At 58.4% G+C, this 57,671-nt stretch carries 50 protein-coding genes and 1 tRNA gene (2 of these 51 cut by a window edge); 23 read left to right on the top strand and 28 right to left on the bottom strand.

Annotated features, from left to right (window positions below):
- The 4 genes in view from EJL02_RS06710 to EJL02_RS06695 are tightly spaced (at most 5 nt apart) and all read left to right on the top strand, a layout consistent with a single transcriptional unit that may run on beyond the window.
- Positions 1-175: the final stretch of a ComEC/Rec2 family competence protein gene (locus EJL02_RS06710; protein WP_125115651.1), read on the top strand. It extends 839 nt beyond the left edge of the window; the window shows 175 of its 1,014 coding nt (coding positions 840-1,014); its start codon lies beyond the left edge, outside the window; its stop codon occupies positions 173-175.
- The gene (locus EJL02_RS06705; RefSeq protein ID WP_125115650.1) at positions 162-638 is read left to right on the top strand and encodes a hypothetical protein; all 477 of its coding nucleotides are present in this window, start codon (positions 162-164) and stop codon (positions 636-638) included. Before EJL02_RS06710 ends, EJL02_RS06705 begins: the two co-directional genes overlap by 14 nt.
- Positions 619-1,590, top strand: a complete 972-nt coding sequence (locus tag EJL02_RS06700) for a CehA/McbA family metallohydrolase (protein WP_125115649.1) — start codon at positions 619-621, stop codon at positions 1,588-1,590. Before EJL02_RS06705 ends, EJL02_RS06700 begins: the two co-directional genes overlap by 20 nt.
- A gap of 5 nt (positions 1,591-1,595) precedes the next feature.
- Positions 1,596-2,255 (top strand): MgtC/SapB family protein, encoded by a 660-nt coding sequence (locus EJL02_RS06695; RefSeq protein ID WP_125115648.1) that lies wholly within the window; start codon positions 1,596-1,598, stop codon positions 2,253-2,255.
- Positions 2,256-2,347: 92 nt separating this feature from the next.
- On the opposite strand, the gene EJL02_RS06690 is transcribed toward EJL02_RS06695, so the two are convergent.
- The 7 genes from EJL02_RS06690 to EJL02_RS06660 form a co-directional block, all read right to left on the bottom strand.
- A complete protein-coding gene (locus EJL02_RS06690) occupies positions 2,348-2,914 on the bottom strand; it encodes an ECF transporter S component (protein WP_125115647.1) in 567 nt (188 codons plus the stop codon).
- A 119-nt stretch (positions 2,915-3,033) separates the two neighbouring features.
- Positions 3,034-3,672 (bottom strand): uridine kinase family protein, encoded by a 639-nt coding sequence (locus EJL02_RS06685; protein WP_125115646.1) that lies wholly within the window; start codon positions 3,670-3,672, stop codon positions 3,034-3,036.
- Positions 3,669-4,103 carry a DUF3842 family protein gene (locus EJL02_RS06680; protein WP_125115645.1) on the bottom strand — a complete coding sequence of 145 codons (435 nt, stop codon included), beginning with the start codon at positions 4,101-4,103 and terminating at the stop codon, positions 3,669-3,671. The genes EJL02_RS06685 and EJL02_RS06680 overlap by 4 nt, the downstream gene beginning before the upstream one ends.
- A gap of 173 nt (positions 4,104-4,276) precedes the next feature.
- On the bottom strand, positions 4,277-4,498 hold the full coding sequence (locus EJL02_RS06675; protein ID WP_125115644.1) for a hypothetical protein: 222 nt from the start codon (positions 4,496-4,498) through the stop codon (positions 4,277-4,279).
- A 1-nt stretch (position 4,499) separates the two neighbouring features.
- Entirely contained in the window at positions 4,500-4,736 is a 237-nt protein-coding gene (gene secG / locus EJL02_RS06670) for a preprotein translocase subunit SecG (RefSeq protein WP_125115643.1), read from the bottom strand.
- A gap of 110 nt (positions 4,737-4,846) precedes the next feature.
- Complete coding sequence (locus EJL02_RS06665) at positions 4,847-5,356, bottom strand: hypothetical protein (RefSeq protein ID WP_125115642.1); 510 nt, start codon at positions 5,354-5,356, stop codon at positions 4,847-4,849.
- 14 nt (positions 5,357-5,370) lie between these two features.
- Positions 5,371-6,345: a sugar phosphate nucleotidyltransferase gene (locus EJL02_RS06660; protein ID WP_442858003.1), complete on the bottom strand. Its 975-nt coding sequence runs from the start codon at positions 6,343-6,345 to the stop codon at positions 5,371-5,373.
- 252 nt (positions 6,346-6,597) lie between these two features.
- On the opposite strand from EJL02_RS06660, the gene pyk reads away from it, so the two are divergent.
- The 4 genes from pyk to EJL02_RS06640 all read left to right on the top strand — a co-directional run bounded on the left by pyk (position 6,598) and on the right by EJL02_RS06640 (position 11,387).
- Positions 6,598-8,061, top strand: a complete 1,464-nt coding sequence (pyk, locus tag EJL02_RS06655) for a pyruvate kinase (RefSeq protein ID WP_125115641.1) — start codon at positions 6,598-6,600, stop codon at positions 8,059-8,061.
- Positions 8,062-8,065: 4 nt separating this feature from the next.
- Entirely contained in the window at positions 8,066-9,277 is a 1,212-nt protein-coding gene (locus EJL02_RS06650) for an LCP family protein (RefSeq protein ID WP_125115640.1), read from the top strand.
- An 80-nt stretch (positions 9,278-9,357) separates the two neighbouring features.
- A complete protein-coding gene (locus EJL02_RS06645) occupies positions 9,358-10,605 on the top strand; it encodes a M16 family metallopeptidase (RefSeq protein WP_125115639.1) in 1,248 nt (415 codons plus the stop codon).
- 131 nt (positions 10,606-10,736) lie between these two features.
- The gene (locus EJL02_RS06640) at positions 10,737-11,387 is read left to right on the top strand and encodes a hypothetical protein (RefSeq protein ID WP_125115638.1); all 651 of its coding nucleotides are present in this window, start codon (positions 10,737-10,739) and stop codon (positions 11,385-11,387) included.
- A gap of 53 nt (positions 11,388-11,440) precedes the next feature.
- Here the strand turns inward: EJL02_RS06640 and EJL02_RS06635 are convergent, their stop codons facing one another.
- From EJL02_RS06635 to EJL02_RS06625, 3 genes are all read right to left on the bottom strand, one after another.
- Complete coding sequence (locus EJL02_RS06635; protein ID WP_125115637.1) at positions 11,441-13,438, bottom strand: LTA synthase family protein; 1,998 nt, start codon at positions 13,436-13,438, stop codon at positions 11,441-11,443.
- Between the two features lie 118 nt (positions 13,439-13,556).
- The gene (locus EJL02_RS06630) at positions 13,557-14,942 is read right to left on the bottom strand and encodes an alanine/glycine:cation symporter family protein (RefSeq protein ID WP_125115636.1); all 1,386 of its coding nucleotides are present in this window, start codon (positions 14,940-14,942) and stop codon (positions 13,557-13,559) included.
- 254 nt (positions 14,943-15,196) lie between these two features.
- Positions 15,197-16,573 (bottom strand): undecaprenyl-phosphate glucose phosphotransferase, encoded by a 1,377-nt coding sequence (locus EJL02_RS06625; protein WP_125115635.1) that lies wholly within the window; start codon positions 16,571-16,573, stop codon positions 15,197-15,199.
- A gap of 197 nt (positions 16,574-16,770) precedes the next feature.
- Between EJL02_RS06625 and EJL02_RS06620 the strand changes: the two genes are divergently transcribed.
- The 3 genes from EJL02_RS06620 to EJL02_RS06610 all read left to right on the top strand — a co-directional run bounded on the left by EJL02_RS06620 (position 16,771) and on the right by EJL02_RS06610 (position 21,658).
- Positions 16,771-17,892, top strand: coding sequence for a glycosyltransferase family 4 protein (locus EJL02_RS06620; protein ID WP_125115634.1), 1,122 nt, complete (start codon positions 16,771-16,773; stop codon positions 17,890-17,892).
- Between the two features lie 66 nt (positions 17,893-17,958).
- A complete protein-coding gene (locus tag EJL02_RS06615; protein WP_125115633.1) occupies positions 17,959-20,718 on the top strand; it encodes an O-antigen ligase family protein in 2,760 nt (919 codons plus the stop codon).
- A gap of 199 nt (positions 20,719-20,917) precedes the next feature.
- On the top strand, positions 20,918-21,658 hold the full coding sequence (locus tag EJL02_RS06610) for a hypothetical protein (RefSeq protein ID WP_125115632.1): 741 nt from the start codon (positions 20,918-20,920) through the stop codon (positions 21,656-21,658).
- Positions 21,659-21,752: 94 nt separating this feature from the next.
- On the opposite strand, the gene EJL02_RS06605 is transcribed toward EJL02_RS06610, so the two are convergent.
- A complete protein-coding gene (locus EJL02_RS06605) occupies positions 21,753-24,167 on the bottom strand; it encodes an S-layer homology domain-containing protein (protein ID WP_125115631.1) in 2,415 nt (804 codons plus the stop codon).
- A gap of 348 nt (positions 24,168-24,515) precedes the next feature.
- On the opposite strand from EJL02_RS06605, the gene galE reads away from it, so the two are divergent.
- The 3 genes from galE to EJL02_RS06590 all read left to right on the top strand — a co-directional run bounded on the left by galE (position 24,516) and on the right by EJL02_RS06590 (position 29,186).
- Positions 24,516-25,511: a UDP-glucose 4-epimerase GalE gene (gene galE, locus EJL02_RS06600; RefSeq protein WP_125115630.1), complete on the top strand. Its 996-nt coding sequence runs from the start codon at positions 24,516-24,518 to the stop codon at positions 25,509-25,511.
- Positions 25,512-25,702: 191 nt separating this feature from the next.
- On the top strand, positions 25,703-26,644 hold the full coding sequence (locus EJL02_RS06595; protein WP_164510325.1) for a tyrosine-type recombinase/integrase: 942 nt from the start codon (positions 25,703-25,705) through the stop codon (positions 26,642-26,644).
- A gap of 70 nt (positions 26,645-26,714) precedes the next feature.
- Entirely contained in the window at positions 26,715-29,186 is a 2,472-nt protein-coding gene (locus EJL02_RS06590) for an S-layer homology domain-containing protein (RefSeq protein ID WP_243114421.1), read from the top strand.
- Between the two features lie 57 nt (positions 29,187-29,243).
- On the opposite strand, the gene EJL02_RS06585 is transcribed toward EJL02_RS06590, so the two are convergent.
- A complete protein-coding gene (locus EJL02_RS06585; RefSeq protein ID WP_125115627.1) occupies positions 29,244-29,996 on the bottom strand; it encodes a hypothetical protein in 753 nt (250 codons plus the stop codon).
- Between the two features lie 421 nt (positions 29,997-30,417).
- On the opposite strand from EJL02_RS06585, the gene EJL02_RS06580 reads away from it, so the two are divergent.
- Positions 30,418-31,680 (top strand): HlyC/CorC family transporter, encoded by a 1,263-nt coding sequence (locus EJL02_RS06580; RefSeq protein WP_125115626.1) that lies wholly within the window; start codon positions 30,418-30,420, stop codon positions 31,678-31,680.
- A gap of 79 nt (positions 31,681-31,759) precedes the next feature.
- On the opposite strand, the gene EJL02_RS06575 is transcribed toward EJL02_RS06580, so the two are convergent.
- Entirely contained in the window at positions 31,760-32,626 is an 867-nt protein-coding gene (locus EJL02_RS06575) for a DNA/RNA non-specific endonuclease (protein ID WP_125115625.1), read from the bottom strand.
- Complete coding sequence (locus EJL02_RS06570; RefSeq protein ID WP_125115624.1) at positions 32,611-33,036, bottom strand: ribonuclease Z; 426 nt, start codon at positions 33,034-33,036, stop codon at positions 32,611-32,613. The genes EJL02_RS06575 and EJL02_RS06570 overlap by 16 nt, the downstream gene beginning before the upstream one ends.
- 227 nt (positions 33,037-33,263) lie before the next feature.
- Between EJL02_RS06570 and EJL02_RS06565 the strand changes: the two genes are divergently transcribed.
- Both EJL02_RS06565 and EJL02_RS06560 read left to right on the top strand, forming a co-directional pair.
- Positions 33,264-34,415 (top strand): exonuclease SbcCD subunit D, encoded by a 1,152-nt coding sequence (locus EJL02_RS06565; protein ID WP_125115623.1) that lies wholly within the window; start codon positions 33,264-33,266, stop codon positions 34,413-34,415.
- On the top strand, positions 34,412-37,609 hold the full coding sequence (locus EJL02_RS06560; RefSeq protein ID WP_125115622.1) for an AAA family ATPase: 3,198 nt from the start codon (positions 34,412-34,414) through the stop codon (positions 37,607-37,609). The genes EJL02_RS06565 and EJL02_RS06560 overlap by 4 nt, the downstream gene beginning before the upstream one ends.
- A 62-nt stretch (positions 37,610-37,671) precedes the next feature.
- Here the strand turns inward: EJL02_RS06560 and queC are convergent, their stop codons facing one another.
- From queC to EJL02_RS06530, 6 genes are all read right to left on the bottom strand, one after another.
- A complete protein-coding gene (queC, locus tag EJL02_RS06555) occupies positions 37,672-38,364 on the bottom strand; it encodes a 7-cyano-7-deazaguanine synthase QueC (protein WP_125115621.1) in 693 nt (230 codons plus the stop codon).
- A gap of 15 nt (positions 38,365-38,379) precedes the next feature.
- Positions 38,380-38,877 carry a preQ(1) synthase gene (queF, locus tag EJL02_RS06550; RefSeq protein ID WP_125115620.1) on the bottom strand — a complete coding sequence of 166 codons (498 nt, stop codon included), beginning with the start codon at positions 38,875-38,877 and terminating at the stop codon, positions 38,380-38,382.
- Positions 38,878-38,938: 61 nt separating this feature from the next.
- Complete coding sequence (locus EJL02_RS06545; protein WP_206426954.1) at positions 38,939-39,466, bottom strand: QueT transporter family protein; 528 nt, start codon at positions 39,464-39,466, stop codon at positions 38,939-38,941.
- 315 nt (positions 39,467-39,781) lie between these two features.
- Positions 39,782-39,858 (bottom strand) — tRNA-Arg (locus EJL02_RS06540).
- Between the two features lie 165 nt (positions 39,859-40,023).
- On the bottom strand, positions 40,024-40,353 hold the full coding sequence (locus EJL02_RS06535) for a DUF1622 domain-containing protein (RefSeq protein ID WP_125115781.1): 330 nt from the start codon (positions 40,351-40,353) through the stop codon (positions 40,024-40,026).
- Between the two features lie 36 nt (positions 40,354-40,389).
- Positions 40,390-41,760, bottom strand: a complete 1,371-nt coding sequence (locus EJL02_RS06530; RefSeq protein WP_125115619.1) for a TrpB-like pyridoxal phosphate-dependent enzyme — start codon at positions 41,758-41,760, stop codon at positions 40,390-40,392.
- 525 nt (positions 41,761-42,285) lie between these two features.
- Here EJL02_RS06530 and EJL02_RS06525 point away from each other — a divergent pair.
- Genes EJL02_RS06525 through EJL02_RS06515 form a run of 3 tightly spaced genes read left to right on the top strand, consistent with a single transcriptional unit; the run spans position 42,286 to position 46,058 of the window.
- The gene (locus EJL02_RS06525) at positions 42,286-43,257 is read left to right on the top strand and encodes a leucine-rich repeat protein (protein WP_125115618.1); all 972 of its coding nucleotides are present in this window, start codon (positions 42,286-42,288) and stop codon (positions 43,255-43,257) included.
- A gap of 12 nt (positions 43,258-43,269) precedes the next feature.
- A complete protein-coding gene (locus tag EJL02_RS06520) occupies positions 43,270-44,559 on the top strand; it encodes a vWA domain-containing protein (RefSeq protein ID WP_125115617.1) in 1,290 nt (429 codons plus the stop codon).
- Positions 44,556-46,058, top strand: a complete 1,503-nt coding sequence (locus EJL02_RS06515; RefSeq protein WP_125115616.1) for an AAA family ATPase — start codon at positions 44,556-44,558, stop codon at positions 46,056-46,058. Before EJL02_RS06520 ends, EJL02_RS06515 begins: the two co-directional genes overlap by 4 nt.
- 274 nt (positions 46,059-46,332) lie before the next feature.
- Here the strand turns inward: EJL02_RS06515 and EJL02_RS06510 are convergent, their stop codons facing one another.
- From EJL02_RS06510 to EJL02_RS06485, 6 genes are all read right to left on the bottom strand, one after another.
- Positions 46,333-47,814, bottom strand: a complete 1,482-nt coding sequence (locus EJL02_RS06510; protein ID WP_125115615.1) for a UxaA family hydrolase — start codon at positions 47,812-47,814, stop codon at positions 46,333-46,335.
- A 15-nt stretch (positions 47,815-47,829) separates the two neighbouring features.
- The gene (locus EJL02_RS06505) at positions 47,830-49,320 is read right to left on the bottom strand and encodes a tagaturonate reductase (RefSeq protein ID WP_125115614.1); all 1,491 of its coding nucleotides are present in this window, start codon (positions 49,318-49,320) and stop codon (positions 47,830-47,832) included.
- Between the two features lie 87 nt (positions 49,321-49,407).
- Positions 49,408-50,697: a TRAP transporter large permease gene (locus tag EJL02_RS06500; protein ID WP_125115613.1), complete on the bottom strand. Its 1,290-nt coding sequence runs from the start codon at positions 50,695-50,697 to the stop codon at positions 49,408-49,410.
- Positions 50,694-51,194, bottom strand: a complete 501-nt coding sequence (locus tag EJL02_RS06495; protein WP_125115612.1) for a TRAP transporter small permease — start codon at positions 51,192-51,194, stop codon at positions 50,694-50,696. Before EJL02_RS06495 ends, EJL02_RS06500 begins: the two co-directional genes overlap by 4 nt.
- Positions 51,195-51,308: 114 nt before the next feature.
- Positions 51,309-52,370 (bottom strand): C4-dicarboxylate TRAP transporter substrate-binding protein, encoded by a 1,062-nt coding sequence (locus tag EJL02_RS06490; protein WP_125115611.1) that lies wholly within the window; start codon positions 52,368-52,370, stop codon positions 51,309-51,311.
- 52 nt (positions 52,371-52,422) lie between these two features.
- Entirely contained in the window at positions 52,423-53,448 is a 1,026-nt protein-coding gene (locus EJL02_RS06485) for a zinc-binding alcohol dehydrogenase family protein (RefSeq protein ID WP_125115610.1), read from the bottom strand.
- Positions 53,449-53,745: 297 nt separating this feature from the next.
- Between EJL02_RS06485 and EJL02_RS06480 the strand changes: the two genes are divergently transcribed.
- Entirely contained in the window at positions 53,746-54,414 is a 669-nt protein-coding gene (locus tag EJL02_RS06480) for a GntR family transcriptional regulator (RefSeq protein WP_164510323.1), read from the top strand.
- 58 nt (positions 54,415-54,472) lie between these two features.
- Entirely contained in the window at positions 54,473-54,904 is a 432-nt protein-coding gene (locus EJL02_RS06475; RefSeq protein ID WP_125115608.1) for a hypothetical protein, read from the top strand.
- Positions 54,905-54,967: 63 nt separating this feature from the next.
- On the opposite strand, the gene aguB is transcribed toward EJL02_RS06475, so the two are convergent.
- Both aguB and aguA read right to left on the bottom strand, forming a co-directional pair.
- A complete protein-coding gene (gene aguB, locus EJL02_RS06470; RefSeq protein ID WP_125115607.1) occupies positions 54,968-55,831 on the bottom strand; it encodes an N-carbamoylputrescine amidase in 864 nt (287 codons plus the stop codon).
- 34 nt (positions 55,832-55,865) lie between these two features.
- Positions 55,866-56,960, bottom strand: coding sequence for an agmatine deiminase (gene aguA, locus EJL02_RS06465; protein ID WP_125115606.1), 1,095 nt, complete (start codon positions 56,958-56,960; stop codon positions 55,866-55,868).
- 123 nt (positions 56,961-57,083) lie between these two features.
- Between aguA and EJL02_RS06460 the strand changes: the two genes are divergently transcribed.
- A protein-coding gene (locus EJL02_RS06460) for a DUF4282 domain-containing protein (RefSeq protein WP_125115605.1) crosses the window boundary here: on the top strand, positions 57,084-57,671 show its 5' portion. 36 nt of this gene lie beyond the right edge of the window; the window shows 588 of its 624 coding nt (coding positions 1-588); the start codon lies at positions 57,084-57,086; the stop codon falls past the right edge of the window.

Here is a 57,671-nt window from a genome sequence, read left to right as displayed (position 1 = left end):
GCAATATCTGACCGAGCGCGGCCGACCGGTACAGGTCTACACCACCGGCCTGTTGGCACAGGCGTTCGGCACGCAGGATGGCAAACTGCCCTGCGCGCTGTGCTGCTTTGCCGAAACGCCCGCGCGCTGCACCCCGTATTATGCAAAGGAGGGACCAACCGATGGTACTGTTTGAGCAGGATTACTGCTGGTCGCCGCAGGACGCGCAGCACGATGTGCCGTTTGCCTTCACCTGTCCGGACGGCACAGCGGAAATCCGTCTGTATTTCACCTTTTCCCCCGGCAAGGAAACGGCGGACGAAATCTGCCGTCCGGCGGTTGAAAAAGCGCTTACGCGCTACTATGACTGCTATCCGCGCGAATTGCAGCCCATGCAGGCCGACCGGTTTCTGCCGGTCAAAAACCTGATCACGATCTCGCTGGACAAGGACGGGCAGTATGTCGGAAACGCCCACCGCTGGGACACCGATCAGGAGCACATCCTGACCACCACGTCCGCGTCCCGCGGCTTTACGCCGCCCGACCGGCTGGACGGACCGTGGTCCGGCATGCTGCATTTGCACGAAATTATTTCGCCCGTGTGCCGCGGCACACTGCGCATCGAAGGGAGGCTGCACGATGAAGTGGTATCCGGTTGAACTGCACACCCACACCGAACACAGCGACGGCGATTTCACGGTCTCCGGTCTGGTGCAGGCAGCGCACAACCGCGGGTTTGCCGCCGTGGCGCTGACCGACCACAACACCGCCTCCGGCCTGCGCGAGTTTTATCCCGCGCTCGAGCGTGAGGGGCTTGTCGGCGTGGCCGGCATCGAATGGACGACGTATTTCGGCCATATGCTGGTACTGGGCGAGCAAGGCTACACCGACTGGCGCGGCGTGCGGCCGCCCGAAATTGATGCGGCGATCGCATCCGTTCACAAAAACGGCGGCATCGTCGGCATCGCGCACCCGTTTGCACTGTCCAATCCGGTCAACACCGGCTATCATTGGGAGTTTCAGGTGGCCGACTGGACCGCGGTCGATTACCTCGAAGTCTGGTCGCGCGACGATGCGCCGCGCAAGATCCAAAGTCTGCGCGCCTTCGCGCTGTGGGAGCAGCTGCTCGACCGCGGCTGCCGTCTGACCGCCACCAGCGGCCGCGACTGGCACCGCGAGGACACCTTCGCCTACGCGCACACCTATGTGGGCACGGACGCGCCGCTGTCGCAGCAATCCATCATGGATGCAATCCGCGGCGGCCGGGTCTGCCTTGCGGCCGGCCCGCTGCTGACCATGCGCGGCACGGATGCGGACGGACGCGCATGGGAAATCGGCGACGAAGTGGCATCCGGCGAGCTGGAAATTGAACTGACGGTCGATCCAGACACCCTGCCAAACGACTGGGACCGCAGTCAGGTGCAGATGCAGGAACTCCGTCTGGTGCAAAACGGCCGCGTGCTCGCGGTCTGCCCCGTGCAGCCGCACCAGCGCCTGCACCTGTCCGCCGCGCCGGGCTGGCTGCGTGCCGATCTGATCGGCACCTATTACGGCCGCACCGGCCAACATATCGCGTTTACCAATCCGCTTTTTATCCACAAAAGGGGGTAAACGGCATGGATCATCTTATCCTGCTGGGCAATACCGCGCTTCGACTGTTGCTTGCGCTGTGCATTGGCGGAGGCATCGGCTGGGAGCGCGCCCGCGCACACCATCCCGCCGGCGTGCGCACCCATATGCTGGTCACCATCGGCGCCGCCGTGGTCATGCTGCTGGGCGGACAGACGGTGGGCGAGTTTGTCGGCACAGCAAACTCCGATCCCGCCCGCCTGGGTGCGCAAGTCATTTCCGGCATCGGTTTTCTCGGCGCCGGCACCATTATGAAGGAAGGCCGCTCGGTACGCGGCCTGACCACCGCCGCCACCCTTTGGGTGTCGGCCTGTCTGGGCCTTGCCGTCGGTGCAGGACAATATATCGTATCCCTCAGCGGCTTTGCCGTGGCGATGATCGCACTGCGCATGTTCAAATTCCCGCGCTTTGAGATTTCGTTCCTATACGGCCGCCAAGACGACTGCCTGCAAACCATTTGTCAGGCGCTCGAACTGCAGCAGGCCAACATCAGCAACTTTTCCAGCCGCGCCGTTGACGAAGAACATATCCGCGTGCGCTTCGAGCTGTACCTCGGCGTGCAGCAGCGCAGCATCTCCACTTCAGACATGCTGTTCCGGCTGTCCCAGATTCCCCACGTTTCCTGCATCAACATCGACGCGCTGTGAAACATCTCACATTCCAATAACGACACGATCCCCGTCGAACCGGCGGCACAACCTGCCGGTTCGACGGGGATCGTTTGCTCCTATGCAGTTTTTCAAGCGGATTTTGTGAGATCCGCCGCATCCTTGCGCGAAAAGCGCACCAGTCCGGTGCGGTCCAGCGCGACCATCAGCGCCGGGATGAAAATCAGCTGCAGCACGATACCCGGAATCGCGGTCAGCAGCGCGCCGCTCAGGAACAGCTGCCAGGTGAACGCCTGTCCGGACAGGCCCAGCAAGACGACCTCGGCCACGCCCCAGACGATGCGGCCGAGCACCATCGCCGCGAGCAGCGAACGATACAGCGCGATGATGCACTTCCAGGGCGAGCGCGCATACAGAAAGCCGACGACCAAGCCATAGGTTGCCAGTTCAAATGCCATGGCAACGCCGGTCGGGAAGATCGGCGGCATGCCGAACAGCACATAGCGCAAAAGCGGCAGGACAAAGCCGATGGCCGCACCATACTGCCAGCCGCAGATCAAACCGCAGAGCAGCACCGGAATGTGCATCGGCAGCAGCATGTTGCCGATCTGCGGAATCTGTCCGGTAAAAAACGGGAGAATCAGTCCCAGCGCCAGAAACAGCGCCGCCAGGACCAGTTGATGGATGGATTTTCGCATGATGTAACGCTCCTTACAAAAGTCTTTGCGCGCCGGTTTCTTCTGAAACGGCATAGCCTTCCTGGCTTTTTTCGGAGGTGCCAAGGGAAAAAGCTGTCTTCCTGACAGCAATATCGCATTTATTTGGAAAGCGAATCCGTCGATTCGCAGAAAAAGCAAGTGGTGTCCACAAGGATCGGATGCGTATCCAGCAGACGGCACCGCGCATAATACAGCTCCTCCATCGGGATCCAAACCTGCCGGAACATGTCGTAATGCTCGCCCTCGCGCGCTTGCAGCCGCGCTTGCTGCACCGTGTCCGAGCAGGTCAGAAAAATCCGCATGTCGTATGCGCCGTTCAGAGCAGGGTGCAGCGAATAACTGCCTTCTACGACAGTGAGCGGCGCCGGCGGCACGGTCTGCGGCTCGCCGAGGCGCTGCGCGGCACAGTCAAAGATACGCTGGCGCACGGTCTCGCCCCGCTGCGCAGGCAGCAAAACTTCGGTCCGCAGCCGTTCCAGATCCATATTGCCGGCCGGACGCTGCCGCCAGTCCGCCGGACGCTGCGCGACCGGCAGGTAATAGTGATCGGTATGAAACACACGGCATGGGAACTGTGTTTGCAGCAACGCCGAAAGCTGGGTCTTTCCACTGCCGCAGCGACCGTCGATCGCGATCAGCAGCGGCTGTTTTTGCCGCATTTGCGCTTCGATTTGCAGCAAAAGCGGGCCATATCCGGCAACCTCGCGCCGCCGCAGCGCCTGATCCGCTCCGCTCATTCCGCCACGACCCGCAGCAGCATCTGCACCGCGCGGCGCAGGTATTCCTCCAGCCGGCAATCCTCCGTGCCCGCCACCAGAATGCCGCAGGCCGAGGACGGGATCAGAATTTTTTGCGCCTCCGCGCCCGAAATGGCTTGCGCCATTTTGGGAGACACCTCCCCCAATATCCCGTTGGCCGCGACGATCCCGATCGGCCCGAGAATGACGTCCGCGCGCGCGGCGTTGAACAAAACCGCGTTCTCCCCTGTTGCCCCGCGGCTTGCCCCCGCCTTGAGCATCGCGCTCGTCGCCAGTGAATTGGTGCCGACGCAGATCAGTTCACAATACGCCGGCAGGACCGGCCGCAGCAGTTTGACCAGCTGGCCGCCGATGCCGCCGCCCTGTCCGTCCACCACCAGCACGCGGCAGACATTCGCCTGTTTTTTCATCTTCAAAACCCCTTATGCGCTGTAAAACAGCGAAACCACTTGTCGTCCTGTATGCAGTATACCATATTCCGGCATCAAACCAAAGCGGTATGCCGCCGGGCACCCGCACCGCCTCAAGCAGAAAAAAACGGTGCAATCCCACGATTGCACCGTTTTCACTTGTCGCAGTCCGCTCACCGGCTGAGCATGCCGAGCACGATATTGACGCCCAGACATACCGCCGCCGCGATCGCGCAAATCATCGCGCTTCGCTGACATGCCTTCGCTTTGGGATCGTCTTGTTTGTCCTCTCCCTCCGCGCGGCCGCAAATCATGCCGTACCGCACCTGCTGCAAAATCGTCAGTGCCGCGAGAACCGCAAACACCAGCAGCAGCGCGCGCTGTACCGTTGCCATCTCAGTGAACCAGATTGAGTACGAGCGCAGCGATTACGAACACTACGCCGACAACCGAAGTCAGGCGGGCAAACACCTTATCAGCTGCGGTCGCCTTGCCTGCGCCGAAAAAGGTTTCCGCGCCGCCGGAGATCGCGCCCAGACCCTGCTGTGCACCGCTCTGCAGCAGTACCACAACGATCAGGAACAGGCTGGCAACGATCATGATGATCGAAAGTGCAATTTGTGCGGTAGTCATGATATCGATTCCTCCACTGTTTTTTCATTTCATTATCGTGCCGGTCACGGCACGCTATATTTGCGTACACGATACTATATCACAAAAACGCCGCAATTTCAAGTATTTTTTCACACAATCGGCTGCAAAATATTCTTCAGCGGACCTCCCATGCGATTGGTATACACCTTGTGTGCCCCAAGATCCACCACCGCAATATGTACCGACGACCAGCCGTGCTTGCCGCCTTCAAACTGGCGCTCCGCGCTCAGCCGGCGCAGTTTTTTCTGCACATCCCGCCCGGCTTGCTGCGTGACCAGAATCAGCGACAGGATGGAAAAATCGTGTGCCGTATCCGGCTGCACCAGTTCCTGCTCCGCCCGCTTGGCGTATTCCCACCAGTCCTCCAGCGCCGCTTCGTCCAGTTCCGGCGCGGCAAACAGCAACCGGTATTCATGCGCATGGCTGGAAGCGTTCAGCGACACCAGACCCAGCAGCTTTTTATGGCTGATCGCATCGAACTGGCTGAACGACGCCGCGACCCGCCCGGCCACTTCGGTATTCTGCGTGGTGACAAATGCCTTGTCCAGCGCCTGCACCATGCGGTCGCGCAGCGCAACAAATTCTGCCGAAAAATCCATGGTCTTCCTCCCGCTTACAGGTCTTCCGGATATTCGCCCTGCCGGGTCATCTCCGCGATGGCGGCGCACACGGTCGGCTTATCCTCCCGGTAGGTGACGCCGAACCAGCGCGCGGTCGTCGTCAGCACCTGCGCGGTCGCGCGTCCGGCCTGGATCAGCTCATCGACCGCAAACGGCAGATAATACTCGCCCTTCATCGGGTTCTGAGGCAGTTTTTCCGCGAAAAAGCGGCGCAGGCCGTCCTCCAGCGTGGGCAGGAAGGACGGGGTAAAGCCCCACAGGTTGAGCGACACCGGCGTGCCCGCCGGGATCTCGCCCGCCGGCTCGTCGCCGTCCGCCGCGTACACGATGCGGCCGTCCGCCGCGCGCGAAATCGCGGTGCGCTCGATGATGCCGGTCAGCAGGCCGTTTTCATCCGCAGTGCACACGCCGCGCGACACCGTACCGTTTTCGGTCAGCGTATTTTCCACACGGTAACCGACCATGCAGTAGCGGAACTTTTCGTCGTCCTGTGCGTTTATTAAATAGTCATACATTTTCCGGAACGCATCCGCGCCGTAAAAATCATCCGCATTGATCACGGCGATCGGAGCACCCGCGGTCGCTTCGCTCGCGCACCAGACCGCATGCGCCGTGCCCAGCGGCTTTTCGCGGCCTTCCGGCGCGTGCAGACCCTCGGGCAGGTTGTCCGTCGTCTGGTAAGCATAATCCACCTGCATAAAGCGGCGCGCCTTGCGGCCGATGGCCTGCTCAAACGCCTCGTGCAGTTCGGGCCGGATGATGAAAACCACCCGCTCAAATCCCGCGCGATGCGCGTCATAAATCGAATAGTCCAGAATGATCTGCCCGTTCGGGCCGACCGGGTCAATCTGCTTGAGTCCGCCGTAACGCGAGCCCATACCCGCGGCCATAATCACCAAAAACGGCTTTGCCATTGTGCACTTCTCCTTCTCTGCGGCGGCAGCGCCGCCGAATACATTATTATCCAATCTTTTCTCCATCAAAACAGGCGTTTTTCCATGTTTAATCTGTTCCCCTGTCTGGAATACTTCATTATTATACAAGACCATATCATAAAACACAAGATGTTTGCATCAGGCGCTGTCTTTTTTGTCGAAAAGCATGAAAATATCACCACAACGTGCCCAGCGATTGCAAACAGAACAGAAAACTGCTAAAATAGTGCTGTTAAAAAAATATCAGAGTACAAAACGCGATAATACCAGAGAGGATATGTTTCGATGCGTAAAACGAAAATTATTTGTACGCTCGGCCCTGCGACCGACGCGGTTCTTCCTGAAATGATCAAGGCTGGCATGAATGTCGCCCGTATGAACTTCAGCCACGGCTCGCACGAGGAGCACAAGGCCCGTATGGACGCTGTCAAGGCAGCGCGCAAGGAGCTCGGCCTGCCGGTCGGCATCATGCTCGACACCAAGGGTCCGGAGATCCGCACCAAGACCTATAAGGAAGGCAAGATCGAAATCGTCGAGGGCCAGGAATTCACCCTGACCACCCGCGATGTCGAAGGCGACAACACCATCGTTTCCATCACCTACGAAGGCCTGCCGGCAGACGTACAGCCCGGCACCCGCATCCTGATCGACGACGGTCTGGTTGCGTTCGAAGTCATTGAGATCAAGGACGGCACGGATATCGTCTGCCGCGCCCTCAACGGCGGCCCGCTCTCCAACCGCAAGTCCATCAACGTGCCCGGCATCAAGCTGAACATGCAGTTTGTCTCCGACAAGGACCGCGAGGACATTGAGTTCGGCCTCGAACAGGGTATCGACTTCATCGCCGCTTCCTTCACCCGCTCGGCACAGGACGTGCGCGACATCAAGGCGATCCTCAAGGCGCACGGCAAAGAAGACGTGGAGATCATCTGCAAGATCGAAAATATGGAAGGCGTCAACAACATTCAGGAAATCCTCGACGAGGCCAACGGCGTCATGGTTGCCCGCGGCGACCTCGGCGTAGAGGTTCCGTTCGAAGTACTGCCGGAAATCCAGAAGAACATCATCAAGACCTGCATCTCCCGCGGCAAGCGCGTTGTAACCGCGACCCAGATGCTTGAGTCGATGGCCAAGAACCCGCGCCCGACCCGTGCGGAGGTTTCCGACGTTGCCAACGCGGTTTACGACGGCACCAGCGCCATCATGCTGTCCGGCGAGACCTCGGTCGGCAAGTATCCGGTGGAGACCGTCAAGACCATGAGCATGATCGCGGAGAACGCGGAAAAGACCATCCATTATGACCGCCGCCGCGCGACCCGTCTGGAGTTCCAGAACATGAACGTATCCGGCGACCTCAAGACGCTGGCCATCTCCCACGCGACCTGCTCGACCACCGCAGACCTCGGCGCCAAGTGCATCGTTGCATTCACCGAGTCCGGCTCGACCGCGCGTGCGGTATCGACCTACCGTCCGGGCGCACCGATCATCGCGGCGACCCCGAACGAAAAGACCTTCCACCGTCTGAGCATGTCCTGGGGCGTCAAGCCTGTGATGGTTCCCGACCACCCGACTTCGGGCACCCAGCTGTATGACCTGTCCGAGCAGGCTGCCATCAGCGCTGTCGATCTGCGCGTCGGCGATATCATCACCATCACCGCCGGCATGCCGGTTGGCCACGTCAACTACACCAACACGCTGCGCGTGCATCAGCTGACCGAGCGGTCGTTCGCGCAGTTCGTACAGGATTGATTTTATGTCTTTCAAACGCTTCCAGCGCAGGCTCGTCCGCGTGCTGACCGTTCTGGTCATCTTGTCCATCATCTTCTGTCTGGGCCTGTATGCCTATCGTTCGTTCTTCGGCTACACCTATGACTCTTCGCTGCACGGCAAAGATCTGGCGGCCGGCGTCAAGGCGGACGAAAACATCACCAATATTGCGCTGTTTGGTCTGGATACGCGCGAAGGCGATACCCAGAGCCATTCCGACTGCATGATGATCGTGACCATCGACAACACCCGAGGCAAGATCAAACTGATTAGTCTGATGCGCGACTCGCTCGTCAACATTGACGATCATGGCGAGGACAAGCTCAACGCCGCGTATTTTCTCGGCGGGCCGAGTCTTGCCATCCGCACGATCAACGAGAACTTCGGCACGGATATCACCGAGTATATCGCAGTCAATTTCGAGCAGCTGGTCGAGATCATCGACGCGCTGGACGGCGTGGAGATCGACGTACAATCCAACGAAGTAGACGAGCTCAACCGTGTCATCCGGGACTACGGCATTGAGCAAGGCAAGGAATTTCAGGGCGTGGACGGCGCCGGGCTGCAAACGCTCGACGGCGTACAGGCGCTGTGCTACGGCCGCATCCGCAAGGGCGGCACGGGCGACGACTGGGCGCGCGTGGAGCGGCAGAGCATCGTGCTGGAGGCCATGTTCACCAAGGTGCAGGAAATGAGCGCCAGCGAACTGATCGGACTGATGCAGAAACTGGTTCCCTATGTGACGACTTCGCTTTCGCCCACCGAGATCGCCCCGCTGATTGTCGGCGCGGTCAAGGACGGTGTGCCGACGCTCGAGCACACCCGCGTCCCGCTGGACGGCGAATGGAATTACTACGGTTCTTCCAGCGAGTATATTCTGTATGATCTGGACGTTGCCGCCGACCATATCCATGAATACATCTATAACGACGTGTTCCCGGGAGACACCTCTTCCGCACATGCCACAACCGGCTCGAGTGATACGAATACGTCTTCCGGCCCGCTGGACGGCACGGATTACGACACGCCGCCCACCTCGCCGGCCACCACGAGCGATTCCTCCTCTTCCGACAGCAGCGTCGATCCCGCTTCCCTTGCGGAAGAGGGCGGCTGGTACGATGCGGAAACGGGAGATTATTATGATTCCGACGGAGACCGTTATCATCTGGACGAATCCGGCAATCGGGTGTATTATTAAAACAATATGATCCGTACAGGGGGTATGATACCGCGATCATACCCCCTTCTTTATGCTAACAGAAAGAGGAAAACAGCACTATGTATGTCAAACGTGTTCTTCCCAACGGGGTATGCCTGATCTCGGAAAAACTGGACACCGTGCGGACGGCTTCCGTCGGCATCTGGGTGGGCAACGGCAGCCGGTATGAACCGGCCGCACTGAACGGTATTTCACATTTTATCGAGCACATGATCTTCAAAGGCACGGAAAAGCGTTCCGCGCAGCATATCGCCATCGCAATCGACGCGCTGGGTGGACAGGCCAACGCCTTTACCGACAAGGAATGCACCTGCTATTATATGAAGGTGCTGGACAAGCGCCTCAAAACCGGCATCTCCATTCTGGCGGATATGTTCATGCACTCGCGCTTTGCGCAGGAGGACATCGACCTCGAGCGCGGCGTGGTGATGGAAGAGATCGACATGTACGAGGATTCGCCCGAGGACGTTGCGATCGACAAGCTGTTTGAAAAATGCTATGAGGGCTCCGCGCTCGGCCGTCCGATCCTTGGCACCGCCGAAACCCTGCAAACCATCAATTCAGAAGCGATGCACGACTATATGCATCGCTATTACCGCCCTGCGGACACCGTGGTCGCGGTCTCCGGCCACTTCACCGAGGACGACCTTGACTATATCGCCGATCTGTTCTCCCACATGGAGGGCGAAGGCCGCAACGAGGTTACGCCCGCCGTCTACCAGCCCAGCCTGATGCTGCGCGAAAAGGACATCGAGCAGAATCACCTCTGTCTGTCCTTCCCGGGCGTATCCCTGCTGAGCGAGGACCGCTTTGCCATGAACCTGCTCAGCTCGATTCTCGGCGGCGGCATGTCCTCCCGCCTGTTCCAGGGCGTGCGCGAGCAGAACGGTCTGTGTTACTCGATCTACACCTTCACCACGCCGCATCTGGACACCGGCCTGTTCTCGATCTACACCGGTCTGGGCGCGGAAACCGAGCAGAAGGCGCTCGAGCTGATCGTGCGCGAGCTGCATGAGTTCTGCGAAAACGGTCCGGCAGCCGACGAGCTTTCCCGCTGCCGCGAACAGGTCAAGACCACGCTGCTGATGGGTCTGGAAAGCACGGGCACACGCATGATGACCATCGGCCGCAGCGAACTGCTGCGCGGACAGGTGGCCGCGGTCGAACAGGTGCTCGCCGCGTACGATCGGGTCACCGCAGAGGATATCCTCCAGCTGGCACGCCGCATTTTCGATTTCGAGCAGGTCTCGCTCGCGGTGGTCGGCCAGCCTGACCGCGCGGAAACCTATCGCGCGCTGCTGCAATAATACAGATGATTAAAAAACGCCGAATGTTTTCGGCGTTTTTTGCTGCTCCAAATTGACAACCCCTTGTGTTCTGCTATACTGAGGGTAGGATAGCAAAGCCATCTGACCTGATGCACAAGGGAGGGATCACCATGAAAAAACGGATCATTCTACCGCTTGCGTGCCTATTGCTGTGCGGCATCTTTGCCGGCTGTCAACCGACGGCAGACAGCGGCGCAGTACCGGCTGCGGACATGCAACTTGCGCCGATGCAGTGCAGCGACGAGCAATACCGTGTGCTCTCACTCGCGAATATTAACCCGCAGGAGTTCATTGCCTATGAATATCAGGCCGACGAAAATCTGCGCTGTATCACCACCACCCGTTATATTCTGAACGACGCGCTCGAATGGGAGCCTGCCGACAGCGGCTCAGGACGAATTTACAACGATACGCCGATCTCCCCCACCGGCGCCTTCGCGCTGACCGACAAGGGGGACGGACAGGGATTCACGCATGTACTGCGCGAGAGCGGCGAAAGCAGCTCGGGTTACACTTCCAGCGCCCCCGGCCTACCGGAAGAGATCGCAGCAGGAGGACTTGCAGTCGGCATCGGCACACAGTCCGAGGCCGTGTCCATCGTGTACGGCGAGGAAATCCCGATTTTGGTGCGCACCTTCCGCGACAAAAGCGAGCTGTATGTATATGACGCGGCAAAGGATTTTGCCGATCCATCCCGCTTTAAGGGCGATCTGTTCACCGAAGCGTTTACCGTGACGTTTTCCGACACCATTCCGGAATAACGCAGAACATAGAAAAAGGCTTGTTGTCAGAAAATGCTGACAACAAGCCTTTTTTACGGTTGGGATTCTGCCGCTTCCGATTGCGATGCGGTATCCTCCACCGTCTCGTATTTCATCCGATAGTAAATGCGGTCCTGATACTCTTGGATTGCCCGCGCGGCGTCGCCATCCGGTTCGGACAAATAGCCGTCCTGCGCGTCCACCGCCGTGCCGCGCTGCACGACCGGCAGATCGCGCCGCAATTCGTTGACAAAGGCGAAAAACGCATCGCTCTGTCCGCAGCCCACGGCGTCCAGCACCGCCGCGCCGAGAAAGCTTGCGCTCAGCTTGCCGTCCTCCGGCAAGCCCAGCCGCTCGGCCAGCGTATCGAAATCCAGCATCTCCGCGGCCGCGTCATTTGCCCAGAGCAAAAACGGCGGCGCATAGGCATCCAGCCACGCTTCGCTGCTGCGGTCAGCGGTCATGTCCTTACCAAGCGCTTGGTAGCACAGATAATCCTGCCCCAGACTGGGCATATGATCGCCAAACCAAACGAGCAGCACCGGCTCCTTGCGGCGCTCAAAATAGTACACCAGCCGTCCCAGCATGGTATCCGCATCCCGCACGCCATAGCTGTACACTTGCAGCATGGACGCGGCGTCCTCCGGCAGCTCCTCCGCCAGTTCCAGCGCGGGCAGCGCGCCCTCCTGCTCATATTTCTGCGGGGTGTACGCCATATGGTTCTGGATGGTGGTCACATAAGTAAACTGCGGCACACCCTGCTCCAGCCGCTGCTCAAAATCCGAGATCACATAGTTGGTCAGCGACGCATCCGACACATAACCGCCCTTATACGTCGCCTGCGTGAACGCATCCTCAAAAATGATCTCCTGCGCGCCCAACCACCGATAGGTGTTCTGCCGATTGTAAAACCATGCCTTGCCGGGATGGATGAACGCGGTCTGCCAGCCGTTTTCCTCGGCCACGCGAAAGACCGAGCCGGTCGCCTTATGCATCACGCGGAACGCCGAAACGCTCGCGTCCGACAGCATCGCGGTCTGCATGCCGGTGAGCACGTCAAACTCAGTGTTTGCCGTGCCGCCGCCGTAGTTCGGCACGACCAGATGCCCCGTGATCGCGTTTTCCGACTGCGCCAGCGCATGGAAATGCAGCAGCGGGTCGTTATTGCCCGTCCACGCAAACGCGTCGTCATCCGTGACGTCGCTGAACGCTTCGCTCATCACAAAAATCACGTTGACCGGCTTTGCCTGCGCCGGTTCGGTATCGGTCGCCGCAATGGCGTCCTCGGTTGCGGATTTGGAAAAGCCGTCCGGCTTTTGCAGATGGTTTTGCGTCACCAGATGCAAAAACGTATAGTGAAAGCCGGTTTCCTGACACAGCGTTGTCATATGGAAGCGGTTGCTGCATGGCAGGGCCGACAACACATCGGAAGAGGCATAGACCGTCACGGTCAGGCCGGCCAGCGCCGCCAGACTGCCCACAAACGACGCCGCGCGCCGCACCGCCTCCTTGCGGACGGCCTCCGCGCCCTGCGCCCTGCGCGGACGCAGCAACGCCGCGCCCACGAGCAGCAGCAAAAACGCGATGGCAAACGATGCCACCACGCCTTTGTCCACATGCAGATCATAACTGCCCGCGGCCGTCAGCGCTTCGCGCGCCATGGTCAGGTCCTGCGGCGACACCGGATCGTCCCGCGCCTCAATTTTCAGTTCGTTGGCAAAGTTGAGCACGCCGCATACCGCCAGCGTGATGACCGCCGCGCCGAACACATTGCGCACCGCACCGGCAACCGCAACCAGTACCAGCAGCACGGGCAGCCAATTGAGCAGCAGCAACAGCGGAGACCGGCACAGATACGGCAGCGACTCCGGCAGGATGAGCGCACACATCCAGCAGATAAAAACCGAAAGCACGCCTGTCAAAATCCAGTGGCAGCGCTCGTCATAGTGATACGGCAGGCCCTGCGCCCGCAGCCATACCGTCCATCGTGTTCCAAGGCGACTGTCCTTCGCCCCCTGCGCCGTCAGGCGCGTCTTTTCCCAATACAACATATATTATTTATACAACAATTTTACGCGGATTTTCAATAGTCTTGTCGAAAAAAGTGCCTTTTTGCCATCTTATGGCAGAAAAAAGCCGCTCTGCAAACCGAGCGGCTTTCTTCTCGTTTTATTTGTCCACGACCGGAATTTCCGTTTCGTCCTTTTCGTCCAGATGGTTGAGATAATGCTTGGTCTCGGATGCAATCACACCGCTCAGCAGCAGCACCGCCACGAGGTTCGGGATCGCCATGAGCGCGTTGAGCGTGTTTGCGATCGTCCACGCCAGATCGAGCGAAATGACCGGACCGATCACAATCACCGCGATGAACAGCAGCTTGTACGGCAGCATACCCTTGCGGCCGAACAGGTATTCGCAGCAGCGCTCGCCGTAATACGACCAGCCGAGGATCGTGGAATACGCGAACGTGATGATGCCGACCACCAGAATCAGCGGGCCGACCACCGGGATCTGCGAAAACGCCGCCGTGGTCATCTGGCCGCCGTTTTCGATCATGTCCATATTGATGTTGGGATTTTTCATGATGGTCGTCACCAGCACCAGGCCGGTCATCAGGCACACCACAACCGTATCCCAGAACGTGCCGGTCGAAGAAACCAGCGCCTGACGCACAGGATTGCGCGTCTGCGCCGCGCTTGCGACCAGCGGCGCGGAACCCATACCGGATTCATTGGAGAACAGGCCGCGCGCAACACCATACTGCATCGCGATGCGCAGGCCGCCGCCGACCAGACCGCCCGCGACCGCACCCGGCTGGAACGCCAGCGTGAAGATCGCCTTGAGCGCAGGCAGGATGAAATCCCAGTTGATGCCCAGAATAATCAGGCAGCCCAGCACATAGAACGCCGCCATGAACGGCACCAGCTTTTCGCACACGGTTGCGATCGACTGAATGCCGCCGATGATGACCACGGCCGTGATCGCCGCAAAGACGATGCCAATCGCGATCGGCGGGATGTAAATCGGGCTGTTGCCCTGAATGATCTCGGAAATGGCGTTGATCTGCGTGCCGCAGCCAATGCCGAAGGAGGCGAGCATGGCCAGCGCCGCAAACAGCACGCCCAGCCACTTCATGTGCAGGCCGCGCTCAAGCGCGTACATCGCGCCGCCCTGCATGCGTCCGTCCTTGGTCTGCACGCGGTACTTGACCGCGATCAGGCTCTCCGCGTACTTGGTCGCGATGCCGAACACACCGGTCAGCCAGCACCAGAGCACCGCGCCCGGGCCGCCGAGGAACACCGCCGTGCCGACGCCGACGATATTGCCCGTGCCGATGGTGGAAGCCAGCGCGGTCGTCAGCGCTTGAAACTGGCTGACATCGCCCGGCGAATCCGGGTCCTTGGTCACGGACAGGCGGATGCCGGTGAAGGTTTTGCGCTGGATGAACCCGGTGCGCACCGTCATGAACAGATGCGTGCCAAGCAGCAGCACGATCATCGGCAGGCCCCAGATCCAGTTGTCGATCGCGGTTACAATGTTGGAAAATGTCTCCATGAAATGAACCCCTTCCCCTGTTTTGTGAATGAAAATGCAAAGGGAGCGAAGCCGAAGCTTCGCTCCCTTTCCAGACAGGATGCCGCAAACATCCCGTAAATCCCCGCAAATGGGAGCCGCGAAGCACCGGCACGCCGTTGTGCCGATATCCGCGTTATGCGTATAATTATACCTTATGTCTTGACAAAATGCAAGAGAAACTGCCAAATTCCAGTCGTATAACAACTTTTTCTCACAAATCGCAAAATTATCCCTTATATTTTCTCACTGTTTGCAAAACGGAAGATGGTCATAAACAGGATTTTGATGTCAAACAGCAGCGACCAGTTCTCAATATAATAGATATCGTGCTCGATCCGCCCCTGAATGGATGTATCGCCCCGGAAGCCGTTGACCTGCGCCCAGCCGGTGATGCCCGGACGCACCTGATGCTTGACCATATAAAGCGGCACGCTTTCCTTGAACTGGTTGACGAAAAAGGGCAGTTCGGGCCGCGGTCCGACCAGACTCATGTCCCCTTTGAGGACGTTGAAAAACTGCGGCAGCTCGTCGATCGAGAATTTGCGGATAAACGCGCCGAACTTGGTTTTGCGCGGGTCGCGGTCGGTGCTCCAGCCGGTCGTCTGCCGGTCGTTGACCCGCATCGAACGGAACTTATACATATTAAACGGCTTTTTATTCAGCCCGACCCGCTCCTGCCGGAACAAAATCGGCCCCGGCGAGGACAGCTTGACCCCGATCGCGGCAAACAGCATCAGGGGCGAAGTGAACACGATAAGCAGCAGCGAACCGATGATATCCATTGCCCGCTTGAGGAACGCATTGCCAATATTGTCGAGCGGAATGTGACGGATATTGACCAGCGAGACGCCGCCCACCTCGTCGATCACCGGATGGGACGGCATATATTTGGTATAAAACGGGATGAGGGAAACCTTGACGCCGTTTTTTTCACTGCTGGCAATGATGTCCTTGAGGTACATATACTCGTCCGCTTCCAGCGCAATGACCACTTCGTCCGGATTGATGCGGTCGAGCACTCGGGCGCATGCCTCATAGGTGCCCAGATAGGACAGGCCGGGCAGGCAATCGTGCGGCCCGAGATAATGATCCACACAAAACCCCAGCGTGCGGTCCCGCTGGATCGCGTCATAATAGGCGCGCGCCTGCTCCCCGCAGCCCACCAGCAGCACATGTTTGAGGTTATAGCCCTTTTCACGGAACGCGCGCAGCAGCCGCCGCAGCAGCCATCGCTTGATCGAAACCGCGATCGTCGCCAGCGCGAAAAAGATGAACAGCGTCCAGCGAGACAGATGGAACTCCTTAAAGACAAAGAAGAACGCGAGCAGCAGGCCGAACAGCAGCAAATTGCAGCGCAGCAGCAGGCTGAACTCGGTCAGGAAATTCTTCGCGCGAAAGGATTCATACAACCCCATCAGGCCGTACAGCAGCCAGAACAGCGGCGCCATGCACAGGACGGTATAAAGGTAATATGACAGGCCGATGTGGCCCGGGTCCCCATTGAAAACGAAAAAGCGGATAAAATATGCCAAAAGCATGCAGGGGAATAAGATGAGAACATCGGTCAATCCGTTGATCTGGTTGAGTGTCCTCTGATTTTCCTTAATCAAATGCCGTGCCTCCCGAAACAGCGAATACGAAATTGCGGATAATTACATTTATGATACCATACTTTGCAGGAAATTTCCACCTAATCCGCCCTTTTACTTGACAAAAGATGCCGTTTGGAGTAATATTCCAATAGGAATGTTTCACGCGGGCGGAATGGGTCGCCTGCGTTTTTTATTGAAAGAATGTGATATGGTTCATGCGGGAAAAACGGAAAATTCTGTATATTGCTTCCTCCTTCGGCCATCTTGCGTCGTTCCATCAGCCGTATCTGCGCTGGTTTGTGCAGCAGGGCTGCGAAGTGCATGCCGCTGCCGGCGGTACACCCTGCACGCTCGAAGGCGTCAGCCGTCTGATCCCGCTGCCGCTGGAAAAGCGCATGTCCTCCCCGCGTAACCTGACCGCCGCCCGCACGCTGCGCCGGCTGATCCGGGAGGAGCACTACGACTTCGTCAGCCTGCATACCTCGCTTGCCGCGTTTTTCGCGCGGCTGGCTTTACTGACCATGAAAGACCGCCCGGTTGTGATGAACACCGTGCACGGCTACCTGTTTGACCGCGCAACGCCGCTGCCCAAACGGCTTGTGCTGCTCTCCGCAGAGCGGCTCACCGCACCGGTCACCGACTGGCTGCTGACCATGAACCGGCAGGACGCGGCGATCGCGCAGCAATACAGGCTTGGCAAACACCTGTGCGCAACGCGCGGCATGGGCATCGACACCGCGCACTTCACCCCGCCGGATGGGGCGGGCAAGGCGCAGATGCGGGCGCAGCTCGGGCTGGACGCCGACGCGGTGGTTCTGGTGTATGCGGCGGAGTTCTCCGGGCGCAAAAGCCAGTCCACACTGATTCAGGCGATGCCTAAGCTGCCGGACGACACTGTGCTGCTGCTGCCCGGCCGCGGCGACAAGCTGGAGGAATGCAAGGCCCTTGCCGAACAACTGGGCGTTGCGCCGCGTGTGCGCTTCCCCGGTTTTGTGCAGAATATGAAAGCGTATTATCAGGCTGCGGACCTGTGTGTCTCGTCCAGCCGCAGCGAAGGCCTGCCCTTCAATATTATGGAGGCCATGGCCTGCGGTCTGCCCGTGATCGCCAGCGATGTGAAAGGGCATCAGGATCTGGTTGAACCGGGCGTGACCGGTCTGCTGTACCCCTTCGGGGACGCGGACGCCTTTTCCGGCGCGGTGCACCGGCTCGGCGACCCGCAGCGCCGCCGCACCATGGGACAGGCCGCGCGGCAAGCCGTTTTACCATTTGATATCCAGCCGGTGTTTGCAGAACTGACCGGATTATACCGTCAGGCCGCCGGGCTTTCGGAATAAGCCCACGGCCCACCGGACACAGATCATACCGCCGCGCTGCCGGCGGCGTAGCATGGAGGTTATAGAATGAAACAAAAAGCAGTCCAATCCGCCCCCAAAGTTCGCTGGTGGCTGTATATTTCCGCCGCGATCGTCGTCTTTCTGGCGACCTGTTTCACCAACAACGGCAACTACTTCACCGAAAAGGTGGTCGGCCTGCTCGGCGGCGCCGCCATTGTGTGCATGCTGGTGTTTGCGGACAAGCAGCGCGTCAAGCGGCTGATGACGCCGCCCGCGTTCGCCATCTTCGCCTATATCCTGCTGGCGGGCATTTCCACGTTATACGCAAAATCCGGTAAATTTGCGATCGCAGAATTTTCCTGCCTGCTGATTTCCTTTGCCATCCTGATGGCCATTGTGCTGTATGCCAAGGAAAGCAAGCTCTCCCTGCGGCGGACGGCCGCGGTGCTCGCTTGCGCTGCCGCACCGGTCGGCATCCTGTCCATCGACGCGGCATCCAGCAACATCCTGATGCGCCCGTTCCGCGCGCTGATGGAAGCGGTCGGTCCGGGCTACGGCGAGGTCGGCGCGACCTTCTATTCCCGCCTGAACACCATTTTCGGCAACCCGAACACCTATGCGGGCCTGATGTCCATCGCCTGCCTGCTGTCGCTCTGGCTCGTGCTTTCCTCGGAAACCCGCCGTCAGAAGGTGCTGTGCACGATCCTGCTGATGATCAACGCCGTTTCCTATCTGCTGGCCTTCTCCATGGGCTCGCTCGGCGTGTTCGTCGTCGCCTGCCTGCTGATGCTGGCGCTCAGCCCCAAGGAAAACCGCACCGGCCTGTTCCTTCTGCTGGTGCAGACCGCCGCGGTCGCACTGATCGTCGGCGCGGTTTCGGTCAAGGGCTTCGGCGATACTGTGACCGGCTCCCCCCTGCCCCTAATCATGCTGGTTGTGGGCTGCGCGCTCGCCTGTGTCCTGGAAGTCTATGCACGCGAAAAGGTCACCGCGGCGCTGGCCGGCAAGGGCAAGCTGATGATCGGCATCATCGCGGGCATCATTGTCGTCGGCATCATTTACCTGATTGCCGCACTGAACGTCACCGGCTCCTATACCTTCGGCACTGAGGGTGATTTCCGCCGTACCGCCAATCTCTCCGCCGGCGAATACACGCTGAGCATGCAGACTTCCGCACCGGTGCAGGTGCGCGTGGCCTATAAGAACACCAACAACCTGATCCAGAACAACGAAACCGATCTGGCCAGCGGCTCGTCCGACGCACCGGTCACCTTCACCGTGCCCGAGGACAGCGAGCTTGTGTTCTTCTATTTCTCGTGCAGCGAGCCGGGCGTGACCATGGAAAGCGCCTCGTACACCGGCGCGCAGAACGGCAGCATCAAGCTGGGCTACAAGCTGCTGCCCGCCTTCATCGCCGACCGTATTCAGGACCTGTCCGCCAACGGCAACGTGGTGCAGCGCCGCGTATACTGGCAGGACGCCATCAAGCTCTGGCTGACCTCGCCGGTCTTTGGCCGCGGTTTGGGCGGCTTTGAAAACGGCGTTGTCTCGGTACAGGATTACTACTACGAAACCAAATATGCGCACAACCACTATGTGGAAGCGCTTTGCGATCTGGGTGTGCTGGGTCTGGCTGCATTTCTGGCAATCCTCGGCACTGCGGTCTGGGCGCTCGTCAAGAGCCGCAAGGAAAAGCCGCTGGCCGTGATGCTGCTGGCCGCCTGCGTCCTGCAGATGTTTGGTCAGGCAGTGACCGACGTCATCTGGTCGGTTGGCGCGTGCCTGCCGATGTTCTTTGCCGTGCTGGCGCTGGTGGTATTGTACTGCGGCGACAGCCTGCGGCTCAAGCTGCCGCAGAAAAGCACGGGCGGTGCAGTACGCTGGCCGGTCACCGCGTTCTCCGCGATCTTTATCGTGCTGATCGGCCTCAACCTGATCGCGCAGACCATCTTTACGGGCGACAATCTGACGATCGACGATCTCAAGACCTGCGCCTCCATCGACCTGTTTGAAAAGAACGACTACAAGCTGTCCTACCTGCTCTCCGGCGGCAACGAAGCCGGTGTGGCCGACCAATACGCCGCCGATCTGGCACAGGTCGAGTCCAACTCGATCACCATCCCGCTGGCGCAGTATTATTGCTCCGCAGGCCAGTACGATCAGGCGCTCAATGTGCTCGACCGCGGCATCGCCTATATGCGCGCGGATGCCGACGTCTGGCAGCAAATGTTTGACCTGTATCAGACCATGCTCGACCCGGTTTCCAACATGGACAGCGTTCAGCTTTTGATGGACGACTCCTATATCAACCGCATGGTGACCGGCTATGACCGGCTGCGTCAGGTCAATGACGACCAGCTCGACGACGTCCTGCTGACGACCAAAAACAACGCCTTCCTCAACCATCTGCTGGCGGCGGACGCGCTCGACCCGTATGACACCGTGGAAGCGCTGGACATTTTCTCCGATGTCGGCATGGACACCCGCTTTATGCCCGATGCGGACAGCAACGCCGTGCCGGACTGTGCATCTGTACAGGAGGGTTCGGTAACTTGGGGTGAAAACGGCTCCTTTACCGCGCAAACCGACTGCACCGTGCTGTTTACGACCTTGGTCGGCAACAGCGGCAACTATGCGCTTCAGATCGATGCGGACAACCTCAGCGGCGTTACTGCGGTGACGGTGAACGGCAGCGCGCTGACGCTGGATGCGGCAACCGGTCTCTGCAGCGTATATGACGAATGGGGCACCGGCTCGGAGAGCCAGATCGCGCTGACGATCAAGGCCGGTACCACCATCAATCATCTGACCTATATCAAACAATAACGCTGGACGGCAATCTTTTGCCGGGCAAATCTGACACGCAAAAAGCGCAAGAGCAATCATTTGCTCTTGCGCTTTTTTGATGCCGCGGTATTATGGGGGATGCTTGTTTGACCCGTAAGAAAACATCCAACCGGCAGACGGTTCCGCAGGGCGCGGCAGCGCTTTGCGGACCGCCGCCCCGGCACAAAGGAGGAAAAACATGTCCCTTTCCGATCAGAAACTCACAGGGTTCAGCAAAAAGATCACGCAGCTGGCCGACCAGCCGAGCATGCAGCCGCAGGAGCTCAAAGCTTACTTTGACAGCAGCCCGGAGGAGCTGCGGCAGGCGCACAACGGTCTGTGCGACGCGCTATGCGCGTCGGACGCCGCGGCCGGGCTTGGCTTTGCACGCTCCGCGGGCGTTCCCGCGGACACCGTACAGGCCGCGGTCGAGAATGTGCAGCAGCAGGTGCGCGACGCGGTCGTCGGCAGCATCCCGTCCGGCAGCGTGGACGGCGACAAGCTCGCACAGGATGTGCGCGACCGGTTCGCTGCAATCGAAAACAAGGCGGAGGAGGAAGCCACAATCCGCAGTCAGATGCAGAGCCAGATCAGCACCAACACCACGCAGATCGCAACCAAATGCGAAGTATATGTCGGCACTTATACCGGAGATGACACCGAAACCCGCACGATTTCTCTCGGTTTTATGCCGAAAGCCGTTTTGTTAATGACTTCGCACGGCATTATTACCCACGAAAATGGTGATTCATATCGTTTTTACGGTGGGTTAGCTTTTCAGAACGTCCCTGCGGCCTATCATCACGAGGGCAATATCTACCCAATCCTATCGATTGTGCAAAACGGATTTCAGGTTTATAATAAAATCCTTTCCGGCCTGTATTCCAGTGTATGCACCAATACATCTGATGAAGTGTATCATTATATCGCATTGAAATAAAAAACCGCCCATACCGTTTCCGGTATGGGCGATTTCTTTCCTTATTCAATTCAGCAAATCATCAAGAAATGCTGCATCAAATCAAAGGGAGAACTTAGATAACGTTCTGAATGTCGTTGTTAACGTCAACGAAGACAACCTTCAGTTCGTAAGCGCCGTCGCTGTTCTTGGTGGTCTCAGCCTCGAATGCAACGTTCTTCTCCTTGGTGTTGTCACCGTCGAGATCGTCAGCAACAACCAGAGAACCGCCTTCAACGCCCTCAACATCCTCTACGTTGATGTAGACGATCTGAGTGTCGTCGGTGATAACGTACTCGTTGACAGAGTCGTTGTCGAAGTATACGCTGTCGCCAGCCAGGCCGGTGATAGCAGCAACCTTAGCGGTGGACTTGGTCAGCTTGTCGTTCTCGAACTTCACGAAGTCCTTCTTGGCAGCGCCGAAGTCGTTCGCAGCCTTAACCTTGATGGTCTGCAGGCCGGTGGAGGTCCAAACTTCGTAAGAGTTGTAGGTGGTGTTGTCTTCCTTGGTGGAGCCCAGGGTCTTTACAACATAACCGTAAACAGCGTCAGAAGAAGAGCCCGGGATATCCTGATTGGACTTCATAACAACTGCAGCCAGTTCAACGTAAGCAACGCCATTGGTCTTGTTTGCGAAAGCGTTAACCTTCTCAACAGTTACTGCGTTCCAAGCGGCAACTTCCTTGCCGGTCTTAACGGAAACGTCGCCATCCTTGTCAACTACGAATACAACAGCATCGTCGTTGACGCGCAGGCCGGAGATCTTGTCATCGCCAGCGGTTGCGGTCGTGCCTTCAGCAACTTCGAAGTCATCCTTGTCGGTGCCGGAGGTAATCGCATTCAGGGTGTACTCGTCGTCGTCCAGATCGAACGCATACAGGCCATTGAACTTCTTGCTGGTGTCGTCAGCATCTACTGCATTGTACAGAGCGTCGCCCTTGGTGCCCTCGATGTCAACAACCTTGATTTCAGCAGTGGTGCCGTTAGCGAAGATTGCCTGTGCCTTAACGGTCTTCTTGCCGTAGTTGTTGTCGGTCTTGGTGCCGTTAATGTAAACAACCTCTTCCAGAGAAGCAATGCCGGAAACCTTCTCAGCATTGTAGATGTAGCCGTTCACTACAACAACATCAACCTTGTTGCCCAGCTCGAGGCCGCTGATAGACTTCACGAAGCTATCGTTTGCCTTGGTGTAAACAGTGCCGTCGATGGTGTAGTCATCGCCATTTACAACGTCAACCTTGCCGGAAACAACAGTAGCCTTGGTGAATACGGTGTTGTTGGTGTAGTCGCTTACAGAAACAACAGCCCAGTCATCCTTAGCCATGCCGTCGTACATGTCAACGTCTTCAACATTGTAGCTCTTGCCGCCAACGGTAACGGTCTTGGTGCCAACGAAGGTAACCTTGCCAACCGCAAAATCGGTGTCCTTGGTAATGTCGTAAACGTCGCCGTTCTTATCCAGAACTACGGTAGCCGGCTGTGCAGACTTGCTGTCAGCCCACTCCTTAACAGCCTTGGAAGCATCGTCAGCGATGTCGTACTTGGTGCCGCCAACCTTGATGGTGTCGGTCTTGCTGCGATCAGTGATCTGACCAACGATGGTGTCCATGTAGGTGTTGTCGTCAGCCTTGAACATGCCGTAGATGGTAGCCTTGTCGGTCTTGGTGTCCATCTTGTACAGAACGGTTACAGCCTTGTCAACCAGCTCAGACTTATCAACGGTGTAGTCCTCGAACTTAACGGACTTGTCCTTGGTGTTCGCATTAGCGGTGAAGACAGCCTTCTTATCCTTGTAGCCGTCGAGTACCCACTCGTCCTTAACCAGGCTCATGTACTTCTCGCCGATGGTCGGGTTCTTAGCACCGAGCAGGTTCATGTTGGTGTACTCACCGTCGCGCAGAACAACAGTGTAGGAGAAGATGGAGTTGTAGATCAGCTGAGCAGCGTACTGACGGGGCATACCCTGCGTGGTGCCGCAGTTAACGTCCTTCAGCAGGCCGTTCTCGTCAGCCAGAGCGGTGGTCTTAGCGCCCCAGCCAGTGCCAACCAGGCCAGCCTTGTCTGCATTGTAACCCAGGGTTACGAGCAGCATCTTGGCAGCTTCCTGAGTGGTAACGGTAGCGTCCGGATCAAAGCTGGTCGCGGACTTGCCGGCGATGATACCGAGGGACTGGCAGTACTTGATGTAGCCGCGAGCCCAGTGATCGGTAATGTCGGTGAAAGTGGTAGCGTCGTTGTTGTACGCAGAAGCGTCAGAACGACCGGTGCGGACGACGTAGATCATCTTCGCCATCTCCGCACGAGTTACGGTTGCGTCCGGCTGGAAGGAACCGTCGGTATAACCTTCGATTACGCCCAGTGCAACCAGGGTATCCACGACCTCGGTATCGACTGCAAAGTCGGCCTCGTCCGTGAATGCCGCACCAGCGAACATGGTGAACGCGCAAGCGAACGCCAGTACCAGTGCGAGAACCTTTTTGAGATTCTTCATGGGGTTTTTCCTCCTTAAATTTTTTTGAGCTTTCGCCCTTTATGGTGTTTATGATACCACAGGTTTTTGGACCGGTCAAGCAAAGTGCCGCGAATGTAACATGGGTGTAATATTGTGACATACTGTAATTTTTGTCGTTTTCCATTGTCTTGCAAGGAGATAGAGTACATGCTCCGCCATTGAATTGCCGGGGCCTCTCCTGGCCGTTTTACTGAAAAAACGCCGGTGTATACCTTATTATATTATACTTGCTGTTTCGAACGGGACAGGGTATAATACCACTATCCTGTCTCTTTCCGGGCGGCCACGCAGCCGCCCCGATCCGGCAGGCTGGGAAGGAAGGTTGCTATGTCCATCTTGATTACAGGCGGCGCCGGATATGTCGGCTCGCATACGGCGCATGCACTGGCTGCGGCAGGGTTTGAGATCGCGGTGGCGGATAATCTGTGCACCGGGTTCCGGGCGGCTGTGCCTGCCTGCGCGCGGTTTTATCAGGGTGATATGCGCGACCGCACGTTTTTGGATGAAATTTTTTGCAGAGAATCGGTTTCTGCCGTGATTCATTTTGCTGCGCTCTCCCAAGTGGGGCAAAGCATGACGCAGCCCCTGCAATATTATCATAACAACTTATATGGCACCCAGGTTTTGCTGGAAAGCATGCTGGCGCACGGCGTGCAGACCATTGTCTTTTCCTCCAGCGCCGCGGTATATGGAGAAGCGCAGCACCTTCCGATTCGGGAGAGCGATCCAACCCAGCCCACCAACTGTTACGGCGCCACCAAACTGGCGATGGAACAGATGATGCACTGGGTATCCGGCGCGCATGGCCTTCGGTTTGCCGCGCTGCGGTATTTCAATGCCTGCGGGGCGCAGCCGGACGGGCAGATCGGCGAAGCGCATTGCCCGGAAACACATCTGATTCCGTTGGTATTGCAGGTGGCGCTCGGTCAGCGGTCTGCGATCTCGCTGTTCGGGACGGACTACCCCACCCCGGACGGCACCTGCATCCGGGATTATGTGCATGTGTGCGATCTGGCGCAGGCGCATATCCTTGCCATGCAGCACCTGCTGCGCGGCGGGGACAACCTGATCGTCAATCTGGGCAGCGGGACAGGCTTTTCCGTGCGCGAGATCATTGATGTCGTGCGGCGCATCACCGGCCGCGAAATCCCGGTGTGCGAGCAGCCGCGCCGGGCAGGCGATCCTGCCATGCTGGTCGCGTCCACCCAACTTGCCCAGACGATTTTGGGATGGAAGCCTGCCAACAGCGATTTGAACACAATTATATCCAGTGCATGGGCATGGCATCGTACACACCCAAACGGCTACGCAAAACCAATATGATCCGCGGCATACAGGACAAAGACGGACATGGTGGATTGCATCAAACACAGAGATAACTTTCCAGAGGTAAGGAGCACTGCATGAGGAAACCGGCATATATTGAAAGAAATGGCTGCATTTATGTTGCATTTAATTCCACTTCTTTGGATGCCGCGTTTCCGTCATGCAATACCAGGCCTCCGGAAATTTTTTTGACCGATTTTATGCGGGATTGGCTGCATGTGATGGCCACGCAGATCCGTCATAATACGCTGGACAGCTATTGGCATATGTTCCGCCGGCATATCGAACCTTTTTTCGGGCCGCGCCGGGTGACTGTACAATCGGCTGTCCTGTCGGATTTTCAGGATTTTGTCGATACCAAATATCGGGAAGGGTATTCGCCGACCTCGATTATCAAGGTCTATTCCATCGTGCATAAATGTCTGCGGTATGCTGTGATCCGCGGCATGATCGACCACAATCCGTCCGATCATGTCATGCTGCCCAAAAAAGTAAAATACATCAGCCGCACATTTGACCAGCATCAGCTCCATCAGTTTTTGAAAGCGGCCAAATCATCTCCCGCCGAACCCGCGTTTGTCTTGGCGGCGATGTACGGCCTGCGCCGCAGCGAAGCTGCCGGCCTAAGATGGCAGGCCATCGATTTTGAGAGCAATTCCGTTTTAATCAATCACACCGCCATTTCCAGCAACGGAAAAGTAACTTACAGCGACCGCGTGAAAACCGATTCCAGCTACCGCACCCTGCCGCTGATGCAGGGTATGCGGGAATATCTGCTGCAATTGCGGCAGCATCAGCAGGAAATGCAGCTGCGATACGGCACGGATTACCATCACAGCGACTATGTTTGCCGCCGGGATAACGGAAAACCGCTGCGGCCGGATTATATCTCACAGGAATTTGCCAAGCTGTGCCGGAATGTAGGGCTGCCGCATATTCGCTTCCATGATTTGAGGCATTCTGCGGCAACATTGCTGCTGCGGGAAGGGTTTTCCCTCAAACAGATCCAGGAATGGCTGGGGCACGCCAATATTACAACCACCGCCAACACCTACGCCCATGTGACATACAGCGACAAGATACAGATGGCCACACACTTGGATCAACTATTTGATACGTCAATGGATTGACGTTGACGAATGCATCCGATCTGCTTATTATGGCAGTATGAATCAAAACAGTTTTTTCTTTTTGGCAAAAGTGAATCAGAAAAAGGTTCTCGCGCTGGTACTGGCGTTCGCTTGTGCGTTCACCATGTTTGCTGGCGCAGCATTCACGGATGAGGCCGACTTCGCAGTCGATACCGACGTCGTGGATACTCTGGTTGCTCTGGGCGTAATCAACGGTTATACCGATGGTTCCTTCCAGCCTGACGCAACCGTAACTCGTGCGGAGATGGCGAAGATGATCTACGTTATCCGCACCGGTCGTTCTGACGCTTCTGCGTACAACAACGACGCTACCACTTTCACCGACATTACCGACCACTGGGCTCGTGGCTACATCAAGTACTGCCAGTCCCTCGGCATCATCGCCGGTAAGTCCGCGACCAGCTTTGATCCGGACGCTACCGTTACCACGCAGGAAGCTGCCAAGATGCTGCTCGTAACCCTGGGTTACAATGCGGATAACGCTGGCCTGGTTGGCACTGGCTGGGGCGCCAAGACCACTGCTCTGGCTGACGAGAACGGCCTGCTGGAAGACGTTAACTGCGGCACCACGCAGGGCATGCCCCGTCAGTACGCTGCTCAGCTGATGTACAATGCAATCTTTGCTCCGACCGTAGTTCTGCGCGACGGCGAGTACACCAACCTGAATGTACTCGGTGTTAAGAACCCGACCATCGGCGAGAAGTACATGGATCTGAACTCTGTTGAGACCACCGTTGAGGGCTACACCAATGACGGCGTGATCAAGCTGGGTACTCTGAAGAACACCAACGGCGACACTGTTTCCGTACGTTTCAACGATTACACCGTTGATCGCAGCGAGCTGGTTGGCCGTGAAGTTCGCGTTCTGTACAAGGCTGCTTCCACCGCTAACGGCAAGGCTACCATCTATGGCATCTTCGAGATCGGCGATCTGACCTACATCGACACCATCTTCGGCGATATCACTGATTACAGCGCTTCCAAGAAGGAAATCAAGGTCAACGGCACCACCTATGATGTTGCTAATGGCTGCGATTTTGGCGGCCTCGACATGGATAAGAATCAGTCCGCTCAGCCGGTAACCGTTACTCTGAACGAGGATGGCGACGTATACAAGCTGACTCCGGATTCTGATTTCCGAGTTGCTCAGATTTCCTATGTTGGTTCTTCCCGCGTAACCATCGACACCGGTTATGATATCGACGATATCGAGCTGTACGACGGCTATGCCAAGGACGACTGGGTTGTTAAGTCCGTCAACGACTACAACAACAAGGAATCCTTTGCCAAGGCTGACGTAGTCACCGGCAAGGTCGAAGTTAAGAACGGCGACGACATCACCATCGACGGCACTGTTTACACGCTGGCAAACGACGGTAAGACCTATGGCGAGACCCAGCCTGTTGCTGCTGACGTAACTCTGGGCAGCACTGTAGACGCAGTTGTTGTCAACGGCTACATCTACTACATTGAGGAGTCTGACGGCGCGATCTCCATGGACGACGTTGTTTACCTGAACGGCGTTAAGCTGGATACGAGCTACGGCGACGACACCCTGACCGCTCGTGCAGTATTCGCTGACGGCACTTCCAAGGAAATCGTAATCAGCGACGGCGACGCTAAGGGCGATGCTGACGAAAAGGAAGCCAACACGATCTACAACGCGCTTGTTGCGGCTGTTGCTAAGGATGCCGACGAGGACGCGAAGAAGGCTCAGTACGGCCTGTATGCGTTCGACATGGATGGCGACGAATACATGCTGAGCAATATCTCCGCTAATGGCGATGACACCGACTTTGACGCTTCGAAGCCCGTAGCATCTGGCGATAAGACTGGCGACGATCGCATCGGCGGCGTGCGTGTCAACGACAACGCGGTTGTCTTCGTTAAGGATAGCGATGGCGACATCACTGTTCTGACTGGCGCTCAGGTCAAGGCTTGGAAGGAAGTTGCTGCAACTGGTATCGCTTACTCCAACGAGTCCAGCGGCTATCAGTACGTTGAACTGGCTGCTCTGGAAGTAGCTGACGTTCCGGGCGCATCTTCGGATGACGTTTACGGCTATGTTGTTGCTACGCTGGGCATCACCCGCGAGGACAGCAAGTACTATGCTTCCTACAGCGTATGGACCGGCTCTGACGTTGAAACCGTTAAGGTTGAGAGCCGCACCATGGATGCTGCGAAGGGCGACTTCATCAAGGTTGTTGACGACGAGATCACCGTACTCGATACCCAGTCTGCTGTAAAGGCTTATGACGGCGAGACCGTTACCTTCTATGGCAACAACGGCGAGTACAACATCACCGACGACACCAAGATCATCTACGTGAACACGGAAGATGTTGAGGGCGTTGAAGGCGGCAGCATCCGCGTTGCAACCGATCACAATGTTGAAGGTTCCTACGAGAAGAACGCGGTTTACGTTGCTGACACTCAGAACAACGACGGCACTTACGATCTGCTCGCAATCTTCATCGATGTGAACAACGAGCTGGATGACACTACCCCGATCAAGGGCTAATAGTCTTTCCTGTTCACCACAAAAGAGGCTGTTGCATTGCAACAGCCTCTTTTCTTGTTATTTGAATGCCAAATATACAAATTGGTAGCTATTCAAATTCGATTGAACATAGTTTTTTCCGTCATCGGTCGATCCTTTGAAAACTTGAAATCCGTTATTAACAATTTTCACGACCGTATATATAGAATCTTCATATGAGAATTGAACTGGCACGTTTGCCGTGGCAAAGCCGCCATACATATACTTTGCAAATCCGAACTCGAAAGCAGAATAGCCACATGTAGTCATCAGCAGTACCGCTTTAGGGGTGAATCCAAGCGGAATGGTGCGCTCTTCGCTTCCGTCGCCGGTATAAGTGCCAATATACACCTCACACTTCTGCGCGATCTGGCTGGTATGGGTACTAAGCAGGCTCTGCATCTGGCTGTCTGCACTCGCCCGGGCGCTCGCCTCGTTTGCCGCTGCGCTCTCGATCGCGGCAAACCGGTCGCGCACGTCCTGCGCGAGCTTGTCGCCGTCCACGCTGCCGGACGGGATGCTGCCGACGACCGCGTCGCGCACCTGCTGCTGCACATTCTCGACCGCGGCCTGCACGGTGTCCGCTGGCACGCCTGCGGAGCGCGCAAAGCCCAGTCCGGCCGCAGCGTCCGACGCGCATAGCGCGTCGCACAGGCCGTTGTGCGCCTGCCGCAGCTCCTCCGGACTGCTGTCAAAGTAGGCCTTGAGCTCCTGCGGCTGCATGTTCGGCTGGTCGGCCAGCTGCGTGATCTTTTTGCTGAACCCTGTGAGTTTCTGATCGGAAAGGGACATGTTTTTCCTCCTTTGTGCCGGGGCGATGGCCCCGTAAGGTGTTGCCATGCCCTGCGGGACCATCTGCCGGTTGGATGTTTTCTTACGGGTCAAACAAGCATCCCCCATAATACCGCGGCATCAAAAAAGCGCAAGAGCAAATGATTGCCCGCCGCCTGCACGGCTGCATGATTTGCATACCGCTCTGCATATTTTGTACCACCCATTCGATAGAATTTACGGTAAATATATTGCCATATTCTTGACGAAATATATCAATTTATGTATAATATACAAAAATATGTGTGCCTCACAACCAAGGCAGAAAGGATATTTTTTATGTCTGACCCGGATCCTGCTGGTCGATTACCGTTTAGACCGATCGAAGTTTTTTTGGAATAGCTTGACCCCCACCCCAAAAACACTTTGAAAGGAAAAAACCATGAATACATCAGTAGGTATAGTAATTATTGTCATCTGTCTTATCCTGTCCGCGTTCTTTTCCTCCACGGAAACCGCGTTTTCTTCGCTCAACCGCATCCGCGTGAAGAGTCTGGCGGAAAAAGGCGATAAGCGGGCCGCGCTTGTTCTGAAGCTGTCCGATCAATATGATAAGCTGTTATCCACCATCCTGATCGGCAACAATATCGTCAATATCGCATCCGCGTCCGTTGCCACGGTTTTGTTCATCCGCTGGTTCGACGAGGAAACCGGCCCCACCATATCCACTATTGTCACCACCGTCATCGTTCTGATCTTCGGCGAGATTTCCCCCAAAACGCTGGCCAAGGAATCCCCGGAACTGTTTGCGCGTTTTTCCGCGCCGAACATTCAGATGCTGATTTACATCCTCACCCCGATCAATTTCCTGTTTGTGCAGTGGAAAAAGCTGCTCTCGCTGGTGTTCAAGACCTCGGAGGACACCTCGATCTCCGAAGAAGAGCTGCTGACCATGGTCGATGAGGCCGAAAGCGAAGGCGGTATCGACGAAGAGGAAGGCGACCTCATCCGCAGCGCGATCGAGTTCAGCGACGTGGAAGTGGTGGAAATCTTTACCCCGCGCGTCAACATCGTCGGCATTGCGGAAGATACGGACAACCAGACGATCGCCAAGCTGTTCAAGGAAACCGGTTTCTCCCGTCTGCCGGTGTATCGCGACTCCATCGACAACATCGTGGGCATTATCCACGAAAAGGACTTCTACAACGAGATCGCACCCACAAACCGGTCGATCGACATCATCGTCAAACCGCCCATCTTTGTCGCCAAGACCATGAAGATCGGCGAGCTGCTCAAAATGCTGCAAAAGAACAAGTCTCATATTGCCGTGGTCGCGGATGAATACGGCGGCACGCTGGGCATTGTGACGCTCGAGGACGTGCTGGAAGAGCTGGTCGGCGAAATCTGGGACGAACACGACCGCGTCGTGGAACAGTTCTGGAAAACCGGCAGTCACGAATATCTGGCGCGCGGCGCCGCGGATTTTGAAGACGTCCTTGCCAATTTCGGCTACGAGGACGACGAGATCGCGGATGCCTATACCACGGTCAACGGCTGGATGATAGACCAGCTGGAACACATCCCCAAGCAGGGCGAATCGCTTTGCTACAAAAATCTGGACTTCATTGTTCAGGATGCGGACGACCGTCATGTCACGCTTATCAAAGTGGTCGAGCACGAAAAAGACCAAGCGCCTGCCGACTGACCACAGTTTTTTACAAAAGAAACCCGCCCTTCTGCGCATCGTACGCAGAAGGGCGGGCTTTTGTTTTTCGGCGCGGCAGTTACTTGCCCAGACAGTTGCCGCAGAGCGAATACCCCTGTGACAGCAGGTCCGCATAATCCCCGGTATAGAATTGCTTGTTGGCCTCGCTGATGCTGTCCACACTGGCACAGGTGGGCAGATGGATCTTTTTGGAGTTGGTGTTGAGCACATATTCCGGCTCCTCCGCCGCGTCGGTTTGCTCCGTATCCGCCGCGCGGCTGTCTCCGGTGGCATAATCGATCACAACGCCCGGCTGCACGTTATAGCAGTACACGTTATAGCAGATGCCGTCCCCTTCGTCCTCCACCGAAAGGGCTTCCATCTGCACCCCGGACGCGACCAGATTGTCACCCTCGAACACCGGCGTAACGCGATACAGCACATGGTTGCCGGTCTCCTTGATATAGTCGGCCACCATGTTTTCAAACGGCAGCATGCCCTCGACGTTGAGATACCGTGTGCCGGTGATCAGATTCTCCTTGTTGGCGTTTTCGGCCGTCAGCTGATAGCCGATCAGGTGGCAGCGGTTATACAGGTATTTGCCGTCCACGAAGTCATATTTGACCGTCTGCCAGCCGGACGGCTTGACCTGCCCGATCGAGCCGCGTTCCTCAGTCGGCATCAGGTCGGTGGAAATACAGGCATAGGCCGTGCCGCACCGCCCCAGACTGTCGAGCGGTGCATAGGTTTCAAACGACTCCGCGGCCTGATCTTCCGCCGGGAAATCCGGCTCATTGCCGTCGATCTCGACATACGCCTCCCCGCTGTACGCCGGGATGTCCGCCAGCGAAATGCTGGCCTGCTGCGACTGCGGCACCGCGCAGCCCGAAAGCAGCAAGCCGACCAGCAGCAGCGCCGAACACAGGTTTGTTACGATTTTTTGCATCTTTTATAAACTTCCTTTGCGATTTTGGGATGGGAAAAGCCGGCAAATTCCTCCGTTCGGCAAAGCGTCCAGCCGGAATCCTCGGGCGGCAGAGCAAAATACCGGTCCGCCGGATAGACGCGGTTCCATCGAAACAGGATCAAATCCTCCACCTTCGCCCAGTACGGCGCGATCTCCTGATCTTCGACAAAGCAGAACGCCCCTGCCCCCGCCAGATCCAGAAACCGGGCATCTACGCGCAGCCGCGCGCGCTCTGCCTGCGCAAACTGCCCCGCAGAATAGTCGTTCACCCACAGGGGCTGGGAGCCGCACAGGTGCAGCATGTGTGCGCGCAGCGCACGGTCCCGGCTTTGCCGCCGATGGTGGAACAGCATGCCGTTGTTGTCATCCAGACAGAGCATCACATGCATTTTGGACTTCCCTCTCTCGATTGGATAATTTTACCTGTTTCCCTGAAATAACCGGCCCTTTGCCGCCGATCTATTGCTATTATAACACATTTTCCCGGCAAATGGGACTGGCATCTGCTGCACCGCCCCTCCCGCTCGCACGGCACAACCGCGGGCAATTGAAGCCCGCGGCACGCTCTGGTATAATGGACACAAAGCGTATTTGTCCCGACAAGGAGAAAAAGCAGATGAAACTGTTTCACCTATCCGATTTGCACATCGGCGCGCGGCTGTTCGGCCGCGATTTGCTCGCCGACCAATCCTATGTTTTTGACCAGATCATTGCCTATGCCGCGCAGGAGCAGCCGGACGCCATCGTCATCGCCGGGGACCTGTATGACAAGGCCATCCCCTCCGCCGAAGCAGTAGAAACCTTCGACCGGCTGATCTCCGGCCTGACGCAGGCCGCCCCGCAGGCCGAAATCATGATCATCAGCGGCAACCACGACAGTGCGCCCCGTCTCAACGTGTTCCGCAGCGTCCTGCAGCCGCACAAAATCCATATGATCGGCCTGCCGCCGCAGACGCCCGACGAGACGATCGAGCAGGTGACCCTGCGGGACGCATACGGCGAGGTGCACTTCTATCTGCTGCCCTTTGTCAAGCCGTCCATGGTCAAAGCCATCGTCGGCACGGAGGAAAACGGCAACAACCTATCCTATGACGACACGCTGCACCGCCTGATCGAACGCGCAGCGATCGACCCCGCCGCGCGCAACGTGCTGGTCAGCCACCAGTTCTACCTGCCCGTGGGCGCATCTGCCGACAGCATCGAGCGCATGGACTCCGAGATCGTCACCGTCGGCAACATCGACTCGGTCCGCGGCGACGTGCTGGAGCGCTTTGATTATGCCGCCCTCGGGCACATCCACAAGCCCATGCGGGTGGGCGACGACCGCTTCCGCTACTGCGGCACGCCGCTGGCCTGCTCGGTCAGCGAGGCCGGACAGCAAAAAGGTGTTGTGCAGGTTGAGCTGGGCGAAAAAGGCAGCGTTGCGACCTCGGTTTTGCCGCTCACGCCCCTGCACGAAGTGCGCATCCTGCGCGGCACGCTGTCCGAAGTGCTCGCACAGGCGTGCGCGGACTATGTCACCGTCATCCTGACCGACAGGGTCGATCTGGACGTCATCGACATGCAGGACCGCCTCCGCACCGCCTTCCCCAACCTGCTGGAGATCCGCCGCGAAACGCTGCGCCGCGCCGCGTATCAGGCGCAGTCCGTGGACGCGGCCGCGCTCGACCCCTTCGCCCTGTGCAGCTCTTTTTTAAGCGATCTGGACGCGGACGAGCAGGCGCTGCTGCGCGACGTAATCAATACCGTACAGGAGGTGCAGGCATGAGACCGATGATGCTTACCATGCAGGCGTTTGGCTCCTACGGCCAAAAGACCGTCATCGACTTTACGCGCCCCAACCAGAACCTGTTTTTGATCACCGGCGACACGGGTGCGGGCAAAACCACGATTTTCGACGCGATCGTGTTCGCGCTGTACGGCGAAGCCAGCTCGGGCAGCAACAAAAAGGACGGCGCCGAGCTGCAAAGCCAGTTTGTCGATTACACCACCCCGCCCTTTGTCGAGCTGACGTTTTCCGAGACTGCGGGCGGCGAGGCCACCGTCTACACCGTGCGCCGCGTGCCGCGCCATATCCGGCCGCTCAAAAAAGGCACCGGCACCAAGGAGGAAAAGGAGACCGTCTCGCTGACCCTGCCGGACGGTTCGGAATACTCCCAGAACCAGAGAGAAACCGACGGCAAGCTGGTCGAGATCGTCGGGCTGACCAAAACCCAGTTCATGCAGATCGCCATGATCGCGCAGGGCGAATTCATGGAGCTGCTGCGCGCGGATTCCAACAAGAAAAAAGAGATTTTCCGCAAGCTGTTCCACACCGAGCTATATCAGCAGATCGTGGACGAATGCAAAAAACGGTGCGACGCAAAACGCGGCGAGATCGCCGCGATCCGCACCGCCTGCCAGACCGAGGTGCAGCACATCGTGATGCCGGAAGGCTGCGCGCAGGCGCAAACGCTGACCGCGCTCCGGCAGAGCATCTGCTCCTCCGACCAGCTGCGCGTCACCGAGCTGGAACAGCTGCTGGAAGAGCTGCGCGCGCTGTGTGAGCAGCTGGAAGCCGATCAGGCTGCCGCGCAGGCGGCATACGAGCAGGCAAGCGCCCAGCGCGATCAGGCGCGGGACGCCTGCAACCACGCCAAAACCCTGTCGGACAGCTTTGCGCAGCTGGAAAAAGCCGAGCAGACGCTGCAGGACTGCGCCGCCGCCGAACCCGAACTGCGCAAAAGCGCCCAACTGATGGCGGATATCCGCGCAGCGTACGAAATTCAGGCGGTGCACCAGCGCTATTGGGATGCGGCACGCACCGCACAGGAGACGCAGCAGAAGTGCAGCGCGCAGCAGCAGGCGCTGCCCGCGCTCTGCGACCGCGCCGCCCAAGCCGAACAGGCCGAAGCGGCCGCGAGAATCGCGCAGAACGGCGTGCAGGACGCCTACGTCAAAGTATCCGAGCGGGTGCGCAAAGCGCTCAAAATCCTGCAGGAAATCGCCGCAGCGCAGGCGGACGTCACGGCCAAGAAGGCCGCCCTGCAAACCGCCTCCCAAACCGCACAAGCCGCGCAGCAGGCGCTGACCGATTTTGAAACGCAGGAGGCCGCATGGCGGCGGCAGTCCGAGCAGCTCGCGGACGCAGGAACCCAGCTGGCGCTGTGGCAGGTCAAACAGCAGCAAGCCGCCGATATCGGCGACGCGATCGCGGAAGCGCAGCAGTGCAGCCGCGACGTGACACGGCAAACGCAGCAAGACGCGCAGGCGCAGGAGGCCTACGCCGCGGCGCGCCGTCGCTTCCTCGACGCAAACGCCGACTACACCGCCAAGCAGACCGCGTTTCTGGATGCACAGGCAGGCTTCCTTGCCAAAGAAAAGCTGCGGGACGGCGAGCCATGCCCGGTCTGCGGCTCACGCGAGCATCCCCATCCCTGCACGCTTTCCGAAGCGCACCGCGAACTGACGCGCGACGTCATCGACGCGCTCGCGGAGCAAGTCGCCCAGCTGCAAGCGGAACAGGAGCAGGCATCCACCCGCGCCGCCGCGGCCGCCGATCTGCTGCGCGAAAAGCAGGCGCAATGGACGCAGACGCTGGAACGGCTGCGCGCACGCATGGCGCAAAGCATCCCGGATACGCCCACGGTGCTGACGCTGCCGCAGGCGCAAACCCTGCTTGCCGCATGGACTGCCGCCCTGCAAGAGGACGGCAAAACCATCCAGGCAAACGCCAAAACACTTGCCGAGGTGCAAGCCGCGCTGCAAACCGCCGAAGCGGACAAGCTGCGGCTGCGGCAGGCCGTCGATGCAGCCGCCCGGCAGGAAAGCGACGCCCACGCTGCGCTGGCCGCAAGCCGCCAAGCGCTGGACGGCTGGCTGGCGCAGCAGGAATATCCGGATGCGTCCGCCGCCAAGCAGGACCTTACGCGCGCGGAAAGCGAAAAACAGGCCAAGGACGCCGCCTATACCGCAGCGCATGCGGCAGCGGAGCGCGCCAAAACCGACCGGGAAAACGCCAAAACGCTGATTGCCCGCTATCAGGCAGAGCTGCCCGCCCAGACCGAGGAACGGGACACGCGGCGCACGGTTTACGAGCGCCAGCTCGCCGGGACGGCGTTTACCGAATCCCAGTGGCAGGAAATCACCGTGTCCTACGCCAAAAGCGAGGCGGAAGTGCTGCAAGCCGCCATCGAACGGCACAACACCCGCAAAGCCGCGGCGGAGGCCGCCCGGGACACGGCGCAAAAGGCGATCGGCACCCATTCCAAGCCGCAGCTGCCGCAGCTGGAAGCTGCGCAGGCGGCTGCTGAAGCCGCGCTGCAAGACGCGCAAGCGTGGCTGGAACAGGTGAAAACCGTCTGTCAGGCCGACCGGTCGGTGTATCAGGCGCTCGCACCCAAAATGGAAGAGCGCCGCCGGCTGACGCAGGCGTTTACCCGCATCGACAGCCTGTACAGCCGCCTGTCCGGCAAGGTCAGCGGCGCGCGCATGGACATCGAAACCTTTGTGCAGCGCTACTACCTGCAGCGCATCCTGTACGCGGCCAACACCCGGTTTCAGGAGATGTCCGCCGGGCAGTTCGAGCTGCGCATGACGCAGGCGGAGCAGGCCGGCGAGGGCAGAAACCGCGGGCTCGACCTGATGGTCTATTCTGCCGTGACCGGCAAAGAGCGCGAAGTGCGCACGCTGTCGGGCGGCGAATCCTTTATGGCGGCGCTGTCGCTTGCGCTCGGTATGGCGGACCAGATCCAGCAAAGCGCCGCGTCCATCCATCTGGACATCATGTTCATCGACGAGGGCTTTGGCTCACTCGACGATCACGCCCGCAATCAGGCCGTGCGCGTGCTGCAGCAGATGGCGGGCAGCGACAAGCTGATCGGCATTATCTCGCATGTGACCGAACTCAAGCAGGAGATCGAAAACCAGCTGCTCGTCCGCAAAGGCGAGGACGGCAGCCATGTGCAATGGCTCATCAGCTGAGTTTCGTCCGAATACCGCATCAAAAAAGCCACCTGTTCAAAACAGGTGGCTTTCTTCGGTTTTCAGTCCTGCGGGAAGGCCGGATCGGGCACGCCGTTGGCCTCGAACGCCCGGCGCCGGTCGATGCAGGTGCCGCACACGCCGCACGGGCGGTCCTTGCCCTGATAGCAGCTCCACGTCAGCTCGTACGGCACGCCCAGCCGCAGCCCTTCCGCCACGACCTGCGCTTTGTTCTTGCGGATGAACGGCGCTTCCAGATGCAGTGCCTTGCCGCTGCCCTCGTAAATGGCGCGGTTCATGTTTTCAAAAAAGTCCTCGCTGCAATCCGGATAGGCCGCGCCCGCCGCGTCATCCTGATGCGCGCCATAGTACACGCAGCAGCAGTCGAGCGACAGCGCAAGGCTTGCCGCACTGGACAGAAACAGCCCGTTGCGGAACGGCACATAGGTGGACACCGGTGTGCCGTCCCCGCCCGCCAGCTGCTCGGCATAGGAGGATTCCGGGATCGCCTCGTCCGAATGCGTCAGCAGCGAGCAGTTGCTGTATGCAAAAAGCGGGGACAAGTCGATCTCCATGCCGCGGATGCCGTAGTGCGCGAGGATACGCTCTGCGGCCTCGATCTCCTTGTCATGCTTCTGGCCATAGTGGATGGACAGCGGGATGACGTTTTCCTTGCCGTATTTCTCGATCGCGAGGCCGAGACAGGTCGTGCTGTCCACGCCGCCGCTGAACAGGACCATTGCTTTTTGTGCCATGTTGTCTCTCCCCCTTTACCGGTTATCCACTTTTTCCGGATAGAGGTCGTGATGGGTCAGGCGCTCCCACGCGACCTGCTCCCATTTGGTGCCCTTTTTGCCGTAATTGCAGTAGGGATCGATGGAAATACCGCCGCGCGGGGTGAATTTGCCCCAGACCTCAATGTATTTCGGGTCCATCAGACGGATCAGGTCCTTCATGATGATGTTGACGCAATCCTCATGGAAATCGCCATGGTTGCGGAAGCTGAACAGATACAGCTTGAGCGACTTGCTCTCCACCATGCGCTCCCCCGGCACATAGGAAATATAAATCGTGGCAAAATCCGGCTGACCGGTCATCGGGCACAGGCTGGTGAATTCCGGGCAGTTGAATTTGACAAAATAATCGTTTTCCGGATGCTTGTTCGGGAAGGTCTCCAGCATTTCCGGCGCATAATCTGTGGGGTAGGAAACCTTCTGGTTGCCCAGCAGGGAAACCCCTGCGAGTTCTTCTTTGGCTCTTCCGCTCATGTCATTTTCTCCTTGCTCCAGTTTGCCGGAGAAAGCCGCGCGCCCCCTCCGGCAAATTTTTTCAAATGTCTGTTTTCTGCCGGTCCGCCATCTGCACCGCCGGAACCGGCTGCCAGACGCGCTCGAGCGCTTTGACCAGCACCACGCCCACAATGGACGGGATGAGCTGTCCGATACACAGATTGAGCGCCATCAGCGGATAGGGCATAACGAGGAAATACGACAGATACGTCGCGACCCCCAGCCCGGGCACAAAAATGATCGGCACCGCGATCCAGATGCGGCTCCAGTTTTTCCGGCGGATGAGGACGATGCAGGCCGTGGTGATCATGCCCACGATGCAGCCGCCCAGCATATCCACAATGCCGAAGCCACCGAACAGCATATTCGATATAAAATTTGCGAGACCAAGAGGTACAACCAGGAACGGGAAGAAATAAGCCAGTGCATACAGACTCGTTGCAATGCGGATCTGGTATGCGCCGAAAGAAAAGCTTGACGTGACGGAAAGAATGACGATGTAAAGCGCCATTACCATTGCGGAAAAGGTCATTTTCTGCACACGGTTCATGTTTTCTATCTTCTTCATATTCGTTCACCTCCATAATAGAAAATCTCCGTGTCTTTTCATGAGACCGGAGATGTCAACAACATAATTTTTTGCAGTTTTCGCGTATTGTTGTCCCTAGTTTTGTTTTACGACAGGATGGTCTCGAACTGTCAATTCTATATCTGGAAGCGGTGTCTGTCTGTATCAGACAAATACATATTATACCGGATGCCTGCGCACTTTGCAACCAAAACATACCGGCCGGTTAAAAATTGCTATTTTTGCCCGGTCAGCGGCACAAAACGACTCACAAAAATGAAAAACCGGTATTTCTTACGAAATACCGGTTTTTCGTGGTACGCCAGAAGGGATTCGAACCCCCGACCTTTTGGTTCGTAGCCAAACACTCTATCCAGCTGAGCTACTGGCGCATTCGCAGTTTCGACTGCCTAATTAGAATACCACATCATCCCCTATGTGTCAATCTTTTTTTGAAATTTTTTTAATTTTCTTTTTTCCTGCTTTTGATGCAGGGCGGCCGCCCGCTCGGGCGCCTATAGAAAACCCGCCGGGAGACACGCTCCCGGCGGGCCTGTTCAGGCTTGCGGCAAGGTTTCCGCGGCCTGCTCTTCGTTTTTGATTTCCCAGTGGATGAGCACGGTCAGCGCGGCGCGCAGCACGATGATTGCGCCGACCAACGCGATCTCCCGCAGTTCGCGCACGATCACCGTGCGCAGGATCTCGCTGCCCAGTTTGAATTCCAGCCCCATCGCCAGCCCTTTGGCCAACGTCAGGCGCGTGAGCGGGTCGCGGCGCACATAATGCCAGACGCCCTGTGCACCGGCAACCGCGATCACCGCCACGCCAACATATTCAAATAACAGGATCGCCCAGGAAACGGCAAACGTGAGCACATGCTCCGCCATATCCACGGCAGGCCTCACCTCCGCAGGGAATGGGGTTTATTCCGGCTGAGCCGGCAGCGTATCAAAGCCGATCTGCAATTCCTCGTCGCTCGGCACATGATTCGTCATCGTGCCGTTATGGTATGCTTCGTACGCCGACATATCAAAGTATCCCGTGCCCGTCAAGCCGAACAGAATGGTCTTGGCCTCGCCCGTCTCCTTGCATTTGAGCGCCTCGTCGATCGCGCAGCGGATCGCGTGGCTGGACTCGGGCGCGGGCAGGATGGTCTCGACCTTGGCGAACTGCACCGCCGCATCGAACACGTCGGTCTGCTTGGCGGAAACCGCTTCCATATAGCCGTCGTGATACAGCTTGGAGAGGATCGGGCTCATGCCGTGATACCGCAGGCCGCCCGCATGGTTGGCCGCCGGCATGAATCCGTTGCCCAGCGTGTACATACGCGCCAGCGGGGTCACATGACCGGTGTCGCAGAAGTCGTACGCGTACTTGCCGCGGGTAAACGACGGGCAGGACGCAGGCTCGACCGCGATGATGCGCGGGTCGGCCTTGCCCAGCAGCTTATCCTGCATGAACGGCGCAATCAGGCCGCCCAGATTGGAGCCGCCGCCCGCGCAGCCGATGACGATATCCGGATATTCGTCCAGCATCTCCATCGCCTGCTTGCTCTCCAGACCGATGATGGACTGGTGCAGCAGCACCTGATTGAGCACCGAGCCGAGCACATAGCGGTAACCCTCATGCGTGGTGGCCACTTCGACCGCCTCGGAGATCGCGCAGCCGAGCGAGCCGCCGGTGTTCGGATTTTCCGCGAGGATCGCACGGCCCGCTTCGGTGGTGTTGGACGGCGAAGGCGTGACATTTGCGCCGAAGGTCTGCATGACCGCCTTGCGGTACGGCTTCTGCTCATAGGAAACCTTGACCATGTAGACTTTGAGGTCCAGCCCGAAGTACGCGCACGCTTCGGAGAGCGCCGTGCCCCACTGGCCCGCACCGGTCTCGGTCGTCAGGCCCTTGAGGCCCTGCTCCTTGGCGTAATACGCCTGTGCGATGGCCGAGTTGAGCTTGTGGCTGCCCGAGGTGTTGTTGCCCTCGAACTTGTAGTAGATCTTCGCCGGGGTATCGAGCGCCTTTTCCAGATTGTATGCGCGGCACAGGGGCGACGGACGGTACAGCTTATACATGTCGAGCACAGGCTCGGGGATATCGAAATACCGGGTCGTGCTGTCCAGCTCCTGATGCGCGAGCTTTTCACAGAAGATCGGGTAGAGCGCCTCCTCGGGCAGCGGCTCATGCGTACCGGGGTGCAGGAGTGGATCGGGCTGCTGCTTCATGTCAGCGCGCAGGTTGTACCACTGCTTGGGCATCTGATCTTCGGTTAAATACAATCTGTGCGGAATCTTTGCCATGGTAGGTTCTCTCCTTTATATGAAAATTATGTGGGAAAACAAAATAAAAAGCTCCCGTCCCATGAAAATCCATGGGACAGGAGCTTGAAAAAATACAAACTCTTGCGGTACCACCCAAGTTGACGCAGCAATGCGCCCGCTCTCTTTCACATATCCAACAATATGTGCTCCCCGGATAACGGGTGGAGTCCCCGTCGCAGTTACTTGGGGTCGCCCCCGTTCGCCTTGCCCTGCTAAAGTCCATTCACCGGGTCCTTGCCTGCCGCGATCTCACCGCCCGCGACTCTCTTGGAGGTTCGGTCTCCCTGCTACTCGTCTTCGTCATTGGTTTGTCGGTATGGTCACAGTATATTCGCAGTACACCCGTTTGTCAAGCGGTTTTTGAGAAAAAATATAAATTATTACCATGATATTTTATTATCATAAGAGGTGCCCCTTCGCCGGTCTTTTCCGCGCCTTGCCGCCCCGCCGCGGCTGTGCTATAATCAATCCAGACGAAAATCATCTGAAAAAGGAGGGCCCCGCATGCCGGTGATTCAAGGCGAAAACGATCTTTTGCTGACCTGCGCGCGCGTATCGGGCGGCATCGCGATCCTGCGGTGCGAGACACGCGACGACGCAGTCACGCTGCCCGATGCGATAGACGGCGTGCCGGTTGTGCAGCTTGGCCCCTACGCGCTCAGCGAGCGCACGCCCGATCTGTCCGGCCGCGAGACCTTTTCCGTGCGCGTCAGCTGCGGCGGCCCAGCACCAACGCACGATGCGAACGCGATCCGCTCCGTCACGCTGCCCGCCGCGCTGCAAAGCGTGGGCAGCTACGCGTTTTACAACTGCCGCCGGCTGGAAACTATCACGCTGCCCCAGTCCGTCACCGACTTCGGCGGCGGCGCGCTGATGAACTGCCGCGCGCTGCGCACCATTATACTGCACGCCGATCCCGGCGCCCCCACCTGCCTGCAAAAGCTGCTGGGCGAGCACGCGGGCGAGCTGGATGTGCAGTTTGCAGGCGGCGCGCCCGCGCGCCTGCTGTTTCCCGCCTACACCGAGGAACTCGAGGACCTCTCCCCCGCGCACATCTTCCAGCGCCGCATCCACGGCGCGGGCTACGGCTACCGCCAGTGCTTTGACGCGGGCGTGCTGAGCTTCCGGCAGTACGACCTTGCGCTGTCCGGCCTGCTCGAGCGGCACGACTTTGCGGTCGCGGCGCGGGTCGCCGCGCGGCGGCTGGCCGTGCCCTATGCCCTGTCGGACGCGGCGCGCGACGCCTACCTTGACTGCTTACGCGCGCACGGCGGCGCGCTGCTGCGCGCCTGCGCTGCCGCAGGCGAAAGCGCGGCGATCTCCTTTCTGCTGTCGCTCGGCGTGCTGACCGCCGCCGATGTGGACGCGGCCTGCGATGCCGCCCGCGAAAAGGAACAGACCTCAGCGCTGTCCGTGCTGCTCGCCGCAACGGGAAAAACCGCGGCAAAGGGCCGCGCTAAAACCTTCGACCTGTAAAGGAGGCTTTCCATGCCCCAAAGCGAACGCTGGAACGCCCTCGGGCGCGAGATCTTGTTCTCCGCCCGCACCGAATTATATATGAACCTGCCCTTTCTGGATGCGGCGCTGTCCGCGCTGGCCGTCTCGGACGGGTTTGACACGGCAACCCTTGCGACCGACGCGCGCAGCCTGTATTTCAACGGCGCGTGGCTCGCGCAGCAATTCGAGCGCGGCCGCCCGCGCGTCAATCGCGCGTATCTGCACAGCGTGTTTCACTGCCTGCTGCGTCACCCGGCCAAAACGCGCGGCCGCGACCGCGATCTATGGGATTTGGCCTGTGATGTTGCGGTCGAAAGCATACTGGACACGCTGGATTACCGCTGTTTGCAGGCGGACAAGCCGTCCGTGCGGCGGCAGAACCTGTACCGCTCTCTGCGCGCCGAGATGCCCGTGCTGACCGCTGAGGCGGTCTACCGGCAGTTCCGCCGCGACCGCTTGAACTCTTACGACTGCGCCACACTCGCCCGCGTATTCGCCGTGGACGAGCACACGCTCTGGCCCGAAGAAGGCGACGACGAGCAGGACAGACAGTGGCAGCAGCGCGCCGAGCGCACGCAGACCGCGATGGAGACCGTGTTCTCGAATCAGGCGACCGGCGGCGAAGCCGTGCGCGAGCAGCTGTCCGTCACCACCCAGCAAACCACCGACTACCGCGCCTTCCTGCGGCGGTTCGCCGCGCTGCGCGAGGAGGTCGCGGTGGACGCGGATTCCTTTGACTACGGCTACTATGCCTATGGCCTGCGGCACTTCGGCAACATGCCGCTCATCGAGCCGCTCGAGACGCGCGAGGTGCGCAAGATCGAGGATTTCGTCATCGCGATCGATACTTCGATGTCCACCTCGGGCGAGCTGGTGCGCAGCTTTCTCACGCGCACCTATGAGTTATTGCAGAACAGCGAGAGCTTTTTCCGGCACATCAACCTGCGCATTCTCCAGTGCGACGACCAGATCCGCGCGGACAAGCGCATCACAAACGCCCGCGACCTCGCCGACTACATGGAGCATTTCGAGCTGATCGGCCAATCGGCCACCGACTTTCGACCGGTGTTTGAGTATGTGGACCGACTGGTGAGCGAGGGCGCGTTCCACCACCTGCGCGGGCTGATTTACTTCACCGACGGCTTAGGGATTTACCCCAAAAAGCGCCCCAAATACGACGCGGCCTTCGTCATGCTCGAAGGCGGCGCCTACCCCGAAAACGTCCCGCCGTGGGCAATCCGCGCCGTACTGCGCGAGGACGAGATAGGAGAACCGATATGAACATCAAACGAGCCAAAAACGAAATCAAAAACGCGCTGCGCGCCTATCTCGCGCGCGACGAGTTCGGCGCATACCGCATCCCGCCCATCCGGCAGCGCCCCATCCTGCTGATGGGTCCGCCGGGCATCGGCAAGACGCAGATCATGGAGCAGATCGCGGACGAGACCGGCGTCGGACTGGTGTCCTACACACTGACCCACCACACGCGCCAGTCCGCGCTCGGCCTGCCCTACATCGAACACGAGAAGTTCGGCGGACAGGAATACGCGGTCACGGCCTACACGATGAGCGAGATCATTGCCTCGGTGTATCGCGAGATCGAGCGCACGGGCGTTTCCGAGGGCATCCTGTTCCTCGACGAGATCAACTGCATTTCCGAAACGCTCACGCCCATGATGCTGCAATTTTTGCAGTGTAAGACCTTCGGCAACCAGCAGCTGCCCGCGGGCTGGGTGGTCGTTGCCGCAGGCAACCCGCCCGAATACAACAAATCCGTGCGCGAGTTCGACGTCGTGACGCTCGACCGCGTCAAGCGCATCGACGTGGAGGAGGATTTCGCGGTCTGGAAGGAATACGCCTACCGGCGCGGTATCCATGGCGCGATTTTGTCCTATCTGGAGATCCGGCGCGACCATTTTTACCGCGTGGAAGCCACGGCCGACGGCCTGCAATTTGTCACCGCGCGCGGCTGGGAGGATCTGTCCGAACTGATGCAGGTGTACGAAACGCTTGGCCTTTCGGTCGACCGGCAGGTCGTCGAGCAGTATTTGCAGCTGCCGCGTGTGGCGAGCGATTTCGCCAACTATCTGCAATTATACGACAAATACAAGCGCGTTTACCGCGTCGAGGAGATTTTGGACGGCACCTGGGAGCGCGTGCGGGCCTCCGAACTGTCCGGCGCGCCGTTTGACGAAAAACTGGGCGTTTTGGGCCTGCTGCTGTCCCGGCTCGCGGACACCGCGCGCGAAACCTACCGGCTCGACGGCCTGACTGACGCGTTGCATCAGGATCTCATCCGCATCCGCGAGGGCGAAAAGACGCTCGGCACGCTGCTCGACGACAAGCGTGCGGCGCTGTCCCGCCGTCGGGCCGCCGGCTCGACCGACCGCGACGCACTATTTGTCGCCGCGCGCGAAATCGAACGGCTGGACGCCTTCCGGCAGGGGCTTTCGCTCGAAAAAATCCCCTCCGGCCGCGCGTTCGACTACCTCAAAGAGAAATTCCAAGCCGATGTACAGGCGCGCGCAGACGCGGCCGACCAAACCGACCGCGCGCTCGCCAATGCCTTTGCCTTCCTCGACGAGGCGATCGGCGACAGCCAAGAGATGGTGCTGTTCGCCACCGAGCTGACCGCGAACTACTTTACCTCATGGTTCATCCAGAATTTCGGGTGCGACGCGTACTTTGCGCACAACAAGCGCCTGCTGTTCGACGATACGCAGAAGCATCTGCTGGACGAGATCCAGCAGACCCGCCAAGCCGATCAGCCGCAGGAATAATCATCGCGCCTTGGCGCGCATCCAACAGAAAAGAGCCGCCTCCCGGCGGCTCTTTTCATCAAAATGCCCAGCTCTGCCGGGCATTTTCATACAAGAAAGCGATTTTGCATGCACATTGCCGCGCAAAATCGCGCTCCAGCTGTGTCCGCGCTTTGCGCGGCACAGCCTCGCTCGATCGGAACCGTGGTTCCGATCGAGATCAAGAGAAGCGCCGCAGCGTTCCCGCTGCGGCGCTTCCCGTTCAAAGAAAGTAGAAAAGGAAATTAGGTAGGTATCAAAGCGTTACGCCATCTTTAAAGATCGCGATTTCACGATAGCCGAGCTGCTCGCTCTTGGACTTCTGGCCGCTTGCGACCTGCAGTACCAGATCGAACAGACGCGCAGCAGCGTCCTTGATCGGCTCGCCGTCAGCCACCGGGCCGGCGTCAAAGTCGATCCAGCCGGACTTCTTGGCCGCGAGCTGGCTGTTGCTGGCGATCTTGATGGTCGGTGCGGGCGCGCTGAACGGCGTGCCGCGGCCGGTGGTGAACAGCACGATGTGCGCGCCTGCCGCCGTCATAGCCGTGGCCGAAACAAGGTCGTTGCCCGGGCCGTACAGCATATTCAGGCCGTGCGCCGTCACCGGATCACCATAGCCGATCACGTCCACAATCGGAGCCGTGCCGCCCTTCTGCACGCAGCCGCAGGACTTATCCTCGAGCGTCGTGATGCCGCCCTTCTTGTTGCCGGGCGACGGGTTTTCGTACACGGTTTCGTGATGGCTGATGAAATAATCCTTGAAGTTGTTGAGCATGCTGGCTGCCTTGTCAAATACCGTGCGGTTGACGCAGCGGCTGAGCAGCATCCCCTCGGCGCCGAACATCTCGGGCACCTCGGTCAGCACGGTCGAACCGCCGCGGGCGATCACCATATCGCTGAACGCGCCGACGGTCGGGTTGGCAGTTACGCCGGACAGGCCGTCCGAGCCGCCGCACTTCATGCCGATCACCAGATCGCTGACCGGGATGGGCTGGCGGGTGAACTGCGCCGCATACGCGGCGAGCTGCTCGAGCAGCTCACGGCCGGCTGCAAATTCGTCTTCGACGTCTTGGCAGGTCAGGAACTTGACGCGGTTCTCATCGTAGGGGCCGAGCTCCTCCAGGAACTGGTCATGCTGCAAGTTCTCGCAACCGAGGCTGAGCACGAGTACCGCCGCTGCGTTCGGATGACGCACGAGCGCCGCGAGCAGCTTGCGGGTCTGGGCATGGTCAGCGCCGGTCTGGGAGCAGCCATAGGGGTGCGTAAAGGTATACAGGCCTTCGATCGAGCCGGTGACCAGATCCTGATTGTCCGCAACCATCTTTTTTGCCACGTCGTTGACACAGCCGACGGTCGGGATGATCCAGATCTCGTTGCGGACGGCAGCGCGGCCGTCCTTGCGGCGGAAGCCCATAAAGGTTTCCGGCTCAACTGCCGACACGGTCGGCACATCCGGCGTATAGGTGTATTCCTCTTCGCCGGACAGGTTGGTCTTCATGTTATGGGTATGTACCCACATGCCGGTCTCGACCGCTGCGGTCGTGTGGCCGATCGGGTAACCGTACTTGACGACCGCTGCGCCCTCTGCGATCGGCTCGAGCGCAATCTTATGGCCCTGCGGGATATCCTCGGCCGCGGTGACAGTCACGCTGCCCGCGGTCAGGGTCTCGCCCTTTGCAACGGGATGCAGCGCAACCGCGACATTATCCCGCTCGGTGATGCGAATGAGTTTTGTCATATCAGGTCCTCCCGCTTACAGGCAGGAAGCGAACGCGGCCTCCGCGCCTTCCGTACGGATCTTGGTCAGGTCGGCCAGAACCGCAGCTTCTACGCCGTCGATCTTGGTCAGATCCTGATCCCACATCTGCTCGTTGGTCAGCACAGCGTGTACCAGATCGGCGTCGCTGTCGTCCTTGTGGTTCCAGTAGAACTCGAGCGCCCAGCGATCATCCGAGCAGGTATAGGTGTTGCCCTTCGCGCGCTTGCAGACCAGACCCTTGTCGGTCAGCTCCTGCACATCGGTCGAATAGAACGCGATGTAGGCAGCCAGCGACATGGTCAGGCAAACCGGCAGCTTGCCTTCCTTCTCGATGTACTCGAGGAAGCTGGGCATGTTGCGGGCCTTCCACTTGGAGGTGGAGTTGAGCGAAATACTCATCAGTTCATGGTCAACAAACGGGTTGTTGAAGCGGTCTTCTACCGCTGCCGCGAAGTTCTCCAGATCATTCTTGTCAAGCGGCAGGGTCGGAATGACTTCCTCGTGCAGCATCTTGTTCATAAAGCCCTTGATGTGCTCGTTGTGCATGCAGTCGCGCACGATGTCGAAGCCCGCGAGGTAAGCGCCGAGGACAAAACCGGTGTGCGCACCGTTGAGGATGCGAACCTTGCGCTTCTTGTACGGGGTAACGTCCGGTACAACGATGCAGTTCAGGCCAGCCGCCTTGAAGGGCAGCTTGTCTGCCAGCCATTCCGGACCTTCGATGTTCCAAACGCCGAATACTTCGCCGACATCGATCAGTTCGTCGTGATAGCCGTTCTCCTCGTCCATCTTGGCGGCCTCTGCCGGATCCTTGATGCGGCCCGGAACGATACGGTCAACCAGCGTCGAGCAGAAGGTGCACTCGCCGCACCAAGCCTTGAAGTCCGCTTCCAGACCCCACTGCTCGATGTACTGGCCAACGCACTTCTCGAGTTCCTTGCCGTTGTTGTCGATCAGCTCGCAGGACAGGATAACCAGCGGCTTCTTGCCGGCCTGCCAGCGCTTGTACAGCACCTGGGTCAGCTTGGCCGGGAACGAAGACGGCGGGCAGTCGTCCTTCTGGCAGGCAGGATCGTAAACGATACCGGCCTCGGTGGTGTTGGACACGATGTACTCGAGGTCGTCGGAAACCGCGACTTCCATCATCGCGTCGTAGTCCGCCTTCTCATAGGGGTTGAGGCAGCGGGAAACCGAGGAGATCACGCGCTTGCGGTCTACCTTCTCGCCGTTCTCGCGGCCGCGCAGATACAGGGTGTACAGGCCCTGCTGCTCGTTGATCTGCTTGGCAAGGCCGGGCGCGATCGGCTGCACCAGAACAGCCTTGCCGTTCCAGCCAACCTTTTCATTGGACATATCAAACCAATAGTCCACAAATGCACGCAGGAAGTTGCCCTCGCCGAACTGGAGGATCTTTTCCGGTGCCTTTTCCAGAATATAGCCCGTGTAGCCGGACTTTTTCAGCACTTCATAATTGAGCTTTTCCATCATCATTCTCCTCATTGAATCAACCCGGAAACGGCGGAGAAACCTCCGCCGTACCGGACAAAAACCTTATCGATGAACCGAAAACGATCAGCCGCCGAACAGGGACAGGATACCGGTAGAGAACACCGGTACATAGGTGATCAGAAGCAGGTTGACCAGCAGCAACAGGTAGAACGGGACTGCTTCCTTGATGAACTTGCCCGTCTTACAACCGGTGATGCCGCAGGTAACGAACATCAGAGTGCCCATCGGGGGCGACAGAGCGCCGATAGCGTTGTTGAAGATGTAGGTCATCGCGAACTGGATCTCGTTGATGCCGTACGCCAGAGCGATCGGGTGCAGCAGCGGAACCAGAATGATCATCGAAGCGTTGCCTTCGATGAACATGCCGACGATCAGCAGGAAGATGTTGACGATCAGCAGGAAGATGTACTTGTTGTCGATGGTGGCAACGATCCACTCAGTCAGCTGCTGCGGGATACGTTCCTTGGTCAGTACCCAAGAGAACACGCCGGCAGCGGCCACGATCAGCATGATCGAAGAGGTGGTGCATACGGTTTCCTTGAAGCCACGCTTGAGGTCGTCCCAACGCATCTCGTGGTAGATCAGACCAAGCAGCATGGAGTAAATGATAGCAACCGCACCGGCTTCGGTAGCGGTGAACAGGCCAAGACGGATACCGCCGATGATGATGATCGGCAGGCAGAGCGGCAGGATTGCCGGCTTGAGAGCCGCGCCGAATTCCTTACCGGTAACGCGGGTGGTACGCAGCGGAGCATAGCCACGCGCCTTGGATACGAAACGAACCACGATCATCATGGTGATGCACAGCAGCGCGCCTACGCCCAGACCGGAAATGAACAGGTCGCCGATCGAAACGTTCGCGATGCAGCCGTACAGAATCATCGAGATTCCAGGCGGGATCAGCGGGGTGATCATAGCGGAAGCCGCGGTAACAACCGTGGAGAATTCCTTGGAGAAGCCCTTCTTCTCCATTTCCGGAACCAGCATCTTGGCTTCCATTGCAGCGTCAGCCAGGTTGGAACCGGACAGGCCGCCCATCAGGGTGGACAGCAGAACGTTAACCTGTGCCAGGCCGCCGTACATACGGCCGGTCAGCACTTCACAGAAGCCCATGATTCGGGCGGTAACGCCGGTGTAGTTCATCATGATACCGGCGCATACGAAGAACGGGATTGCCAGAAGCGAAATGCTTTCCGCGCCGGTGATTGCCTGCTGCGCGAATACGATCGCATTTACGCCGGGGTTCAATACAAAATATACGGCTGCGCCGCCGAGCACCGAAATAAAGACCGGCACCTTGAGGAACAGCAGCACGAGCATAATGATAGACGCAAGTGCAAGTACTCCATTCATGACTCAAGCGCCTCCTTTGCCTCGGATTTTACGCCCTTGATCATAGCGTAGAAATAGCTGACGATCATCAATACATAGGATACCGGCGCAATGCCATAGACAAATGCGTACGGGATCTTCAGCATCGGAGTCGAACGGCCGCTCTGAACAAAGATGTTGATAAAGCCGATGCTCTGATAGAACAGGTAAGCCAGAACAACAACGACCACAACGGAAATAAAGATTTCCGCGATCTTCTGCACTTTCTTCGGCATCATATCGACAATCATTTCAATTGCAACCTGGTTGCCGGCACGGAACGCCGCGCCCGCCGCTGCAAATACGATCCATACCATGCAGGACGTCTGCACTTCTTCCAGCCAGGTGAACGGTGCGCCGAGCACATAGCGGAAAATAACGCCCGCAAAGGTCAGAACAATCAGGATCGCCAGCACCACGGAGGCTACAATCGTATCCAGATTGCACACAACCGCGCGCAGCTTACTGCCTTGCTTCATGTGTTTTTACCCTCCTTAGGAAATGAATAACCGGCAGCGGCAGAACATGCATTGCCGCTGCCGGTTGGAAGTCAATTCATCTCTTTATATGTGTGTATAATCGGATTCTTCCAATCAGGCCTGCTTGCCCATTGCTTCGCAAACAGTCTCATACAGGCCGTCGGACCAGCCAAAGGTGTCGCCCATGTCGTAGAACGCCTGTGCCTTGTCCTTGAAGCCCTGGAGAACTTCTTCGGTCGGCTCTACAACGGTAACGCCCTCGTCCTTCATCTGCTGCAGGTAATCAGCTTCCTGCTCGTCCAGAACCTGGTTGTTGTACTGACCAGCTTCGTTACCGGTCTCGATCAGCCAGTTCTGCTGCTCCTCGGTCAGGCTGTTGAACCAGTCAGCGGAGCAAACCCAAGTGGTGAAGTTCAGTACGTGGCCATCCAGGATCAGGTACTTGGCAACCTCGTGCAGCTTGCGGCCGTACAGGGTAGCGATCGGGTTCTCAGCGCCGTCGATGGTCTTGGTCTGCAGAGCCTGGTAAACGTCGCCCAGGTCCATACCGGTGGAAACCGCACCCAGAACGTCAAAGCCGTAGGACTGGATCTGGTTGTTCGGTACGCGGATCTTCATGCCGGCCAGGTCGTCAACCGTGTTGACCGGGGATACGGTCAGGGTGTGACGAGCGCCATACTTCCAGTCGGAGGTCAGGATCTTCAGGCCCTTCTCTTCGAGCTTGGCAGACTGCTCAGCATACCAATCAGACTCGATCAGGGTCCAGCACTGATCCCAGCTGTCGAACAGGAACGGCCCGAATACGATGCCGAAATCCGGTACGCCGTAGTCCGCGTAGAACGCGCCGTCAGCCAGCGTGCAAACCGGCTCGCCCAGCATCATGGAGTCGATCAGCTCGTTCTTGCTGCCCAGCTGGCTGTCCGGGTAAGGAGTGATGGTCATGGTGCCGCCGGAAGCCTCTTCCAGCAGTTCCGCCCACTTCTCAATGCCCTGGCCGATCGGCTCGGAGATCGAGTTCTCAAAACCGATCTGGAGTTCGATCACATCGCCCGAGGCAGAAGAAGCGCTGTCATCCGTCGAGTCCCCGTTGCTCGAACCGCCGCACGCGGTCAGGCTCGCTGCCATCGCGCCGCACAGCAGCATGGCCAGCAGTCTCTTGCTTACGTTTGCTTTCATAGTGATTCTCCTTTTCTCTTGTCTTTTATTTCCCACACCGTCGCCTTGCCGCTCAGGTGAAGTCAATAACAACCTTCAGCATCTTGCCGGCGTTCGCCGCGAATTCCTCAAATGCCTTGGGAGCATCCGTCCACTTGTAGGTGTTGGTGACGATCTTGTCGAGTGCTACACCGCCGCCCTTGACCAGATCGATCAGTTCGAGGAAGTCCTTCTTCATCGCGTTGCGAGAACCGTAGATGTTCAGTTCCTTCTTCTGGATGATGGTAAAGAAGAAATCTTCAATGTTGCGCTTGGAAACGCCAATCAGAACCACGCGCGCGCCGAAGCAGGCAGCGTCGATGCAGTTCTGGAAGGTGTTCGGCAGACCGACCGCTTCGATGGTCACGTCAAAACCGTCGCCGTTTGTCAGCTCCGCAACGCCCTTTTCAAACGCCTCGGGCGACTCGTTGAGCAGCTTGTGATCCAGCTCAAAGGTCTTGTAAGCGTAATCCAGCTTATCCGGTGCTACGTCGCAGATGGTAACCTCAGCGCCCTTTGCCTTGGCCGCAACCGCTGCCAGCACGCCGATGGTGCCCGCGCCGACAACCAGCACGCGCTCGCCCGGCTTGACATCCGCACGGGATACGCCGTGATAGCTGATGCAGAACGGCTCGATCAGAGCCAGCACCTTGGGATCCAGGCCCTTGCCGTCATAGATGCGCTCGATCGGCATGGTGATGTACTCCGCAAAAGCGCCTTCGCGCTGTACGCCCATGGTCTGGTTGTCCGTGCAGGCATTGACCAGGCCGCGCTTGCAGGAATAGCAGCTGCCGCAGTTGAAATACGGGTTGCAGGTGACGATCATGCCAGGCTTGAGGCCCTTGTCGTTGTCATCGATCTCGATGATCTCCGCCGAAAACTCGTGGCCCGGTACACGCGGATAGGATACATAAGCGTTCGCGCCGCGATAGGAACCCAGGTCGCTGCCGCAGATGCCGCCGTACAGCAGCTTGAGCAGTGCTTCGCCCGGCTTGCGGACCGGCATTTCGCGCTCAACGATCTCGACCTTGCCCGGCTCCTTGATGCAAATTGCTTTCATCTTTTGTTTCCCTCCAAACTTTCTTTTTCGGGTTTTACCCCGCCAAAACAGTTCCTCTAGTCTTGTATATCACTTGTATACAAGCTCTCTGTACTTGTAATCTTATCCCCCCGTTTTGGGTTTGTCAATTCCAGTTTCACGTTTTTTCCAAAAATCGTGAGTTTATCCAATCCAGCTCCATGCAATATGTCTAAAATCACGAATCAAGCCGTTCTTTCCCCCTCTTGCAAATTTCCACCAATTCGATATAATAGATTTATTACGGCAGTTCTTGCCCATTCGGAGGTACCGGAACACATGTCATCTGCAAAATCGGCCTCGATGCAGTCGCAGGCTTATGAATTTATCAAACGGAAAATCACCATGTGCGAGTACGCCCCCAATCAATTGCTCAGCGAAGCGTTTCTGCAGGCCGAACTCGGTTTTTCCCGCACGCCCGTGCGCGAAGCAATCGGACGGCTCGAGCAGGAAGGCTTGCTCAAAGTGTTTCCCAAACGCGGCATCGTGGTGTCCGGCTTCACCATCAGCGATATCAGCATGATTTTCGAAGTGCGCCGGCTGGTGGAACCTTATACACTGCGCAACTACGGCAGCCGGCTGGATATGGAAAAGATCGAGCGGTTTTCCAAGATCTTTCACGAGTACGCCGACGCAGAGGAATTCACGGGGTTCTATGAACTGGACGATCAGTTCCATTCCACGCTGATTTCCGTCCTGCCAAATGAATATTTGTTTGATTTGTACTCCCGCATCCAGACGCAGAACATCCGTCTGCGCGTGATGAGCGGCCAGCTGATCGAAAGCCGCCTGCAGCGCACCATGGCGGAGCATGCGGAGATCGCGGACGCCTGTCTGGAGCACAACTGGGAGCGCGCGGCGCGCGCCATGGTGCAGCATCTGCACTTTTCTGAGGAGTCCTCGCTGGCGACCCTTCTCAAGAGTTACAGCAACACCAGCATTGTCTGACTGTTCATTTCATCTTATGGCCGGGCCTGTCCCGCCATGCAGAAAGGATTGCAAAAACATGAAAACCGACAAAGAAGCCTCTTACTTCAGCCGCTATCGCGCGGCTGCCATCCGTTTTGAGATCATCGGCGGCGCACTGCTCCTGATCGGCATTGTGCTCAACCTGATCGCCGGCAACGCACTGCTCACCATCAGCCTGCTGCTGGCCGCGATCGGCGCGTTCCTGCTCATCATCGGCGGTTCCAGTCTGCGTCCGCACAATCTGGTCAAGGCCTTTGCCCAGCAGTGCGCGCGCGAGCCATGCCACGAGATCGCGCAGGGTCTGCTCGAGGCCATCGAGAGCGACCGCAAGATCCGTCTGGTGCAGAAATCCATCGACAGCGTGGACTTCGCCATTGAGGTATATGAATGCTTGGACGATGCGGACCCCGAGCTGATCCGCAAGCTGCGCGAAGCCAAAGAGCAGCACATCGCCAAAAAGGTTTTCTAAGCCATCCACCCAAAACAAAGCGCCCGCCGCGGCCAAGCCGCAGCGGGCGCCTTTTTGTCTTTTTTATCCGAAATGCCCCATCGCACCGTACATCTTCGGCCGGCGGTCGCGGAACACGCCCCAGCTGCGGCGCAGTTCGCGGATCTCGTCCAGATCGAAGGTGTGCGTCAGGATGCCAGTCTCTTCGCGGCCGGCCTGCTCGACCAATCCGCCGGTTTCGTCCGCGATGAAGGACGAACCGTAAAACGTCAGGCTCGAGGACTGATTCTGGTTGTCTGCCGAGGGGGTGACCGTCTCGGTGCCGACGCGGTTAGCCGCGATCAGTGGCATGATATTCGCCGCCGCGTGCCCCTGCATGCAGCGCCGCCAGTGCGGCATGGAATCACAGTCCAGAATGGGCTCTGAACCGATCGCAGTCGGATAGAACAGCAGCTCCGCCCCTTGCAGCGCCATGCAGCGCGCGGACTCCGGGAACCACTGGTCCCAGCAGATGCCCACACCGATTTTGGCATACGCGGTGTCCCACACGCGGAAACCGGTGTCGCCCGGCGTGAAATAGAACTTTTCCTGATAGAAATGGTCGTCCGGGATATGGGTCTTGCGATACTGGCCGAGGATCGTGCCGTCCGCATCAATCACCGCCACCGTGTTGAAGGTGGTGTTGCCCACGCGCTCGTAATAGCTGACCGGCAGCACGACATGGAAGTCATGCGCCAGCTTGCGCAGCTCGTTTACCGCGGGGTTCTCCTCGAGCGTCGTCGCCAGATGGTAGTTTTCATAATTCTTTTCCTGGCAGAAATACCAGTTTTCAAACAGCTCGGGCAGCAGGATGATCTGCGCGCCCTGCGCGGCCGCTTCGCGCACTTTTTCCAGCGCGATTTCCAGCCCGTAGGTCATCTGCACCGCAGCCACGGTCACTTTGCTCATTGTTTCGCACTCCTTTACTCTTTGTCGCCTTGCCTCACGCGCGCGGAATCTGCTGGGTGATGCAGTGAATGTTGCCGCCGCCGATCAGGATATCCCGCGCCGGAATCGCCACGACCTTGCGCGTCGGGAACAGCTCCTGCAAAATCGCCTGCGCTTTTTCGTCCATCGGGTCGCCGAAGGCCGGCATGACGACCGCGTCATTTGCGATATAGAAATTCACATAGCTCGCAGCCAGCCGCTCGCCCGGCGTGCGCGTCGGCTCACCGTCACACAGGTCCAGCCCCTCGCACTCCTCCGCCGTGATGGTCACGGGCGCGGGCAGCGGCAGCTTGTGCACCTTGATGCGGCGCCCCTTGGCGTCCACCGCCGCTTCGAGCGCGGCAAGGCTCGCCGCGGACAGCGCATACTGCGGATCGCTCTCATCCTCCGTCCACGCGAGCACCACTTCGCCCGGCGCGGTAAACGCGCAGACGTTGTCCACATGCTCGTTGGTCTCGTCGTTATAAATGCCGCGCGGCAGCCAAATCACCTTTTGTACGCCCAGATAGTCGCACAGCGTCTGCTCAATTTGCTCGCGCGACAGGTCGGGGTTGCGCCCTGCGGACAGCAGGCACGCCTCGGTCACCAGCGCGGTGCCCTCGCCGTCCACATGGATCGAGCCGCCCTCGCAGATGAAATCCCGCTTGTCATAGCAGTCATTTTCCAGCAGATCACAGAACTTGCGCGCGACGCGGTTGTCGCGCTCCCAGCTCGGATACAGGCCGTCCACCGCGCCGCCCCAGGCGTTAAAGCCCCAGTCGATACCGCGGCGCTCGCCCTTGCCGTTTATCACAAAGGTCGGCCCGACGTCGCGCGCCCACGCGTCGTCGGTCTCCATCACGACCAGCCGCACCCGCTCGGGCAGCTGCGCGCGCGCGTTGTCATACTGCGCTTCCGAGCACAGCACGGTCATCTTTTCGCTCTGCGAAATCGCGTCGATCACCTGTAAAAACGCCTTGCGCGCAGCATACGCGCCGTACTGCCAGGAATCCGCCCGCTCGGGCCAGATCATCAGACAGCCTTCGTGCGGCGCATACTCCGCCGGCATAGAAAACCCGTCCTGCACGGGCGTGGTGTGTAAAATCCTCATACCGTTTCTCTCCGTCTTATTTTCTCCTTAATAGGGTACAACATTTCGATTTAACTTGCAAGATTTTCCCGGATATGTTACACTAAATATACATATACTTCACTGGTTTATCAGGAGGAAATCATGTCCAGCTATCCTTATTCCTATACGCAAACCTATTCTTATACCCCATTTTTCGCCGTTGTGCTGCCGATTATCGCGCTGCTCATCATCATCGCAGGCGGTCTCGCACTGTATTTCCTGTTTGTCCGCAAGCCCAACCATTTTCAGGGCACCGTGGCCAAACTGCATGATGTGCTCAACTTCCGGACGTTTTTCACGGAAAAGCTCATCCGGTTACTGTACTGCATCACGGTCGTCGCCATTGTGGTTTACAGCGTCATCCTGCTGTTTTCGCACTTTTTCACCGCGCTGCTTCTCTTTGTAATCGGCAATCTGGCTGCGCGCATCGTGTATGAATATGCGCTTTTGCTGCTCGTCCTGTGCCGCAATACGCAGGAAATCAACCGCAAGATGGGTCCGCTTCCCGCAGAGCCGCAGGTTCCGCCCACGGCCCCGCAGCAGCAACCCGTTCCCCCGGTGCATCCGCACGCGCCGGCTCCGCAGCAGCCCGCAGCCCCGCAGGCTCCTGTTGCTCCCCAGCCGGAACGGCCCGTTGCTCCGCAGGCTCCCGTTGCTCCCCAGCCGGAGCAGCCCGCAGCACCGCAAACG

The sequence above is a fragment of the Agathobaculum sp. Marseille-P7918 genome (genome assembly GCF_900625105.1).
Classification (GTDB): domain Bacteria; phylum Bacillota; class Clostridia; order Oscillospirales; family Butyricicoccaceae; genus Agathobaculum.
The sequence above is the reverse complement of the archived record's forward strand: the minus strand, read 5'-3'. Positions and strand labels throughout refer to the sequence as shown.

Excerpts from the sequence above, each read along its gene's own strand:
- EJL02_RS06635 (WP_125115637.1), bottom strand. The coding sequence starts at position 13,438 with ATGTTGTATTGGGAAAAGACGCGCCTGACGGCGCAGGGGGCGAAGGAC.
- EJL02_RS06700 (WP_125115649.1), top strand. The coding sequence starts at position 619 with ATGAAGTGGTATCCGGTTGAACTGCACACCCACACCGAACACAGCGAC.
- EJL02_RS06495 (WP_125115612.1), bottom strand. The coding sequence starts at position 51,194 with ATGAAGCAAGGCAGTAAGCTGCGCGCGGTTGTGTGCAATCTGGATACG.
- EJL02_RS06575 (WP_125115625.1), bottom strand. The coding sequence starts at position 32,626 with ATGCAAAAAATCGTAACAAACCTGTGTTCGGCGCTGCTGCTGGTCGGC.
- EJL02_RS06510 (WP_125115615.1), bottom strand. The coding sequence starts at position 47,814 with ATGACAAAACTCATTCGCATCACCGAGCGGGATAATGTCGCGGTTGCG.
- aguB (WP_125115607.1), bottom strand. The coding sequence starts at position 55,831 with ATGAGCAAAGTGACCGTGGCTGCGGTGCAGATGACCTACGGGCTGGAA.
- EJL02_RS06630 (WP_125115636.1), bottom strand. The coding sequence starts at position 14,942 with ATGGAGACATTTTCCAACATTGTAACCGCGATCGACAACTGGATCTGG.
- EJL02_RS06620 (WP_125115634.1), top strand. The coding sequence starts at position 16,771 with ATGCGGGAAAAACGGAAAATTCTGTATATTGCTTCCTCCTTCGGCCAT.
- EJL02_RS06545 (WP_206426954.1), bottom strand. The coding sequence starts at position 39,466 with ATGAAGAAGATAGAAAACATGAACCGTGTGCAGAAAATGACCTTTTCC.
- EJL02_RS06525 (WP_125115618.1), top strand. The coding sequence starts at position 42,286 with ATGCCGGTGATTCAAGGCGAAAACGATCTTTTGCTGACCTGCGCGCGC.
- EJL02_RS06610 (WP_125115632.1), top strand. The coding sequence starts at position 20,918 with ATGTCCCTTTCCGATCAGAAACTCACAGGGTTCAGCAAAAAGATCACG.
- EJL02_RS06570 (WP_125115624.1), bottom strand. The coding sequence starts at position 33,036 with ATGCATGTGATGCTCTGTCTGGATGACAACAACGGCATGCTGTTCCAC.
- EJL02_RS06515 (WP_125115616.1), top strand. The coding sequence starts at position 44,556 with ATGAACATCAAACGAGCCAAAAACGAAATCAAAAACGCGCTGCGCGCC.
- EJL02_RS06585 (WP_125115627.1), bottom strand. The coding sequence starts at position 29,996 with ATGTCCCTTTCCGATCAGAAACTCACAGGGTTCAGCAAAAAGATCACG.
- EJL02_RS06685 (WP_125115646.1), bottom strand. The coding sequence starts at position 3,672 with ATGAGCGGAGCGGATCAGGCGCTGCGGCGGCGCGAGGTTGCCGGATAT.
- EJL02_RS06560 (WP_125115622.1), top strand. The coding sequence starts at position 34,412 with ATGAGACCGATGATGCTTACCATGCAGGCGTTTGGCTCCTACGGCCAA.
- EJL02_RS06605 (WP_125115631.1), bottom strand. The coding sequence starts at position 24,167 with ATGAAGAATCTCAAAAAGGTTCTCGCACTGGTACTGGCGTTCGCTTGC.
- secG (WP_125115643.1), bottom strand. The coding sequence starts at position 4,736 with ATGACTACCGCACAAATTGCACTTTCGATCATCATGATCGTTGCCAGC.
- aguA (WP_125115606.1), bottom strand. The coding sequence starts at position 56,960 with ATGAGGATTTTACACACCACGCCCGTGCAGGACGGGTTTTCTATGCCG.
- pyk (WP_125115641.1), top strand. The coding sequence starts at position 6,598 with ATGCGTAAAACGAAAATTATTTGTACGCTCGGCCCTGCGACCGACGCG.
- EJL02_RS06680 (WP_125115645.1), bottom strand. The coding sequence starts at position 4,103 with ATGAAAAAACAGGCGAATGTCTGCCGCGTGCTGGTGGTGGACGGACAG.
- EJL02_RS06665 (WP_125115642.1), bottom strand. The coding sequence starts at position 5,356 with ATGGATTTTTCGGCAGAATTTGTTGCGCTGCGCGACCGCATGGTGCAG.
- EJL02_RS06485 (WP_125115610.1), bottom strand. The coding sequence starts at position 53,448 with ATGAAAGCAATTTGCATCAAGGAGCCGGGCAAGGTCGAGATCGTTGAG.
- EJL02_RS06615 (WP_125115633.1), top strand. The coding sequence starts at position 17,959 with ATGAAACAAAAAGCAGTCCAATCCGCCCCCAAAGTTCGCTGGTGGCTG.
- EJL02_RS06520 (WP_125115617.1), top strand. The coding sequence starts at position 43,270 with ATGCCCCAAAGCGAACGCTGGAACGCCCTCGGGCGCGAGATCTTGTTC.
- EJL02_RS06490 (WP_125115611.1), bottom strand. The coding sequence starts at position 52,370 with ATGAAAGCAAACGTAAGCAAGAGACTGCTGGCCATGCTGCTGTGCGGC.
- EJL02_RS06475 (WP_125115608.1), top strand. The coding sequence starts at position 54,473 with ATGAAAACCGACAAAGAAGCCTCTTACTTCAGCCGCTATCGCGCGGCT.
- galE (WP_125115630.1), top strand. The coding sequence starts at position 24,516 with ATGTCCATCTTGATTACAGGCGGCGCCGGATATGTCGGCTCGCATACG.
- queF (WP_125115620.1), bottom strand. The coding sequence starts at position 38,877 with ATGAGCGGAAGAGCCAAAGAAGAACTCGCAGGGGTTTCCCTGCTGGGC.
- queC (WP_125115621.1), bottom strand. The coding sequence starts at position 38,364 with ATGGCACAAAAAGCAATGGTCCTGTTCAGCGGCGGCGTGGACAGCACG.
- EJL02_RS06500 (WP_125115613.1), bottom strand. The coding sequence starts at position 50,697 with ATGAATGGAGTACTTGCACTTGCGTCTATCATTATGCTCGTGCTGCTG.
- EJL02_RS06480 (WP_164510323.1), top strand. The coding sequence starts at position 53,746 with ATGTCATCTGCAAAATCGGCCTCGATGCAGTCGCAGGCTTATGAATTT.
- EJL02_RS06530 (WP_125115619.1), bottom strand. The coding sequence starts at position 41,760 with ATGGCAAAGATTCCGCACAGATTGTATTTAACCGAAGATCAGATGCCC.
- EJL02_RS06675 (WP_125115644.1), bottom strand. The coding sequence starts at position 4,498 with ATGGCAACGGTACAGCGCGCGCTGCTGCTGGTGTTTGCGGTTCTCGCG.
- EJL02_RS06705 (WP_125115650.1), top strand. The coding sequence starts at position 162 with ATGGTACTGTTTGAGCAGGATTACTGCTGGTCGCCGCAGGACGCGCAG.
- EJL02_RS06695 (WP_125115648.1), top strand. The coding sequence starts at position 1,596 with ATGGATCATCTTATCCTGCTGGGCAATACCGCGCTTCGACTGTTGCTT.
- EJL02_RS06690 (WP_125115647.1), bottom strand. The coding sequence starts at position 2,914 with ATGCGAAAATCCATCCATCAACTGGTCCTGGCGGCGCTGTTTCTGGCG.
- EJL02_RS06565 (WP_125115623.1), top strand. The coding sequence starts at position 33,264 with ATGAAACTGTTTCACCTATCCGATTTGCACATCGGCGCGCGGCTGTTC.
- EJL02_RS06645 (WP_125115639.1), top strand. The coding sequence starts at position 9,358 with ATGTATGTCAAACGTGTTCTTCCCAACGGGGTATGCCTGATCTCGGAA.
- EJL02_RS06505 (WP_125115614.1), bottom strand. The coding sequence starts at position 49,320 with ATGGAAAAGCTCAATTATGAAGTGCTGAAAAAGTCCGGCTACACGGGC.
- EJL02_RS06650 (WP_125115640.1), top strand. The coding sequence starts at position 8,066 with ATGTCTTTCAAACGCTTCCAGCGCAGGCTCGTCCGCGTGCTGACCGTT.
- EJL02_RS06580 (WP_125115626.1), top strand. The coding sequence starts at position 30,418 with ATGAATACATCAGTAGGTATAGTAATTATTGTCATCTGTCTTATCCTG.
- EJL02_RS06535 (WP_125115781.1), bottom strand. The coding sequence starts at position 40,353 with ATGGCGGAGCATGTGCTCACGTTTGCCGTTTCCTGGGCGATCCTGTTA.
- EJL02_RS06640 (WP_125115638.1), top strand. The coding sequence starts at position 10,737 with ATGAAAAAACGGATCATTCTACCGCTTGCGTGCCTATTGCTGTGCGGC.